The 56,192-nt window shown below is 72.4% G+C and carries 52 protein-coding genes and 6 tRNA genes; 42 read left to right on the forward strand and 16 right to left on the reverse strand.

Annotated elements, in window-relative coordinates; translation table 11 throughout:
* Positions 1 to 103: 103 nt before the first annotated feature.
* From ACFVTF_RS23890 to ACFVTF_RS23905, 4 genes are all read right to left on the reverse strand, one after another.
* Positions 104 to 175, reverse strand: a tRNA-Val gene (locus ACFVTF_RS23890).
* A gap of 41 nt (positions 176 to 216) precedes the next feature.
* Positions 217 to 288, reverse strand: a tRNA-Val gene (locus tag ACFVTF_RS23895).
* A gap of 38 nt (positions 289 to 326) precedes the next feature.
* A tRNA-Cys gene (locus tag ACFVTF_RS23900) sits at positions 327 to 397 on the reverse strand.
* Positions 398 to 437: 40 nt separating this feature from the next.
* A tRNA-Gly gene (locus ACFVTF_RS23905) sits at positions 438 to 510 on the reverse strand.
* A gap of 321 nt (positions 511 to 831) precedes the next feature.
* Between ACFVTF_RS23905 and ACFVTF_RS23910 the strand changes: the two genes are divergently transcribed.
* Genes ACFVTF_RS23910 through ACFVTF_RS23920 form a run of 3 tightly spaced genes read left to right on the forward strand, consistent with a single transcriptional unit; the run spans position 832 to position 3,660 of the window.
* Positions 832 to 1,893, forward strand: coding sequence for a chorismate-binding protein (locus tag ACFVTF_RS23910; RefSeq protein WP_387816338.1), 1,062 nt, complete (start codon positions 832 to 834; stop codon positions 1,891 to 1,893).
* 38 nt (positions 1,894 to 1,931) lie between these two features.
* A complete protein-coding gene (locus ACFVTF_RS23915; protein WP_371516236.1) occupies positions 1,932 to 2,762 on the forward strand; it encodes an aminotransferase class IV in 831 nt (276 codons plus the stop codon).
* Between the two features lie 55 nt (positions 2,763 to 2,817).
* Positions 2,818 to 3,660, forward strand: a complete 843-nt coding sequence (locus ACFVTF_RS23920) for a GNAT family N-acetyltransferase (RefSeq protein WP_387816340.1) — start codon at positions 2,818 to 2,820, stop codon at positions 3,658 to 3,660.
* Positions 3,661 to 3,672: 12 nt separating this feature from the next.
* Here ACFVTF_RS23920 and ACFVTF_RS23925 read toward each other — a convergent pair whose 3' ends face one another.
* Complete coding sequence (locus ACFVTF_RS23925) at positions 3,673 to 4,173, reverse strand: DsbA family protein (RefSeq protein WP_387816342.1); 501 nt, start codon at positions 4,171 to 4,173, stop codon at positions 3,673 to 3,675.
* 110 nt (positions 4,174 to 4,283) lie between these two features.
* Here ACFVTF_RS23925 and ACFVTF_RS23930 point away from each other — a divergent pair, with 110 nt between their 5' ends.
* Positions 4,284 to 4,733: a hypothetical protein gene (locus ACFVTF_RS23930; RefSeq protein ID WP_371516233.1), complete on the forward strand. Its 450-nt coding sequence runs from the start codon at positions 4,284 to 4,286 to the stop codon at positions 4,731 to 4,733.
* A gap of 55 nt (positions 4,734 to 4,788) precedes the next feature.
* Here ACFVTF_RS23930 and ACFVTF_RS23935 read toward each other — a convergent pair whose 3' ends face one another.
* Both ACFVTF_RS23935 and ACFVTF_RS23940 read right to left on the reverse strand, forming a co-directional pair.
* Positions 4,789 to 5,358, reverse strand: a complete 570-nt coding sequence (locus ACFVTF_RS23935) for a CGNR zinc finger domain-containing protein (protein WP_387816344.1) — start codon at positions 5,356 to 5,358, stop codon at positions 4,789 to 4,791.
* 373 nt (positions 5,359 to 5,731) lie between these two features.
* Positions 5,732 to 6,145 (reverse strand): SsgA family sporulation/cell division regulator, encoded by a 414-nt coding sequence (locus ACFVTF_RS23940; protein WP_030056266.1) that lies wholly within the window; start codon positions 6,143 to 6,145, stop codon positions 5,732 to 5,734.
* Positions 6,146 to 6,340: 195 nt separating this feature from the next.
* Here ACFVTF_RS23940 and ACFVTF_RS23945 point away from each other — a divergent pair, with 195 nt between their 5' ends.
* The 3 genes from ACFVTF_RS23945 (at position 6,341) to ACFVTF_RS23955 (ending at position 7,210) form a co-directional block, all read left to right on the forward strand.
* A complete protein-coding gene (locus tag ACFVTF_RS23945; protein ID WP_387816346.1) occupies positions 6,341 to 6,778 on the forward strand; it encodes a TIGR02611 family protein in 438 nt (145 codons plus the stop codon).
* Between the two features lie 78 nt (positions 6,779 to 6,856).
* A tRNA-Val gene (locus tag ACFVTF_RS23950) sits at positions 6,857 to 6,928 on the forward strand.
* Between the two features lie 210 nt (positions 6,929 to 7,138).
* Positions 7,139 to 7,210 (forward strand) — tRNA-Val (locus ACFVTF_RS23955).
* Positions 7,211 to 7,288: 78 nt separating this feature from the next.
* Here the strand turns inward: ACFVTF_RS23955 and ACFVTF_RS23960 are convergent.
* Entirely contained in the window at positions 7,289 to 8,056 is a 768-nt protein-coding gene (locus ACFVTF_RS23960; protein WP_371516230.1) for an exonuclease domain-containing protein, read from the reverse strand.
* 151 nt (positions 8,057 to 8,207) lie between these two features.
* On the opposite strand from ACFVTF_RS23960, the gene ACFVTF_RS23965 reads away from it, so the two are divergent.
* The 4 genes from ACFVTF_RS23965 (at position 8,208) to ACFVTF_RS23980 (ending at position 12,768) form a co-directional block, all read left to right on the forward strand.
* A complete protein-coding gene (locus ACFVTF_RS23965; RefSeq protein WP_363583046.1) occupies positions 8,208 to 8,762 on the forward strand; it encodes a DUF4365 domain-containing protein in 555 nt (184 codons plus the stop codon).
* A 43-nt stretch (positions 8,763 to 8,805) separates the two neighbouring features.
* Complete coding sequence (locus tag ACFVTF_RS23970) at positions 8,806 to 9,993, forward strand: hypothetical protein (protein ID WP_387816349.1); 1,188 nt, start codon at positions 8,806 to 8,808, stop codon at positions 9,991 to 9,993.
* Between the two features lie 87 nt (positions 9,994 to 10,080).
* Positions 10,081 to 12,060, forward strand: coding sequence for a threonine--tRNA ligase (gene thrS / locus ACFVTF_RS23975; RefSeq protein ID WP_387816350.1), 1,980 nt, complete (start codon positions 10,081 to 10,083; stop codon positions 12,058 to 12,060).
* A 147-nt stretch (positions 12,061 to 12,207) separates the two neighbouring features.
* Entirely contained in the window at positions 12,208 to 12,768 is a 561-nt protein-coding gene (locus ACFVTF_RS23980; RefSeq protein WP_371516227.1) for an HIT domain-containing protein, read from the forward strand.
* Positions 12,769 to 12,837: 69 nt separating this feature from the next.
* Here the strand turns inward: ACFVTF_RS23980 and ACFVTF_RS23985 are convergent, their stop codons facing one another.
* A complete protein-coding gene (locus tag ACFVTF_RS23985) occupies positions 12,838 to 14,478 on the reverse strand; it encodes a hypothetical protein (protein ID WP_371516226.1) in 1,641 nt (546 codons plus the stop codon).
* Positions 14,479 to 14,685: 207 nt separating this feature from the next.
* Here ACFVTF_RS23985 and ACFVTF_RS23990 point away from each other — a divergent pair, with 207 nt between their 5' ends.
* Positions 14,686 to 15,111 (forward strand): thiol-disulfide oxidoreductase DCC family protein, encoded by a 426-nt coding sequence (locus tag ACFVTF_RS23990; RefSeq protein ID WP_371516225.1) that lies wholly within the window; start codon positions 14,686 to 14,688, stop codon positions 15,109 to 15,111.
* Here ACFVTF_RS23990 and ACFVTF_RS23995 read toward each other — a convergent pair.
* Positions 15,099 to 17,147: an elongation factor G-like protein EF-G2 gene (locus ACFVTF_RS23995; RefSeq protein ID WP_387816353.1), complete on the reverse strand. Its 2,049-nt coding sequence runs from the start codon at positions 17,145 to 17,147 to the stop codon at positions 15,099 to 15,101. The two genes, ACFVTF_RS23990 and ACFVTF_RS23995, sit on opposite strands and share 13 nt — an antisense overlap.
* A 255-nt stretch (positions 17,148 to 17,402) precedes the next feature.
* On the opposite strand from ACFVTF_RS23995, the gene pgsA reads away from it, so the two are divergent.
* The 16 genes from pgsA to ACFVTF_RS24075 all read left to right on the forward strand — a co-directional run bounded on the left by pgsA (position 17,403) and on the right by ACFVTF_RS24075 (position 33,220).
* Positions 17,403 to 18,050: a phosphatidylinositol phosphate synthase gene (gene pgsA, locus ACFVTF_RS24000; protein ID WP_350877888.1), complete on the forward strand. Its 648-nt coding sequence runs from the start codon at positions 17,403 to 17,405 to the stop codon at positions 18,048 to 18,050.
* A gap of 16 nt (positions 18,051 to 18,066) precedes the next feature.
* Positions 18,067 to 19,053 carry a phosphatidylinositol mannoside acyltransferase gene (locus tag ACFVTF_RS24005; RefSeq protein ID WP_387816355.1) on the forward strand — a complete coding sequence of 329 codons (987 nt, stop codon included), beginning with the start codon at positions 18,067 to 18,069 and terminating at the stop codon, positions 19,051 to 19,053.
* Positions 19,054 to 19,093: 40 nt separating this feature from the next.
* Entirely contained in the window at positions 19,094 to 20,278 is a 1,185-nt protein-coding gene (locus tag ACFVTF_RS24010) for a glycosyltransferase family 4 protein (RefSeq protein WP_387816357.1), read from the forward strand.
* An 84-nt stretch (positions 20,279 to 20,362) separates the two neighbouring features.
* A complete protein-coding gene (locus ACFVTF_RS24015; RefSeq protein ID WP_387816359.1) occupies positions 20,363 to 20,728 on the forward strand; it encodes a 5-carboxymethyl-2-hydroxymuconate Delta-isomerase in 366 nt (121 codons plus the stop codon).
* Positions 20,729 to 20,802: 74 nt separating this feature from the next.
* Entirely contained in the window at positions 20,803 to 21,303 is a 501-nt protein-coding gene (locus tag ACFVTF_RS24020; RefSeq protein WP_063350972.1) for a hypothetical protein, read from the forward strand.
* 128 nt (positions 21,304 to 21,431) lie between these two features.
* A complete protein-coding gene (gene pdxS, locus ACFVTF_RS24025; protein ID WP_063346811.1) occupies positions 21,432 to 22,343 on the forward strand; it encodes a pyridoxal 5'-phosphate synthase lyase subunit PdxS in 912 nt (303 codons plus the stop codon).
* A gap of 90 nt (positions 22,344 to 22,433) precedes the next feature.
* Positions 22,434 to 23,051 carry a pyridoxal 5'-phosphate synthase glutaminase subunit PdxT gene (gene pdxT, locus ACFVTF_RS24030; protein WP_371516220.1) on the forward strand — a complete coding sequence of 206 codons (618 nt, stop codon included), beginning with the start codon at positions 22,434 to 22,436 and terminating at the stop codon, positions 23,049 to 23,051.
* 80 nt (positions 23,052 to 23,131) lie between these two features.
* Positions 23,132 to 23,890, forward strand: a complete 759-nt coding sequence (locus tag ACFVTF_RS24035; RefSeq protein ID WP_350877883.1) for a YebC/PmpR family DNA-binding transcriptional regulator — start codon at positions 23,132 to 23,134, stop codon at positions 23,888 to 23,890.
* Positions 23,891 to 24,055: 165 nt separating this feature from the next.
* Positions 24,056 to 24,598, forward strand: coding sequence for a crossover junction endodeoxyribonuclease RuvC (ruvC, locus tag ACFVTF_RS24040; protein ID WP_387816362.1), 543 nt, complete (start codon positions 24,056 to 24,058; stop codon positions 24,596 to 24,598).
* Positions 24,595 to 25,206, forward strand: a complete 612-nt coding sequence (gene ruvA / locus ACFVTF_RS24045; RefSeq protein ID WP_371516218.1) for a Holliday junction branch migration protein RuvA — start codon at positions 24,595 to 24,597, stop codon at positions 25,204 to 25,206. Before ruvC ends, ruvA begins: the two co-directional genes overlap by 4 nt.
* Before the next feature lie 46 nt (positions 25,207 to 25,252).
* Complete coding sequence (gene ruvB, locus ACFVTF_RS24050; RefSeq protein WP_371516217.1) at positions 25,253 to 26,329, forward strand: Holliday junction branch migration DNA helicase RuvB; 1,077 nt, start codon at positions 25,253 to 25,255, stop codon at positions 26,327 to 26,329.
* A 259-nt stretch (positions 26,330 to 26,588) separates the two neighbouring features.
* A complete protein-coding gene (gene yajC, locus ACFVTF_RS24055) occupies positions 26,589 to 26,996 on the forward strand; it encodes a preprotein translocase subunit YajC (protein ID WP_363583076.1) in 408 nt (135 codons plus the stop codon).
* 146 nt (positions 26,997 to 27,142) lie between these two features.
* A complete protein-coding gene (gene secD, locus ACFVTF_RS24060; protein WP_387816365.1) occupies positions 27,143 to 28,933 on the forward strand; it encodes a protein translocase subunit SecD in 1,791 nt (596 codons plus the stop codon).
* A 4-nt stretch (positions 28,934 to 28,937) separates the two neighbouring features.
* A complete protein-coding gene (gene secF, locus ACFVTF_RS24065; RefSeq protein ID WP_371516215.1) occupies positions 28,938 to 30,035 on the forward strand; it encodes a protein translocase subunit SecF in 1,098 nt (365 codons plus the stop codon).
* 25 nt (positions 30,036 to 30,060) lie between these two features.
* Positions 30,061 to 30,612, forward strand: a complete 552-nt coding sequence (locus tag ACFVTF_RS24070) for an adenine phosphoribosyltransferase (RefSeq protein ID WP_387816367.1) — start codon at positions 30,061 to 30,063, stop codon at positions 30,610 to 30,612.
* 157 nt (positions 30,613 to 30,769) lie between these two features.
* Complete coding sequence (locus ACFVTF_RS24075) at positions 30,770 to 33,220, forward strand: bifunctional (p)ppGpp synthetase/guanosine-3',5'-bis(diphosphate) 3'-pyrophosphohydrolase (protein ID WP_371516213.1); 2,451 nt, start codon at positions 30,770 to 30,772, stop codon at positions 33,218 to 33,220.
* 92 nt (positions 33,221 to 33,312) lie between these two features.
* Here ACFVTF_RS24075 and ACFVTF_RS24080 read toward each other — a convergent pair whose 3' ends face one another.
* Entirely contained in the window at positions 33,313 to 34,542 is a 1,230-nt protein-coding gene (locus ACFVTF_RS24080) for a DUF349 domain-containing protein (RefSeq protein WP_371516212.1), read from the reverse strand.
* A 265-nt stretch (positions 34,543 to 34,807) separates the two neighbouring features.
* Entirely contained in the window at positions 34,808 to 35,650 is an 843-nt protein-coding gene (locus ACFVTF_RS24085) for a peptidylprolyl isomerase (protein ID WP_387816370.1), read from the reverse strand.
* A 274-nt stretch (positions 35,651 to 35,924) separates the two neighbouring features.
* Here ACFVTF_RS24085 and ACFVTF_RS24090 point away from each other — a divergent pair, with 274 nt between their 5' ends.
* From ACFVTF_RS24090 to ACFVTF_RS24105, 4 genes are all read left to right on the forward strand, one after another.
* Complete coding sequence (locus tag ACFVTF_RS24090) at positions 35,925 to 36,632, forward strand: MBL fold metallo-hydrolase (RefSeq protein WP_363618252.1); 708 nt, start codon at positions 35,925 to 35,927, stop codon at positions 36,630 to 36,632.
* An 11-nt stretch (positions 36,633 to 36,643) separates the two neighbouring features.
* The gene (hisS, locus tag ACFVTF_RS24095; protein ID WP_063346798.1) at positions 36,644 to 37,906 is read left to right on the forward strand and encodes a histidine--tRNA ligase; all 1,263 of its coding nucleotides are present in this window, start codon (positions 36,644 to 36,646) and stop codon (positions 37,904 to 37,906) included.
* Positions 37,903 to 39,684, forward strand: a complete 1,782-nt coding sequence (gene aspS / locus ACFVTF_RS24100) for an aspartate--tRNA ligase (protein ID WP_387816372.1) — start codon at positions 37,903 to 37,905, stop codon at positions 39,682 to 39,684. The genes hisS and aspS overlap by 4 nt, the downstream gene beginning before the upstream one ends.
* 92 nt (positions 39,685 to 39,776) lie before the next feature.
* Positions 39,777 to 40,286: a GNAT family N-acetyltransferase gene (locus tag ACFVTF_RS24105; protein WP_371516208.1), complete on the forward strand. Its 510-nt coding sequence runs from the start codon at positions 39,777 to 39,779 to the stop codon at positions 40,284 to 40,286.
* A gap of 4 nt (positions 40,287 to 40,290) precedes the next feature.
* Here ACFVTF_RS24105 and ACFVTF_RS24110 read toward each other — a convergent pair whose 3' ends face one another.
* The gene (locus ACFVTF_RS24110; RefSeq protein ID WP_387816375.1) at positions 40,291 to 41,277 is read right to left on the reverse strand and encodes a LysR family transcriptional regulator; all 987 of its coding nucleotides are present in this window, start codon (positions 41,275 to 41,277) and stop codon (positions 40,291 to 40,293) included.
* Between the two features lie 209 nt (positions 41,278 to 41,486).
* Between ACFVTF_RS24110 and ppk2 the strand changes: the two genes are divergently transcribed.
* The 3 genes from ppk2 (at position 41,487) to rpsD (ending at position 44,664) form a co-directional block, all read left to right on the forward strand.
* Positions 41,487 to 42,326: a polyphosphate kinase 2 gene (gene ppk2 / locus ACFVTF_RS24115; RefSeq protein ID WP_387816377.1), complete on the forward strand. Its 840-nt coding sequence runs from the start codon at positions 41,487 to 41,489 to the stop codon at positions 42,324 to 42,326.
* 49 nt (positions 42,327 to 42,375) lie between these two features.
* Positions 42,376 to 43,725 carry a replication-associated recombination protein A gene (locus tag ACFVTF_RS24120; RefSeq protein WP_387816379.1) on the forward strand — a complete coding sequence of 450 codons (1,350 nt, stop codon included), beginning with the start codon at positions 42,376 to 42,378 and terminating at the stop codon, positions 43,723 to 43,725.
* 324 nt (positions 43,726 to 44,049) lie between these two features.
* On the forward strand, positions 44,050 to 44,664 hold the full coding sequence (gene rpsD / locus ACFVTF_RS24125; RefSeq protein ID WP_063346792.1) for a 30S ribosomal protein S4: 615 nt from the start codon (positions 44,050 to 44,052) through the stop codon (positions 44,662 to 44,664).
* A gap of 102 nt (positions 44,665 to 44,766) precedes the next feature.
* Here the strand turns inward: rpsD and ACFVTF_RS24130 are convergent, their stop codons facing one another.
* A complete protein-coding gene (locus ACFVTF_RS24130; RefSeq protein ID WP_387816551.1) occupies positions 44,767 to 45,087 on the reverse strand; it encodes a tetratricopeptide repeat protein in 321 nt (106 codons plus the stop codon).
* Between the two features lie 56 nt (positions 45,088 to 45,143).
* A complete protein-coding gene (locus ACFVTF_RS24135; protein WP_387816380.1) occupies positions 45,144 to 47,381 on the reverse strand; it encodes an ATP-binding protein in 2,238 nt (745 codons plus the stop codon).
* 251 nt (positions 47,382 to 47,632) lie between these two features.
* Between ACFVTF_RS24135 and ACFVTF_RS24140 the strand changes: the two genes are divergently transcribed.
* The 5 genes from ACFVTF_RS24140 to mltG (ACFVTF_RS24160) all read left to right on the forward strand — a co-directional run bounded on the left by ACFVTF_RS24140 (position 47,633) and on the right by mltG (ACFVTF_RS24160) (position 53,086).
* The gene (locus tag ACFVTF_RS24140; RefSeq protein ID WP_387816382.1) at positions 47,633 to 48,112 is read left to right on the forward strand and encodes a DUF948 domain-containing protein; all 480 of its coding nucleotides are present in this window, start codon (positions 47,633 to 47,635) and stop codon (positions 48,110 to 48,112) included.
* Between the two features lie 4 nt (positions 48,113 to 48,116).
* Positions 48,117 to 48,560: a DUF6167 family protein gene (locus ACFVTF_RS24145; RefSeq protein ID WP_363583102.1), complete on the forward strand. Its 444-nt coding sequence runs from the start codon at positions 48,117 to 48,119 to the stop codon at positions 48,558 to 48,560.
* The gene (gene alaS, locus ACFVTF_RS24150; RefSeq protein WP_387816384.1) at positions 48,560 to 51,229 is read left to right on the forward strand and encodes an alanine--tRNA ligase; all 2,670 of its coding nucleotides are present in this window, start codon (positions 48,560 to 48,562) and stop codon (positions 51,227 to 51,229) included. The genes ACFVTF_RS24145 and alaS overlap by 1 nt, the downstream gene beginning before the upstream one ends.
* A gap of 17 nt (positions 51,230 to 51,246) precedes the next feature.
* The gene (ruvX, locus tag ACFVTF_RS24155) at positions 51,247 to 51,717 is read left to right on the forward strand and encodes a Holliday junction resolvase RuvX (protein WP_244293307.1); all 471 of its coding nucleotides are present in this window, start codon (positions 51,247 to 51,249) and stop codon (positions 51,715 to 51,717) included.
* 94 nt (positions 51,718 to 51,811) lie between these two features.
* Positions 51,812 to 53,086, forward strand: coding sequence for an endolytic transglycosylase MltG (mltG, locus tag ACFVTF_RS24160; protein WP_387816386.1), 1,275 nt, complete (start codon positions 51,812 to 51,814; stop codon positions 53,084 to 53,086).
* Positions 53,087 to 53,246: 160 nt separating this feature from the next.
* On the opposite strand, the gene ACFVTF_RS24165 is transcribed toward mltG (ACFVTF_RS24160), so the two are convergent.
* Positions 53,247 to 53,708: a hypothetical protein gene (locus ACFVTF_RS24165; RefSeq protein ID WP_387816388.1), complete on the reverse strand. Its 462-nt coding sequence runs from the start codon at positions 53,706 to 53,708 to the stop codon at positions 53,247 to 53,249.
* Positions 53,709 to 53,714: 6 nt separating this feature from the next.
* Between ACFVTF_RS24165 and mltG (ACFVTF_RS24170) the strand changes: the two genes are divergently transcribed.
* On the forward strand, positions 53,715 to 55,220 hold the full coding sequence (gene mltG, locus ACFVTF_RS24170; protein WP_387816390.1) for an endolytic transglycosylase MltG: 1,506 nt from the start codon (positions 53,715 to 53,717) through the stop codon (positions 55,218 to 55,220).
* A 34-nt stretch (positions 55,221 to 55,254) separates the two neighbouring features.
* Positions 55,255 to 56,085 (forward strand): shikimate dehydrogenase, encoded by an 831-nt coding sequence (locus ACFVTF_RS24175; RefSeq protein WP_387816392.1) that lies wholly within the window; start codon positions 55,255 to 55,257, stop codon positions 56,083 to 56,085.
* Positions 56,086 to 56,192 lie beyond the last annotated feature (107 nt).

Below are 56,192 nucleotides of genomic sequence, written 5' to 3' on the forward strand. Positions count from 1 at the left end.
TGGGATTGAACCAGTGACCCCTACCGTGTCAAGGTAGTGCTCTCCCGCTGAGCTAATCGCGCCTGGTGTGGCGTTCCTGCAGCAGACCCCGAAGGGCCCGACGTGCGCGATACTGGGATTGAACCAGTGACCCCTACCGTGTCAAGGTAGTGCTCTCCCGCTGAGCTAATCGCGCCTGGTGTGGCGTTCCTGCAGCAGACCCCGAAGGATCCGACGTGCGCGATACTGGGATTGAACCAGTGACCCCTACCGTGTCAAGGTAGTGCTCTCCCGCTGAGCTAATCGCGCGGGGAGGTCTTCCGGCCGGAACCGGTCGAACCTCTCGGAGGTGGAGACGGGATTTGAACCCGTGTACACGGCTTTGCAGGCCGTTGCCTCGCCTCTCGGCCACTCCACCAGGCAACACACGAAGAACGATCTTACACTGTTCTTCATCGAGCGGACGACGAGATTCGAACTCGCGACCCTCACCTTGGCAAGGTGATGCTCTACCAACTGAGCCACGTCCGCCTGTCTCCCGGGACCTTCACCGCTTTTCTTCGGCTGCGCTCCCTGGCGACGTGTTGAACTCTAGCGGATTCCTGGGCCAGCTAAAAATCCGTTCCCGCAGCGTGCCGATGGGATGCCCGCCGAGCGCCTCCCCGCCGACCCCTCGGCCCGGCCACCGGCCGCCACCTGCGGCGCTTCCGGACGATCATCCGCAGGCCACCCGGCGCACACCCGCGCGACGCCGGGCAGTGCTCACGCCCCCGCGTGACACCCCCGCGCCGGGTCCGCACCCCCGACCTACACTTCAGGCACCGCCGCCCAGGACCACCGCGCAGGAGAACCGTGTCCGGCCCCACCGATCCCAGCACCCCGCTCGCCCGCTTCGGCGGCCGCCTGGCCACCGGTCTGCGTGACGTCACCTCGGACCCGGCCGCCCTGGACTCCACCGGCTACTGGGCCGTCGCCTACGACTTCGAGGGCCGGCTGACCTGCGCCCGCTTCGACGACGTCCGCCCCGCCCCCGCGCCGCCCTCGGGCGCCGGCTGGCGCGGACCGGAGGCCGGCGACTGGCGCAGCTCCCTGGACCGCTCCGCCTACACCGCGGGCGTACGCCGCATCCGCGAACACATAGCCGCCGGCGAGGTCTACCAGGCGAACCTCTGCCGGGTGCTGTCCGCACCGCTGCCCGACCCGGCCCGCAGCGACGTCGACGCCCTCACCGGCCTCCTCGCCCACGGCAACCCCGCCCCCTACGCCGGCACCATCCGCCTGCCCGGGCACGGCGTCGAGATCGCCACCGCCTCGCCCGAGCTGTACCTGCGCCGCACCGGCCGCACCGTCTCCTCCGGCCCGATCAAGGGCACCGGCCGCACCGAGGACGACCTCCTCGACAAGGACCACGCCGAGAACGTGATGATCGTGGACCTGGTCCGCAACGACCTCGGGCAGGTCTGCGCGACCGGCAGCGTCACCGTCCCCGACCTGTGCGCCGTCGAGAAGCACCCCGGCCTGGTCCACCTGGTGTCCACCGTCGAGGGCACCCTGCGCGAGGGCGCCGGCTGGCCCGAGCTGCTCGCCGCCACCTTCCCGCCCGGCTCCGTCACCGGCGCCCCCAAGTCCAGCGCCCTGCGGATCATCGACGCCCTGGAGACCGCCCCGCGCGGCCCGTACTGCGGTGCCGTCGGCTGGGTCGACGCCGACCGCGGCGAGGGCGAACTCGCCGTCGGCATCCGCACCTTCTGGCTCGACCGGACCGACCCCGAGGCGCCCGTGCTGCGCTTCGGCACCGGAGCCGGCATCACCTGGGGCTCCGACCCCGACCGCGAGTGGGCGGAAACCGAACTGAAGGCCGCCCGCCTGGTCGCGATAGCGTCGGGCAGCGACACCGACCCGACGGGCGCGTGAACCGCCCCGCCCCCACCCCGCCCTAGGAGCAGCCCTCGATGCAGAACCCGACCACGAGCTGGGTCAACGGGGCGCTCGTCGACTCCGCCGACGCCGCCGTCTCGGTCCTCGACCACGGACTCACCACCGGCGACGGGGTGTTCGAGACCATGAAGGCCACCGACGGCCGGGCCTTCGCAGTCACCCGGCACCTCGACCGGCTCACCCGCTCCGCCCGCGGCCTCGGCCTGCCCGACCCGGACCACGACCTGGTCCGCGAGGCCTGCGCCCAGGTCCTCGCCGCCAACCCGGCCCCGCTCGGTCGCCTGCGCGTCACCTACACCGGCGGCACCTCCCCGCTCGGCTCCGAGCGCGGCACCGCCGGCCCCACCCTCGTCGTCGCCCTCGGCGCGATCAACCGCCGCCCCGACGAGACCGCCGCCGCCGTCGTCCCGTGGCGCCGCAACGAGCACAGCGCCGTCGCCGGCCTCAAGACCACCTCGTACGCCGAGAACGTCGTCGCCCTGGCCGCCGCCCACCGCACCGGCGCCTCGGAGGCCCTGTTCGCCAACACCGCCGGCCTGCTCTGCGAGGGCACCGGCTCCAACGTCTTCGTCGTCCTCGGCGGCCGCCTGCTCACCCCCACCCTCGGCTCCGGCTGCCTGGCCGGCATCACCCGTCAACTGGTCATCGACTGGTGCGGCGCCGAGGAGACCGACCTGCCGCTCAGCGCCCTCCAGGACGCCGACGAGGTCTTCCTCACCTCCACCACCCGTGACGTCCAGGCCGTGACCCGGGTGGACGACCGCGAGCTGCCCGGCATCGGTCCCGTCACCGCCAAGGCCATGGCCGTCTTCGCCGAACGCAGCGGCGACGACCTCGACCCGTGATCCCCGGAACGGCAACCAGGGCATAGGGGCCCGGGCGCGGGGAAGGGACCACCACATGACCACGACGCTGCGCCCCGAGGGCCCGGAGACACCCACCGACGCCGGCGGCCGCACCAGGCGCTGGCAGATCTGCGCCAACGGCCGCCAGGTCGGCGCGTTGCGCACCACCGCCATCCCGCACGGTAGCCAACTCTGGGGCGAAATAGCGGAGTTGGAGGTCAGAGAAGGCCGGGGCCGGGGCCGCGGCACGTTCGGCGCGCTGGCCGCGGAGGAGGTGCTGCGCACCTGGGACTGCACCCGGGTGGACGCCAACATCCCCGAGACGGCGCGGATCGCCCGGGGGCTCGCCACCACCCTCGGCTACACCGAGCGGATGCGGAACCTGGCCAAGCGGCTGACCACCGCCCCCGCCCTGCCCGCCGGCACCACCGCCGACCGGATCGAGCCCCCGGATTTCCAGGCCTGGCTCGACCGGGCCGCGCGGGGCTACCTCCGCTCGCTCGTGGAGTCCGGACTCAGCGAGGAGCAGGCCCGCGCCCGGTCCCACCTGGACCACCAGCGCCAGCTCCCGCAGGGCGCCGACAGCCCCGGTGTCGCCCTGCGCCGCCTGCGCGCGGACGGCGAAGCCGAGCCGCTCGGCTCGCTCTGGGTGGACTTCCACCGGCGCGACCTGCCGAACGGCGGGCCGCTCGCCTGGGTGATGACCGTCGAGGTGTCCCCGACCCACCGCGGCCGGGGACACGGCCGCACGCTGATGCTGCTCGCCGAGCGCGAGTGCCTGGCCGCCGGCGTGCGCGACCTCGGCCTCAACGTGTTCACCGGGAACGAGGTCGCGATCCGCCTCTACGCCTCGCTCGGTTACCGGGTCACCAACCGCATCTACGGAAAGCCGCTGTGACCCGACATGGCGTCAGGAAGTCGCCGCCGCCTCGATGGCGGCCACGATGCGGTCCCGCAGGCCGTCCTGGCTCTGCCCGCCGTCCAGCCGCTGCCCGCCGATCACGTACGTCGGCGTGCCGGTGACCCCGATCGCCCGGCCCTCGGCCTGGTCGGCGTCCACGGTGAGCATGTGCCGGCCGTCGATCAGCGCGGTGTCGACCTCCTCGGCGTCCACCCCGACGGCCCGGGCCACCTCCAGCAGCACCTGCTGCCCGCGGGCGTCCAACTCCTCGACCCGGGCCAGCAGCGCCTCCACGAACGGCCAGCCCAGCCCCTGTGCGAACGCCTCCTCGGCGGCCTCCGCGGCCGCGTAGGCGTGCTTGTGCTTCTCCAGCGGGAAGTGGCGGACCTCGACGGGCAGCGCGTCGCCGTACCGCGCGCGCAGCGCCCGTACGTCGTCCAGCGCGGTGCGGCAGTCCGGACACTGGAGGTCGCACCAGAACTCGAGCCGGGGGAGGGAACCATCGATCATTCCCCCAGTGTTCCACTAGTGGGCGCCCGCTCCGGCCGACGGTGCGCCCCTGCGAAGGCCGACAGGGAGGCAGTGATGACCAGGACGACCGGAAGCGAAGGAGTACTGCCGTGCTGACGGCGGCGATCAGCTTCGCGCTCACGGCGGGCGGTGTGGCCGTGGCCGGCCTGCGGGCCTACCGGCGGCGGTTCCTGTCCGCGACCCGCTGGTTCGCGGTGGCCCTGGTGCCCGCAGGGCTCTACCTGACCGGCCTGTTCCCGGTGGCCCGGACGATCGGCGGCGAGTTCGCCGACTGGGCGACGAGGCTGGTGTTCGACCCCCGGGTCTGGACCGGCATCGTGCTGCTCGGCCTCTCCGCGCTCCTGCTGGTGACGACCCGCTGGGTGGGCCGCCGGGGCGCCGTGGACGCCGCGCCGGACCGCCCGGCGGCCGCCGGTGCCGCGCCCGAGCGCCCGGCGGTGGCGGCCACCCCGCCGAAGAAGCCGGCGGCGGGCAAGCGGGACGACGGCCTCGGCGACTTCTCCGACATCGAGGAGATCCTCCGCAAGCGCGGCATCTGAGCGGCATCCGGACGCGGGATCCGGACGCGGCATCCGGACCCCGCGGGGGTCGGCGTCAGGCGGAGGGCACGGCCTCCGCCGAGCGCTGCCGTGCCCGGTAGGCGGCGACGTGCAGCCGGTTGCCGCAGGTGCGGCTGTCGCAGTAGCGCCGGGAGCGGTTGCGGGAGAGGTCGACGAAGACCCGGGCACAGTCCGGCGCCTCGCACCGGCGCAACCGCTCCCGCTCGCCCGCCATCAGGATGAAGGCCAGCGCCATGCCCAGCTCGGCGGCGAGGTGGTCGCCGAGCGCGGCGTGCGGCGCGAAGTAGTGGATGTGCCAGCCGTGGTGGTCGTGGTTGGTCAGCCGCGGCGTCGTACCGGCGGCCGCGACGATCCGGTTGACCAGTTCGGCGGCCTCGGCGGTGGACTCCGTCCCGAACACCTCGCGCAGCCGGGTGCGCAGCTCGTGCACCTTGCGCAGGTCGTTCTCGGTGAGCGAGTCGATCTCGCTGATCTCCTGGCCGACCACGAAGGCGTCCAGTGCGGCCACGTCCGGCAGCCGCTCGGTGCCGCACACCTCGGGCGCGGTGTTGAGCAGCTCGACGAGGATGCTCAGTGCGCACTCGGTGTCATGGGTGATCAGCACGTTGGGGACTCCTCGCGCAGGGGGACTCCGGAACCCCGCGTCCACGGTTACCCCAGACCATACCGGGCCGTGCGGCGGAAGGGCGGCGGGTTCTTTCGAAGGCGTGTACGGATTCCGTCAGAGTGCCGTGAACCGGACGGCGTCCGGGCGGCCGGGCCCGCGAAGGACCCCCCGAAATGCCGAACGGCGCCCGGCAGCGAGGCCGGCCACCCGTATGGATGGCCGGCCTCGCTGCCGGGCGCCTGCGGTGTCGCGGGCCCCGAGGCCGCGTCGCGCGCGGCTGAGTGCTGCCGTGCCCCCGAGTAGGACGGCAGCGGTGACGGCAGGAGGTACCACCCCGCCGATGGCGGGGCGTGACCGCCTCCGGGCGGGATCAGCTTTCGGCGAGGATGTGGGACAGCTCCCGGTCGAGGTCGAAGTGGCGGTGTTCGGTGCCGGGTGGCACCGCGGCGTCCGTCCGCTTGAGAAATGACTCAAGCGCCCGGGCCGGGGCTTCCAGCAGGGCTTCTCCTTCCGGAGAGCTCAGCGCGATGCAGACCACCCCTTGCCCGTGGCTGCGGGACGGCCAGACCCGGACGTCGCCGGTACCGGTCGGTCGGTGCAGCCCCTCCGCGAGGAGATCTCGGGCGAACACCCACTCCACGGTCTCGTCGGCGCCCGTGTGGAACGTGGCGTGCACGGCGTAGGGGTCGGCGGTGTCGTAGCGCAGGCCCGCGGGGACGGGCAGTGAGGACTCGCTGGACACGATGAGGCGCAGGTGCAGCTCGCAGCTGACCGTGGTGTTCATAAGCGCCATGGCCTTTCGCTCAGTGTGCGCTCGGGGAATCGCACGTCGGCGAACGGACCATCCCACCCCCAAGCCCGATGTAAACCCCTCTGTCCCGATTCGGGCGCGAGTCGTACCCCTTACGGCGCATTGCGGAATCATCCCGGAGTGGCCCGGTCGGGCATTACCGGGCCGCTTCTTGGTTAGTTTCCTGGCATGACTGTGCGAAACGACAAGACGGCCAAGAACACGGGATCGGGTGAACCGGTCACGGCGGATGACGCGGCCGGCTCCCGCGCCCCGGCGTTCGTCCGCCGCTCGCGGCCGCTGCACCTCGCCTGGCAGGTGGTGATCTTCCTGGCCGGCCTCGCCGTGGTCGTCCTCGGCGTGATCATGCTGCCGCTGCCCGGCCCCGGCTGGGTGGTGATCTTCCTGGGCATGGGGGTCTGGGCCACCGAGTTCGACTGGGCCCGGCTGGTGCTGCGGTGGAGCCGCCGCAAGGTCGCCGAGGCCGCCCAGCGCGCCCTGGACCCGCGGGTGCGCCGCCGCAACCTCACCGTCACCGCCATCGGCCTCGCCGCGGCCGTCGGGATCGGCGGCTGGTACTTCGCCCGCTACGGCCTGGACGTCCCCTGGACGGCGGGCGAGAGCTGAGCGGCCCGGGGCCGGGGGCCGCCGTGACCAGGGTGTTCGGACCACCCTCCGGGATGCGGTAATGTTTTCCCTGCACCCGGGCGATTAGCTCAGCGGGAGAGCACTTCGTTCACACCGAAGGGGTCACTGGTTCGATCCCAGTATCGCCCACCGGAATGCATTGTGATACGTGAGGCCCAGCCGATTATCGGCTGGGCCTCACGTGTATTTCCGGAATCCATCCGAAGACCCGTCCGGAATGCGACTGAGGCGCAGTCATCTTCCGCGTGGAGCGCGAGTTCTGCGGATGCGCCAGCAGTACCCGGAAGGGACGAGTTGTACGACGACCGCCAAATGATGCTACAGTTCTTCTCGTTGCCCGGGCGATTAGCTCAGCGGGAGAGCACTTCGTTCACACCGAAGGGGTCACTGGTTCGATCCCAGTATCGCCCACCGGACAGCACGCAGGCCCTGACCAGGAAACCGGTCAGGGCCTGCGGCGCGTTCGGGGTCGGCACCTGCCGGCCGCCGCTACGCCGCCGCCTCGCAGCCGTGTTCGGGCTCCAGCCGGCGGCCGCAGCCGCACCGGGCCGGCCGCAGCGGCCAGGAGAGGTCCACCCGCTCCGGCGTCCCCGACCGGTCGAACCAGTTCTGCAGCCCCCGCGCCTGCGCCGCGTGCCAGACCGCCTGTCGAAGGTGCAGCTCCGCCGCCGTCAGTCCGCCCAGCGCCGCCGGGTATCGGGCGCCTATCCGCCGGGTCAGCGCCAGCGCCGCCGTCGCGTCCGCCGCCGCGTCGTGCGCCCCGGCCAGCTCCACGCCGTAGTGCGCGCACAGGTCGGTCAGCGTCCGGCGGCCCTTGCGGTAGCGGTCCACGTGCTTGTCGAGCACCCGCGGATCCAGCACCACCAGCCCGGCCGTGTCCACCCCGCCGGTCAGCGTCAGCCCGTGATGGCGGCGCAACTCCCGGTCCAGCAGCGTCAGGTCGTACGGCGCGTTCATCACCACCACCGGGTGCCCGGCCCGGGCCTGCTCTGCCAGCGCGCGGGTGACCTCCGCCACCACCGCGCCGACCGGGCGGCCGTGCGTCCGGGCGTGCTCGTCGGTGATGCCGTGCACCGCCCGGGCGCCGTCCGGGATCGGGACGCCCGGATCGGCGAGCCAGGTGGTGGTCTGCACCGGCCGACCCGGGGCGAGTTGGACGACCAGGGCGGCCGAGACGATCCGATCGGTCTCGACGTCCACGCCGGTGGTCTCGGTGTCGAAGGAGGCGAGTGGGCCGGTGTACCAGTGCTGCTGCATGACTGCCCCTCAGGCGAGCGTTCCGCGCGCCCGGTTGATACCCGGTTCTGACACCCGTTCAACCGTTTGGCGCAAGCCCGACCGGGGATCCTGCCCGTGGGCCCGTCGTTCCGATCCGGACGGGCCCGGAGCAGGGGGAGGCCACGGGGCGATGGCACTGACGCAGCCGCAGCCCGAGGAGGCGGCGGCCGTTCTACGGGGGAACCTGGCGGTCACCGCCTGCATGGAGACGCTGCAGGTCGGCTACCTGCACGCGGTCGCCGCCGCGGCCGGCTGCTCGCTCTCCCAGCCGTTCCCGGACAACGGGATCGACTGGCAGGTCAGCCACGGCTCCCGGGCGCACGAGGTGGACGACGAGGTCACCATCAAGATCCAGCTGAAGGCCACCCAGCAGATCGCGGCCGATCCGACCGGGCCGTTCTTCAGCTTCACCCTCGACAACGACCACCTGCGCAAGCTCGCCCGGGCGAGGGTCGCCGTGCCGCGCATCCTGGTCGTGATGCTGCTGCCGCGGCGGGTCGACCGCTGGCTGCACGCCCGCCCGGACGCGCTGGAACTGCGGCACTGCTGTTACTGGGTCAACCTGGCCGGCCACCCGGTCACCGGACAGCGGCGCACCAACGTGCGGGTGCCCACCGGCAAGGTCTTCGACGACCGCGCGCTCTGCGACATCATGGCCCGGGTCGGCGCGGGGGGCAGCCCGTGACCGCCCGCCCCGGTCCCGGCCCCCGGCAGCGAGGAGCAGCACCATGACACCGCCGCACGCACCCGGCGAGCCGGCCCAGGCCCTGCCCGACCCCGCCGCCGTCGACCCGGCGGTGCTCGCCACCCTGCTCGCCCGGCACGGCTGGGTCCGGCGAGGCGGCCCCGCCGCCCGCTACGGCCGCTGGACGCCGCCCGACGACGAGTCCGGCACCAGCGTCCTCGTCCCCGCCGGGGACGGCTTCGACGACGCCGTCGACCTCCTCGCCGACGCCGTCACCGCGCTGTCCCGCTCCTCCACCCCGTCCGCCCGCGCCATCCTGCTCGCACTCGCCGTCCCCGGCGACGAACTGCGCTGGCACCGGGAGCCGGCCGGCCCCGCCGAGGCCGCCACCTGGGACGACGCCGAGCGGCTCCAGCGGGCGGCCCGCGCGATGCTCGCGGCCGGGGCCAAGGCAGGCCGGGCCACGGCCGCCTACTTCGGCGCCCGGCTGGACGCCCACGCCGGGGACTTCCTGGACCGCGTCCTGGTCGTCGAGCAGGGCGCCGCCCTCACCGCCTACACCCCCGCGCCCGAGGGCCGGGCCGCCGTCACCACCCTGGTCCGCGCCCTGGAGGCACTGCGTGACGCCGTCGACTACCGCCGGGTCAGCGGGGGGCCCGAGGCCTTCGAGAACGCCGTCCAGGCCGGAGTCAGCCGGGAACTCGTCCAGTCCGTGGAGGACCTGGTCCGCGGCGCGACGGCGGCCCGGCTGACCGTCGCCTGGTCCGCCACCGCCGGGACCCCGGGCGGCTTCGGGGACCGCCGGGTCGTCCTCGACTTCTCGCCCGGCGACCTGCCCGCCCTCACCGAGGCCGCCGAACTGCTCGAACGGATCGAGCCCGCCGTCGCCGTCACCGTCGTCGGCGTGGTCGTCCGGCTCAAGCGCGCCGACCCGGCCGGACCGGGCGCGGTACGGCTGCGCGTCCTCGGCGGCGCCGAAGTCCGCGAACTCAAGCTCTGCCTGCCCGACCCCGACTACCGGCTCGCCGCCGAGGCCCACCTCGCGGGCCTGCCGGTCCGGGTCGCCGGCCGGCTGGAGAGCCGCGGCGGCTTCCGCCGGCTCACCCGGCCGCATGGCCTGGAACTGTGCGGCTGGGAGGACGCCGACCGCGAGCGACTGCTGAAGTCCCTCGGCGAGGCACTCGGCGAAGAGCTCGACGGAGGCCTCGGGGAAGGGGGGGAGGGGGCGTAGGTGCGCGGCCGGGTCGACGCGCTCGGTACCATCGTCACGCGCAGCGCAGTGTTGCGTCCTCTGAATCCAGCACGTCAGGAGAGACCGGTGACGGACGTCCGGGTAATCATCAACCGCGAACCCGATCGGGAAGAGCGCGTGGTGACCACGGGCACTACGGCCGCCGAGCTCTTCGCCGACGACCGCTCGATCATCGCCGCCCGCGTCGGCGGCCAGCTCAAGGACCTCGCGTACGCCGTCCAGGACGGCGACGAGGTCGAGCCGGTCGCGATCGGCAGCAAGGACGGCCTGGACATCCTGCGCCACTCCACCGCGCACGTCATGGCGCAGGCGGTGCAGCAGCTCTACCCCGAGGCCAAGCTCGGCATCGGCCCGCCGGTCAAGGACGGCTTCTACTACGACTTCGACGTCGAGAAGCCCTTCCACCCTGATGACCTCAAGGCCATCGAGAAGCGGATGCAGGAGATCATCAAGCGCGGGCAGAAGTTCTCCCGCCGCGTGGTCACCGACGAGTCCGCCCGCGAGGAGCTGGCCGCCGAGCCGTACAAGCTGGAGCTGATCGGCCTCAAGGGCTCCGCCGCCACCGCCGGCGAGGGCGCCGACGTCGAGGTCGGCGCCGGCGAGCTCACCATCTACGACAACCTGGACGCCAAGACCGGCGAGCAGTGCTGGGGCGACCTCTGCCGCGGCCCGCACCTGCCCAGCACCCGGTACATCCCGGCGTTCAAGCTGATGCGCAACGCGGCCGCCTACTGGCGCGGCAGCGAGCGTAACCCGATGCTGCAGCGCATCTACGGCACCGCCTGGCCGACCAAGGACGAGCTCAAGGCCCACCTCGACTTCCTGATCGAGGCCGAGAAGCGCGACCACCGCAAGCTCGGCAACGAGCTCGACCTCTTCTCCATCCCCGAGGAGATCGGTTCCGGCCTCGCCGTCTTCCACCCCAAGGGCGGCATCATCCGCCGGGCGATGGAGGACTACTCGCGCAAGCGGCACGAGGAAGAGGGCTACGAGTTCGTCTACACCCCGCACGCCACCAAGGGGAAGCTCTTCGAGAAGAGCGGCCACCTCGACTGGTACGCGGACGGTATGTACCCGCCCATGCAGCTCGACGAGGGCGTGGACTACTACCTCAAGCCGATGAACTGCCCGATGCACAACCTGATCTTCGACGCGCGCGGCCGCTCGTACCGTGAACTGCCGCTGCGCCTCTTCGAGTTCGGGACGGTGTACCGCTACGAGAAGTCCGGCGTCGTGCACGGCCTGACCCGTGCCCGCGGCTTCACGCAGGACGACGCGCACATCTACTGCACCCGCGAGCAGATGGCGGAGGAGCTCGACTCGACGCTGACCTTCGTGCTCAACCTGCTCCGCGACTACGGTCTGACCGACTTCTACCTGGAGCTGTCGACCAAGGACCCGGTCAAGTACGTCGGCTCGGACGAGACCTGGGAGGAGGCCACCGCCGTCCTCGCCAGCGTGGCCGAGAAGCAGGGGCTGCCGCTGGTGCCGGACCCGGGCGGCGCGGCCTTCTACGGCCCGAAGATCTCGGTCCAGGCGCGCGACGCGATCGGCCGGACCTGGCAGATGTCGACGATCCAGCTCGACTTCAACCTCCCCGAGCGTTTCGATCTCGAGTACACGGCGGCGGACGGCTCGCGTCAGCGACCGGTCATGATCCACCGTGCGCTGTTCGGCAGCATCGAGCGGTTCTTCGCGGTGCTGCTGGAGCACTACGCCGGCGCCATGCCGCCGTGGCTGGCCCCGGTCACCGTGACCGGCATCCCGATCACCGACGAGCACGTGCCGTACCTGCTGGAGGTCGCGGCCGAGCTGAAGAAGCACGGGATCCGGGTCGAGGTGGACACCTCGGACGACCGCATGCAGAAGAAGATCAGGAACGCTCAGAAGAGCAAGGTTCCGTACATGCTGATCGCGGGCAACGACGACGTCGAGGCGGGCGCGGTGTCCTTCCGCTACCGCAACGGCGAGCAGAAGAACGGCGTGCCGGTGGCGGATGCCGTCGCCGAAATCGTGGAAGCGGTGAAGAACCGCATCCAGGTGTGACGCCGTTCCCCGCTTAAGCGGGGGTGGTCCGATGCACGAGATCATCGAGCGCGGACAGAGGTCGTTGGCCCCGCCCTGGCGGGGGTGCGCGGGGCGGGCTCTCGATGAGTCCGCCCCGCGCGGCTTTGCAAGCAGCGTTGGGCGAATATGCTGATCAGCATGACGACTGAGCCGGAACTGCAGCGGGGCGTCGGGGAGCCGGACGGCTTCCGCCGCCTGTGGACCCCCCATCGGATGGCCTACATCCAGGGTGAGAACAAGCCCACCGGTCCGGCTCCGGACGACGGTTGTCCGTTCTGCTCGATCCCCGCGCTGAGCGACGAGGACGGGCTGGTCATCGCCCGGGGCGCCGCCGTGTTCGCGGTGCTGAACCTGTACCCGTACAACGGCGGCCACTTGATGGTGGTCCCGTATCGGCACGTGGCGGACTACACCGACCTGGACGAGGCGGAGACGGCCGAGCTGGCCGACTTCACCAAGCGGGCGATGACCGCGCTGCGGGCGGCCTCGGGGGCGCACGGGTTCAACATCGGGATGAACCAGGGCGCGGCGGCCGGTGCCGGGATCGCGGCGCACCTGCACCAGCACGTGGTGCCGCGCTGGGGCGGGGACACCAACTTCATGCCGGTGGTCGGCCACACCAAGGTGCTGCCGCAACTGCTGGCGGACACCCGGAAGATGCTGGCCGAGGCCTGGCCGCAGGACTGATCGCGAACGCCGGAGGGGCCCGTCACCGCTGAGTCGGTGGCGGGCCCCTCCGGCGTGTTCGGGCCGGGGTCACTCGAACTGGTCGACCTTGTACGGGCGGGTGCCCTGGGCCTCGGACTTGATGATCGAGGCGCGGTTCTTGAAGCGGTCGGTGTCCAGGTCGTGCTCCTCCAGGAACTCCAGGGTGGCGGCGTGCACGGCGCCGAGGACCGGGACGGAGGCGTTGAGCGCGTTGTCGGTCATGAACCGGCTGCCCCACGGCGGGCTCGCCCAGGCGTGCCGGAAGCCGAACGGCTCGGGCAGGCCCAGGCCGCCGCCGAGCCAGGAGAGCAGCCCGGGGAGGCGGGTGAGCGGCGCGCGCAGGGCCTGGCGGACCACCTCGTCGTTGTCGATCAGGGGGAGCTTGACGGTGCGCTCCTCCCAGAACTTGCCGGTCTTCTGGACGGTCTTCTCCCTGGCCGAGGGCTTGTCGGAGAAGACGCCGTTGACCGGGCCGAGCGCGTAGCCGGCGACGGTGACGGTGAGGGTGTTGGCGAGCAGGGTGACGGTGACGGTGAAGGTGATGATCAGCTTGCCGTCGAAGGTGATGAACTGGGTGGCGAGGTAGTGCCGGGGGCCGCCGCCGGCGAAGGTCTGCTTGTCGGCGATGGTCTGGAGGGCGAAGTCGCGCATCCGGTCGCCGTCCATGTCGGCGTTGCCGGGGCGGGAGATCTCGTCGGCGTTCTCGCCGATTTCGAGGACCGCCCACTGCTTGACCGTGATGTTGGTCATCCCGCTGTTGGCGACCTCGCTGACGGCGAGCCCCTTGAGGTGCGAGGAGATCTTCCGGACGAGGTCCCAGGGGTGGAAGGCGCGGAAGTCGGAGTGGCCCGCGGCGGGGCGCATCACGTCGACCAGGCGCCATTCGCCCCAGCGCTTGCCGACGCCGAGGATGCCCTTGGGGCCGGCGTAGTGCTGGACGTTGGTCTCCTGCTCGCCCTCCATGCGGGCGAGCTTGTCGCGCAGGTCGACGGCCTTCTTGTCGAGGTCGTCGCGGGGGACGGCCTTGGACACGGTGGCGGCGACGGAGCTGCCCTCGGCGAGGGCGAGCCAGCGCTCGCGGAGCTCCTTGGTGGAGCGCAGCACGATGCGCCGGGCGAGGATCCCGCCGATGATGGGCGGGATCATGGCGACGCGCAGGTAGATGCCGAGCGGGCCGTGGGCGGGGGGCTTGACGAGGAACAGGACGGAGACCACGGCTGCGGCGAGGAGCGCGAGGGCGCCGTAGAGCTCGTCCTGGAGGGCCTTGCCCTTCATGAGGTAGATGCGCAGGTAGAACGCACCGATCCAGATCAGGGTGCCGGGCAGGGCGAGCAGGCCGAAGAGCACGGTGACCACGGTGAGCTTGCGGTCCCGCGCGGCCCGCAACTCCTGTGCGGCCAGGCAGTGTTCGACGATCTGACGGGTGTCGGTGCCGAACGAGGGTACGAGCGGCTTGCGTCCGGCGCCGACGGTGCGGGAGATGACGGCGGCGCTGAACGCCTCGCCGAGGTTCGCCTCGAAGAGCTTGAACCGGGGCTTCTTGTGGGTCGCGGCGGTGACCTTGCCGACGAAGTCCTCGATCTTGCCGTCGCGGTACGCGACCGAGGAGAGCGCCGGGGTGACTCCGGTTTGCGGCCCGGCGTCGGTGCGGGGTATCTGCGCACCCGGAGTCATGTCGAGTGTGGTCACGGTGGCGTCCCCTCCTCCCCTTGTCAGCGGCAGGTTATCGTGCCGCGGTGTCGCCGCGCGCATGATCGTCTGAAGTGCCGTCACGATCGGGCCGCGCCCGGGCCTGAGAGGCATGATGCCCAGCTTCGGGCTGGTCGATACCCGGGCGGCGCCGGGTCGTCGGGGTGGTGCAGGATGGCCGCGACGGCTAGGAAGGGAGCCCAGGCGATGGATCCGGTGCTGGTGTTCGACGGGGACTGTTCGTTCTGTTCGTCCTGCGTGCGCTGGGCGGAGCGCTATCTGCGGCAGACGCTGGCCTCGGGGGGCTGGGAGGCGGTGCCGTTCCAGTTCGAGGACCTGGCGGCGCTGGACGCGCGCGCGGGCGGGCTGGGCGAGGTGACCGCGGAGCGGGCGGAGCGCGAGGTGCTGTGGGTGACGCCGGCGGGCCGGGTGTACGGGGGCGCGCAGGCGGTGGCGCGGCTGCTGATGCGTTCGGGCGGCGCGTGGGCGTACCTGGGGGCGGTGCTGGCGCTGGCGCCGGTGCGGCCGGTGGCGGGCCTGGCGTACCGCTGGGTGGCGCGCAACCGGCACCGGATGCCGGGGGGTACGGCGGCGTGCTCGCTGCCGCGGCGGCAGGGCGCTCAGTCGGTGTAGCGGCCGGCCAGGGCGGTCGGCATGGGTTCGTGGCGCAGGTAGGCGCGGGAGAACTCGGCGGTGCCGTGGGTGAGTGAGCGCAGGTCGACCGGGTAGCGGACGAGTTCGAGTTCGGGGACCTCGGCGCGCAGCAGGGTCAGGCCCGGGCCGCCGGTCTCGGTGCCGAGGACGCGGCCGCGGCGGGCGGAGAGGTCGCCGAGGACGGCGCCGAGGTAGTCGTCGGGCAGCAGGACGGTGACGGCGGCGACGGGTTCGAGCAGCCGGATGACGGCGTGTTCGGCGGCGTCGCGCAGGGCGAGGGCGGCGGCGGCCTGGAAGGACGCGTCGGAGGAGTCCACGGAGTGGGCCTTGCCGTCGGTGAGGGTGACCCGGACGTCGACGAGCGGGTGGCCGGTGGAGACGCCCTTGGCGAGCTGGGCGCGCAGGCCCTTCTCGACGGACGGGATGAAGTGCTTGGGGACGGCGCCGCCGACGACGTGCTCCTGGAACTCGAAGCCGGAGCCGGCCGGGAGGGGTTCGACCTCCAGGTCGCAGATGGCGTACTGGCCGTGGCCGCCGGACTGCTTGACGAGCCGGCCGTGGCCGGCGGCGGCGGTGCCGAAGGTCTCGCGGAGGGCGACCTGGGGTTCGACGGTGTCGACGTGGACGCCGTGCCGGGTGCGCAGGCGGTCGAGGACGACCTCGGCGTGGGCCTCGCCGGTGCACCAGAGGACGAGCTGGTGGGTGTCGGGGTTCTGTTCGAGGCGTAGGGCCGGGTCCTCGGCGGTGAGGCGGGTGAGGGCCTGGGAGAGCTTGTCGTCGTCGGCCTTGCTGTGGGCTTCGACGGCGATCGGGAGCAGGGGCTCGGGGAGGGTCCAGCCGTCGAGGTCGACGGGGTGGCCGGGGTCGTGGACGGTGTCGCCGGCGCGGGCGGTGGTGAGCTTGGCGATGCAGACGAGGTCGCCGGCGACGGCGTGCGGGACGGGCCGCTGGAGCTTGCCGAAGGGGCTGCTGAGGGCGGTGACGCGTTCGTCGCCGTTCTGGTCGGCGCTGTGGGCGGGGCCGGCGAGGTGGATGCGGGTGTCGGGGCGCAGGGTGCCGGCGTACAGGCGCAGCAGGCTGATCCGGCCGACGTAGGTGTCGCCGGTGACGCGGACGACCTGGGCGGCGAGCGGGGCGTCGGGGTCGCAGTCGGGGGCGGGGCGGGTGCGTTCGCTGGGGTCGGGGAAGGTGTGGACGATCAGGTCGAGGAGTTCGGTGGCGCCGAGGCCGTTCTCGCTGGTGGGGACGGCGGGGTGGAGGGCGCAGCCGAGGACTTCGCGGCGCAGGCCGGCTTCGAGGGCGTCGGTGTCGAGGGTGTCGCCGGAGAGGTAGCGCTCCATGAGGGTGTCGTCCTGGCCGGAGATGGCCTCGACGAGGCTGTCGTGGGCGGGCCCGGTGTCGGGCAGCGGGGCGGCCCGGCCGTAGGTGTCGCCGGTGAGCAGGTCGACGCTGCCGTCGGGGCGGCCGTCGTGGAGGACGGGCAGGAAGAGCGGGCGGAGGGTGTCGGGGCCCAGGTCGAAGGCGTCGTGGCAGGCGGTGAGGATGTCGTCGAAGCCGGTGCGGGCGAGGTCGAGTTTGGCGACGGCGATGGCGCGCGGGATGCCTTCGGCGGCGCACTCGCGCCAGAGTGCGCGGGTGGGGGCGGTGACGGGGTCGGTGGCGGAGACGACGAAGACGGCGGCGTCGGCGGCGTGCAGGGCGGCGTGCAGGTCGGCGGTGAAGTCGGGGTGGCCGGGCGGGTCGATCAGGTTGATCTTGACGCCCTTCCATTCGAGCGGGAGCAGCGAGAGCTGGACGGAGCGCTGCTGGTGGTGCTCGATGTCCTCGTGGTCGGAGACGGTGGTGCCGTCGGTGACGCGGCCGGCCCGGCCGGTGGCGCCGGCGGCGAGGGCGAGGGATTCGGCGAGCGTGGTCTTGCCCACACCGCTGGAGCCGATGAGGACGACGTTGCGCAGGTCCCGGGGGGCGGTGACGGCGGGTGCCTGGGCGGCTCGGGCCGTGCTGCGGTCGGGCATCGGGGTCTCCTCCCGTCGCGCCGGGGCTGTCCTTCGAAAGTGTAGGTGCGGGTGCTGCGGAGGCGCGTGTCGTACGGGTGGGCGGTGACCGTCCGTGTGTGGGACGTGGTCGGGGTGTCGTCGGGCGGTGCGTGCGACGGAGCGTGCCTCCGGCCTGGCTACGATGGGTGGGCCGGACGGGCTGATCCGTCCGGCCGTCTGCCGCGCGTGTTGCGCCAGGCGGGTACCAGGGAGATCGGAGCGGTCGGGAAGGCCATGCTCAACAAATACGCGCGTGCCTTCTTCACACGTGTTCTGACCCCGTTTGCCGCGTTCCTGATCCGGCTGGGCGTGAGCCCGGACGCCGTGACGCTGATCGGTACGGCCGGTTCGGTGGCCGGTGCGCTGGTGTTCTTCCCCCGCGGGGAGTTCTTCTGGGGCACCATCACGATCACGCTGTTCATCTTCTCGGACCTGGTGGACGGGAACATGGCCCGCCAGTTGGGCCGGAGCACCAGGTGGGGGGCGTTCCTGGACTCCACGCTGGACCGGGTCGCGGATGCGGCGATCTTCGGCGGTCTGGCGATGTGGTACGCGGGCAAGGGTGACAACAACCTGTTGTGCGCGGTGGCGATCTGCTGCCTGGCGAGCGGGCTGGTGGTGTCGTACACCAAGGCGCGGGCGCAGAGCCAGGGGCTGCCGTGCGACGTGTCGGGGCTGGTGGAGCGGGCCGAGCGGCTGGTGGCCAGCCTGGTGGCGGCCGGGGTCGCGGGTCTGCACAAGTTCGGGGTGCCGTACGTGGAGTGGCTGCTGCCGGTGGCGCTGTGGCTGGTGGCGGTGGGCAGTCTGGTGACGGTGTTCCAGCGCATGCTGACCGTGCGCCGGGAGGCGTTCGAGGCCGACCGAGCGGCGGCCGGGAGCTGATGGGGGGCGTCCTGCGGTGACGGACCGACTGGTGTACTGGGCGTACGCGCTGGGCTGGGCGGTGCTGAAGCACCTGCCGGAGCGGGTGGCGCGGGGCCTGTTCGACCGGCTGGCGGACTACGCCTGGCGTCGGCGGGGCAAGCGGGTGCTCCAGTTGGAGGCGAACCTGCGCCGGGTCCGTCCGGGACTGGACGAGGCGGGCCTGCGGGCGCTGTCCCGGGCCGGGATGCGCTCGTACCTGCGGTACTGGATGGAGTCGTTCCGGCTGCCGGTCTGGAGCCGGGAGCGGGTGGCCCGGGACGTCCGGTCGGACGGTGTGGAGAACCTGCGCGCGCCGATCGAGGCCGGTCGGGGCGCGGTGATCGCGCTGCCGCACATGGGCAACTGGGACCTGGCGGGCACCTGGGTGGCGCAGCTGGGCTTCCCGTTCACCACGGTCGCGGAGCGGTTGAAGCCGGAGCGGCTGTTCGACCGGTTCGTGGAGTTCCGGGAGGGCCAGGGCATGGAGGTCCTGGCGTTGACCGGGGGCGGGGTGAACGTGATCGGCACGCTGGCGCGACGGCTGCGCGAGGGCCGGCTGGTCTGCCTGGTGGGGGACCGGGACCTCTCGGAGGCGGGCGTGGAGGTGTCGTTCTTCGGGGAAGCGACCCGGATGCCGGCCGGTCCGGCGGCGCTGTGCCAGCGCACCGGGGCGGCGCTGCTGCCGGTGACGCTCTGGTACGAGGGCCCGGTGATGCGGGCGCGGATCCACCCCGAGGTGCCGGTGCCGCAGGAGGGCGACCGCAAGGAGCGGACGCAGGTGATGACGCAGGCGCTGGCGCAGGTGTGGGAGCAGGCGATCCGCGAGCACCCCGAGGACTGGCACATGCTGCAGCGGTTCTGGCTGGCCGACCTCCCGGTCCGTGAGACGGTGGAGGAGGCGGCCGCGCCGCACTCCGAGGCGGCCCGGGCGGCCGCGCCGGAGCCGGCCGGCGAGCCGGCGGCCGAGGCCTCCGGGGCCTGATCCCGGCCAGCAGGAGTACCCGAAGGAGCATGAGGAACCCGTGAAGATCGGCATCGTCTGCCCGTACGACTGGGACGTCCCCGGTGGGGTGCAGTTCCACATCCGGGACTTGGCCGAGCACCTGATCGGTCTGGGCCACGAGGTCTCGGTGCTGTCGCCGGCCGAGGACGAGGAGGCGCTGCCGCCGTACGTGGTCGGTGCCGGGCGGGCGGTGGCGGTGCCGTACAACGGGTCGGTGGCACGGCTGAGCTTCGGCGTCCTGTCGGCGGCGCGGACGCGGCGGTGGTTGCACGAGGGCCGGTTCGACATCCTGCACGTGCACGAGCCGGCCGCGCCGAGCGTGTCGATGCTGGCCGCCTGGTCGGCGTCCGGGCCGATGGTGGGGACGTTCCACACCTCCAACCCGCGCTCGCGGGCGATGATCGCGGCCTCGCCGATCCTGCAGCCCGGCCTGGAGAAGATGCGGGCCCGGATCGCGGTGTCGGAGTACGCCCGGCGGACGCTGGTGGAGCACCTGGGCGGCGACGCGGTGGTGATCCCGAACGGCGTGGACGTCGGCTTCTTCGCGGACGCCGAGCCGGACGAGCGCTGGTGCGGCGGTGCGGCGGCCGGGGAGCCGGGCACGATCGGCTTCGTCGGCCGCATCAACGAGCCGCGCAAGGGCCTGCCGACGCTGCTGGCGGCGCTGCCGAGGATCCTGGCCGAGCGGCCGGGCGTGCGGCTGCTGGTGGCGGGCAAGGGGGACGAGGAGGAGGCCGTCGCCGGCCTGGCGCCGGAGGTGCGCCGGCAGGTGGAGTTCCTCGGCATGGTGAGCGACCGCGACAAGGCCCGGCTGCTGCGCAGCGTGGACCTGTACGTGGCGCCGAACACCGGTGGCGAGAGCTTCGGGATCATCCTGGTCGAGGCGATGTCGGCGGGTGCCCCGGTGCTGGCCAGCGACCTGGACGCGTTCAAGCAGGTGCTGGACGGCGGGGAGGCGGGCGAGCTGTTCCCGGTGGAGGACGCGGACGCGCTGGCCGGTGCGGCGCTGCGGCTGCTGGGCGATCCGGGGCGGCTGGGGGAGCTGAGCAAGGCCGCCTCGCGGTACGTGCGGCGGTTCGACTGGTCGACGGTCGGCGCGGACATCCTGGCGGTGTACGAGACGGTGGCGGCGGGGGCCGCGGCGGTGGTCGAGGAGGACGTGCGCAGCGGTCGGCGCGGCCGGTTCGGGCTGGCCCGGGACTGAGCCCGGCGGCCCCGGGACTTTTCCGGGGTGTCGGCGGCGTTAGGGTCGGTCGACCGTATTCGGGCACGACGCATGGGGGCACCGATGCCGCAGATCTCCGTCGACTACTCGCCGAGCCTGGCCGGCTCCTTCGACCGCCGGGCGCTGGGCTTGGCGATCAACCGGCTCGCGGTGGGGACGATCGACGCGAAGCCGGAGGCGTGCAAGACGCTGTTCCGGCAGAACGACGACTTCGTGGTGGGGGAGGACGAGGGGGCCGCCGCGCAGGTGTACGTCGAGTTCCAGATCTTCCCGGGCCGTACGCCGGAGGCGAAGGCGGCGCTCAGCGAGGGCGTGCTGGCGCTGCTGGCGGAGCACGTCGCGCCGACGCCGGGCACCCGGCTGTACACGGCGGTGAACGTCTCCGACGTCGACCGCGGGTCCTACCGGAGCGCGAGCGCGGAGGGCTGAGCCGGTGACACCCGGTAGCGTTGCGCCCCGTGACTACCTGGATCTGGGCCGGCGTGGCCGTGGTGCTCTTCGGCATGTACCTGAGTTGGACGGCTGGTCGGTTGGACCGGCTGCACGCCAGGATCGACGCCGCGCGGGCCGCGTTGGACGCGCAGCTGGTCCGTCGGGCCTCGGTGGCGATGGAGCTGGCCACGTCCTCGCTGCTGGACCCGGCGGCCTCGCTGCTGCTGCTGGACGCGGCGCACGCGGCCCGGCAGGCCGAGGACGACCAGCGTGAGGTGGCGGAGAGCCAGCTGAGCCTGGCGCTGCGGGCGGTGTTCGCCGAGCCGGAGCAGGTGGCGGCACTGGTGGCGGAGCCGGGCGGCGAGGACGCGGTGCGCGACCTGACGGCGGCGGTGCGCCGGGCGCCGATGGCGCGCCGGTTCCACAACGACGCGGTGCGGGCGGCGCGGGCGGTGCGCGAGCACCGTCTGGTGCGGTACTTCCGGCTGGCGGGGAAGGCTCCGTTCCCGCTGGCGTTCGAGATGGACGATGCCCCGCCGCCCGCGCTCACGCCCGAAGGGGCACCCGCCTAGGCTGTGCTCGGATACGGCCCGTTTGTCGCATCCCGTCGTCCGGGCTGGACTTGGTGGCGCATGGTTGCGTCACCCGTTCCGCCTACCATAGGGCGATAGCACTGGTTCATCTTCGAGTGAGGTCTCACGTGTCCACCACCCCCACCACCGCAGACCAGCCGCAGATCGGTACCGCCCGGGTGAAGCGCGGCATGGCCGAGCAGCTCAAGGGCGGTGTGATCATGGACGTGGTCAACGCCGAGCAGGCCAAGATCGCTGAAGACGCCGGCGCGGTGGCCGTCATGGCGCTGGAGCGGGTTCCGGCCGACATCCGCAAGGACGGCGGCGTGGCCCGGATGTCCGACCCGAACATGATCGAGGAGATCATCGAGGCGGTCTCCATCCCGGTGATGGCCAAGTCGCGGATCGGTCACTTCGTCGAGGCCCAGGTCCTCCAGTCGCTCGGTGTCGACTACATCGACGAGTCCGAGGTGCTGACCCCGGCCGACGAGGTCAACCACTCCGACAAGTGGGCCTTCACCACCCCCTTCGTCTGCGGCGCCACCAACCTGGGCGAGGCCCTGCGCCGCATCGCCGAGGGCGCGGCCATGATCCGCTCGAAGGGCGAGGCCGGCACCGGCAACGTCGTCGAGGCCGTCCGCCACCTGCGCCAGATCAAGAACGAGATCGCCAAGCTGCGCGGCTTCGACAACAACGAGCTGTACGCCGCCGCCAAGGAGCTGCGCGCCCCGTACGAGCTCGTCAAGGAGGTCGCCGAGCTCGGCAAGCTGCCGGTCGTGCTGTTCTCCGCCGGTGGCGTGGCCACCCCGGCCGACGCCGCGCTGATGCGCCAGCTCGGCGCCGAGGGCGTCTTCGTCGGCTCGGGCATCTTCAAGTCGGGCGACCCGGCCAAGCGCGCCGCCGCCATCGTGAAGGCCACCACCTTCTTCGACGACCCGAAGATCATCGCGGACGCCTCCCGCAACCTCGGCGAGGCCATGGTCGGCATCAACTGCGACACCCTGCCGGAGACCGAGCGCTACGCCAACCGCGGCTGGTAGTCGCCCCCTGTGCCGGCCCGTCGCAGCGCCTCGGCGCGCGGCGGGCCGCGTCACGTACATCCGTAGAACGATCTAACGAGGTTGAAGACCGTGAGCACTCCAGTCATCGGCGTCCTCGCCCTCCAGGGTGACGTCCGCGAGCACCTGGTCGCGCTGGCCGAGGCCGACGCGCTCGCCCGCCCGGTGCGCCGTGCCGAGGAGCTGGCCGAGGTCGACGCGCTGGTGATCCCCGGCGGGGAGTCCACCACCATGTCCAAGCTGGCGCTGCTGTTCGGCGTGATGGACCCGCTGCGCGAGCGGGTCGCCGCCGGGATGCCGGTGTACGGCACCTGCGCGGGAATGATCATGCTGGCCGACAAGATCCTGGACGGCCGGGACGACCAGGAGACCGTCGGCGGCATCGACATGACCGTGCGCCGCAACGCCTTCGGCCGCCAGAACGAGTCCTTCGAGTCCGGTGTCGCCTTCGCGGGCCTGGGCGACGCGCCGGTGCACGGCGTCTTCATCCGGGCCCCCTGGGTCGAGGGCGTCGGCGCGGGTGTCGAGGTGCTGGCCGAGCTGCCCGCCGCGGACGGTCCGGAGAGCCGGATCGTGGCCGTGCGCCAGGGCAACCTGCTGGCGACCTCCTTCCACCCGGAGCTCACCGGCGACCACCGCGTGCACGCCTACTTCGTCGCGATGGTCGAGGAGCACCTGGGGCGGCGCTGACCGTGTGCGCCTTTCCGGTGACGACACCGGTAAGATCTCATCTGTTTCATTTCCCTTTGGCGACGTAAAGGAGCTGGCGAATGTCCGGCCACTCTAAGTGGGCTACCACCAAGCACAAGAAGGCCGTGATCGACGCCAAGCGCGGCAAGCTCTTCGCCAAGATGATCAAGAACATCGAGGTGGCGGCGCGCACCGGCGGTCCCGACCCGGCCGGCAACCCGACCCTCTACGACGCCATCCAGAAGGCGAAGAAGAGCTCGGTCCCGATCGACAACATCAACCGTGCCGTCAAGCGCGGTGGCGGTCTGGAGGCCGGCGGCGCCGACTACCAGACCATCATGTACGAGGGCTACGGCCCGAACGGCGTCGCCGTCCTGATCGAGTGCCTCACCGACAACCGCAACCGCGCCGCCTCCGACGTGCGCGTCGCGATGACCCGCAACGGCGGCTCGATGGCCGACCCGGGCTCGGTGTCGTACCTGTTCACCCGCAAGGGCGTCGTGATCGTCCCCAAGGCTGACGGCGTGGACGAGGACAAGCTCTTCGAGGTCGTCCTCGACCAGGAGCCCGAGGAGATCAACGACCTCGGCGACGCGTTCGAGATCGTCTCCGAGGCCGCCAAGATGGTCGCCGTGCGCACCGCGCTGGTGGACGCCGGTGTCGACTACGACTCGGCCGAGGCCAACTTCCTCCCGAGCATGCAGGTCGAGCTGGACGTCGACGGCGCCCGCAAGATCCTCAAGCTGATCGACGTGCTGGAGGACAGCGACGACGTGCAGAACGTCTTCGCCAACTTCGACATCTCCGACGAGGTCGGTGCGCAGCTCGACGCCGAGTGATCGTTCTCACTCCCCGGCCCGGCGGTCTCCCGACCGCCGGGCCGGTGTCTTTGCGGGCGCTGTCGGACCCGGACGGTAGCCTTCGCAGGTCGCCCGCCGTGGGCCGGAGGGCCTGCCCGGGCCGGTGCGCCCGGAGGCGGGCGGCGACCAACGAGAGGCGGGGCTGTGGTACGGGTACTGGGCGTGGACCCGGGGCTGACCAGGTGCGGGATCGGCGTGGTCGAGGGTGCGCCGGGGCGGCCGCTGCGGATGCTCGGGGTCGGTGTCATACGCACCCCCGCCGAGGACGAGATCGGGCGGCGGCTGCTGCTGGTGGAGCAGGGCATGGAGGCCTGGCTCGACGAGCACGAGCCCGAGCTGGTCGCCGTCGAGCGGGTGTTCGCCCAGCACAACGTCCGGACGGTGATGGGCACCGCCCAGGCCAGCGCGGTCGCGATGCTCTGCGCCACCCGGCGGGGCATCCCGGTCACCCTGCACACCCCGAGCGAGGTCAAGGCCGCCGTCACCGGCTCCGGCCGGGCCGACAAGGCGCAGGTCACGGCCATGGTGCAGCGCCTGCTGCGGCTGGACGCCCCGCCCAAGCCCGCCGACGCCGCCGACGCGCTGGCGCTGGCCATCTGCCACATCTGGCGCGGCGGGGCGGTCAACCGCCTGGAGGCCGCGGTACGGGCGGCCCGCGCCACCCCCCTGAAAGGAAGCAGTCGGTGATCGCCTTCGTGCAAGGGCCCGTGGCGGCCATCTCCTCCGGACTGGCCGTGGTCGAGGTCGGCGGGGTCGGCATGGCCGTGCAGTGCACGCCGAACACGCTGGCCGGGCTCCGGCTGGGTGAGCCCGCCCGGCTCGCGACCTCGCTGGTGGTCCGGGAGGACTCGCTGACCCTGTTCGGCTTCGCGGACGACGACGAGCGCGCCGTCTTCGAGATCCTCCAGGCCGCGCCGGGCGTCGGCCCGAAGCTGGCGCAGGCGATCCTCGGGGTGCACAGCCCCGACGCGCTGCGGGCCGCGGTGGCCGGCGGCGACGAGAAGGCGCTGGTGGCCGTGCCCGGCATCGGGAAGGCGAAGGCCGCCAAGCTGCTGCTGGAGTACAAGGACAAGCTGGGCGCCCCGCACGGCGCGGTGCCGGCGCAGAAGCCGATCGCGAGCGGTCCGGCCCCCTGGGGCGAGCAGCTGCACTCGGCGCTGACCGGTCTCGGCTACGCTCCGCGCGAGGCGGACGAGGCGGTCGTGGCCGTCACCCCCGAGGCGGAGGCCCAGCAGACGCCGGACGTCGGCGCACTGCTCCGGCTCGCCCTGCGCGGCCTCAACCGATCCCGCTAAAGCCATCTGGCGATCTGTCCTCTTGTCGACTTTGGAGCATGTGCTGATGAGTCCGTACGACTCGGACCCGGGCGACCGGCTGGTGACGGCCGCCGCCGACGGGGAGGACCAGGCGGTCGAGGCGGCGCTGCGCCCCAAGCTGCTGGACGAGTTCATCGGTCAGGAGCGGGTGCGCGAGCAGCTGTCCCTGGTGCTCCAGGCGGCCCGCAAGCGCGGCAGTGCGCCCGACCACGTGCTGCTCAGCGGGCCGCCCGGGCTGGGCAAGACCACCCTGTCCATGATCATCGCCGCCGAGCTGGGCGCCCCGATCCGGATCACCTCCGGTCCGGCGATCCAGCACGCGGGGGACCTCGCGGCGATCCTCTCCTCGCTCGCCGAGGGCGAGGTGCTCTTCCTCGACGAGATCCACCGGATGTCCCGGCCGGCCGAGGAGATGCTCTACATGGCGATGGAGGACTTCCGGGTCGACGTGATCGTCGGCAAGGGCCCGGGCGCCACCGCCATCCCGCTGGAACTGCCGCCCTTCACCCTGGTCGGCGCCACCACCCGGGCCGGCCTGCTGCCGCCCCCGCTGCGCGACCGCTTCGGCTTCACCGGGCACATGGAGTTCTACGCCCCGGCCGAGCTCGAACGGGTGGTGCGCCGCTCGGCCACCCTGCTGGACGTGGAGATCGACCCGGCCGGCGCCGCCGAGATCGCCGGCCGCTCGCGGGGGACGCCGCGCATCGCCAACCGGCTGCTGCGCCGGGTCCGCGACTTCGCGCAGGTGCGGCACGACGGCCAGGTCACCGCGGAGATCGCCGCCCGGGCGCTGGACGTCTACGAGGTGGACGCCCGCGGTCTGGACCGGCTGGACCGCGCGGTGCTGACCGCGCTGCTGCGGCTGTTCGGCGGCGGACCGGTCGGTTTGTCGACTCTCGCGGTCGCGGTGGGGGAGGAGTCCGAGACGGTCGAGGAGGTGGCGGAGCCCTTCCTGGTCCGGGAGGGCCTGCTCGCCCGGACCCCGCGCGGCCGGATCGCCACCGCGGCGGCCTGGCAGCACCTCGGGCTGACCCCGCCGGTCCAGACCGGCCGGGGCGCCGTGCCCGTGCAATCCGAACTCCTCCGGGCCGACGAGGGCTGAACGGGTGATCGCCGCCCGACGGGTCCCGGGAGGCGTCCGATGCGCCACCCCGGTGAGCGGCCCGCGTGCGAGCCGGGGGCGAAGTCCGGGGAAACTGTGCAGGCGGAGGGTCGCCACTTTCGGCGGCAGGATGCGATGCTTGGCGTTGTCCGATCAGTTCGGGGTCGCCTAGACTCCGCCGGACCGCCCCGCTCACCTGACGGGCCGACCAATACCACACAGGCCGCCGGTCGGCGGCCCGTAAAGGACCCTGGCTGCAGTGAACTTCATCATCCTTCTCCTCCCGATCATCGCGATCGTGCTCATGTTCCGGTCGCAGAAGAAGCGCCAGTCGCAGATGCAGCAGATGCAGACCTCGCTGGAGCCAGGGGCGGGGGTGCGCACCATCGGCGGCCTGTACGCCCAGGTGAAGGCGGTCAACGAGGAGACCATCGAGCTGGAGATCGCGCCCGGCGTGGTCACCCACTTCACCAAGAGCGCGATCGCCGCTGTCCTGGACCCCCAGGAGTACGACGCGATCATCAACGGTCGCCCCGCCGATGACGAGCTGGCCGAGCCGGAGGCCGAGGACGCCGACGCCGAGCCGGTCGAGGACAAGCCGCTGACGCTCACCAAGGACGGCGGCGCCAAGGGCGACGTCGAGGGCGGGGCTCCCGCGAGCAAGTAGTACGGTCGGGCACCAGCCCGGCCGCGCGGCCCAGTGCCGCGAGCCCACAGGACCTCAGGGCCGCAGAACCGCCATGCCCCCGTCCCGCCACAAGCCGGACGGGGGTCCGGTTGGGGGAGTGGCATGGACAGGGAGAAACGAGCAAGGTGGCAACACCCAAGTCGCGCCCGCGCGACGGCTACCCAGGGCGGGCGCTGGCCCTCATCCTGGTCGTCACCGTCGGACTGGTCGCCCTCATGTTCGGGACGGGCCACACCAAGCCCCGGCTCGGAATCGACCTCGCCGGTGGCACCAGCATCACGCTGACCGCGAAGTCGACAGACCCCAAGGCGATCAGCAAGTCCAACATGGACATCGCCACCGGGATCATCGAGCGCCGCGTCAACGGCATGGGTGTCTCCGAGGCGGAGGTGCAGACCCAGGGCGACAACACGATCATCGTGAACATCCCCAAGGGCGGCAACCAGCAGAACGCGGCGGACCAGGTGGGTACCACCGCCAAGCTGTTCTTCCGCCCGGTCCTCGCGGTGGCGCCCAGCGGCTTCACGCCGCCGGCGCCCACCAGCTCCCCCTCGGCCACCGGCACCCCGAGCGCGGCCCAGTCCGCCGGGTCCACCGCCTCGCCCGGCGCGAGCGCGTCCGGCACGCCCAGCGCGAGCGGCACCAAGCAGGGCCGCCCGGCCGGTGAGGCGCTGGCCGCCGACGCCAGCCCGAGCGCCGCCGCGACGGGCGCGAGCACCGCCCCGAGCGCCGCCACCACGCCGTCCGCGCCCGCCACCCCGCCCAGCGCCGCGGACGTCAGCGCCGCGATGACCCAGGGCACCGTGCCGCCGGAGCTGGCCGCGGCCTTCACCGCCCTCGACTGCACCAAGCCCGAGGTCCGCGCGGCCCAGACCGGCCCCGAGGACAAGGCCGTCGTCGCCTGCTCGCAGAAGCCCGAGAACGGCTACTACGAGAAGCTCGCCCTCGGCCCCGTCGCCGTGAAGGGCTCGGACGTCTCCAAGGCCCAGCCGAGCCTCGACACCCAGACGGGTGCCGGCTGGCAGGTCCAGCTGCAGTTCAACGGCGCCGGCACCGACGCCTTCACCAAGGTCACCGGCCAGCTCGCCACCCAGACCCCGCCGAACAACCAGTTCGCGATCGTGCTGGACAACCAGGTCGTCTCGCACCCCGAGGTCAAGAACGTGATCCCCGGCGGCAGCGCCGTGATCACCGGCCGCTTCAGCCAGGCCGAGGCGCAGGACCTGTCCAACGTGCTGGGCTACGGCGCCCTGCCGCTGGAGTTCAGCAAGAGCGACATCACCACCGTCTCCCCGGCGCTCGGCAGCGACCAGCTCGAGGCCGGTCTGATCGCCGGCGCGATCGGCATGCTGCTGGTCGTGCTCTACTCGCTGGTCTACTACCGCGGCCTCGGCCTGGTCTCGATCGCCGGTCTGCTCGTCTCGGCGGCCCTGACCTACTCGATCATGAGCCTGCTCGGCGCCGGGATCGGCTTCGCGCTGAACCTGCCCGCGGTCTGCGGTGCGATCGTCGCGATCGGCATCACCGCCGACTCCTTCATCGTCTACTTCGAGCGCATCCGCGACGAGGTCCGCGAGGGCGCCCCGCTGCGCCCGGCGGTCCAGCGGGCCTGGCCGCGCGCCCGGCGCACCATCCTCGTCTCGGACTTCGTGTCCTTCCTCTGTGCCGCCGTGCTCTACGTGGTCTCGGTCGGCAAGGTCCAGGGCTTCGCGTTCACCCTGGGGCTGACCACCGCGCTGGACGTCGTGGTGATCTTCCTCTTCACCAAGCCGGTGATCACGCTGCTGGCCCGGCGCAAGTTCTTCGCCAACGGTCACCCGTGGTCCGGCCTGGACCCGAAGCGGCTGGGCGCCCGCCCGCCGCTGCGCAGCAGCCGTCGTCGTAGCCCCTCCTCTGCCGCCGTGAAGGAGGCCTGACACCGTGTCACGCTTCTCCAATCTGGGACACCGGCTCTACCAGGGCGAGGTCAGCTTCGACTTCGTCGGGCGCCGCAAGCTCTGGTACTCCATCTCCGGCGTGATCGTGCTGATCGCGGCGATCGGTCTGGCGATGGGCCTGCACCTGGGCATCGAGTTCAAGGGCGGCTCGGTCTACACCGTGGCCAAGCCGGGGCTGACCGTCTCGCAGGCGCAGGAGACGTCCAACCAGATCGTCTCCTCGCACCCGCTGGTGCAGTCGACCGACAACGGCAAGATCCGCATCCAGGTCAGCACCGAGGAGCCGAAGAGCTCGGACGAGATCCGCGCTCAGCTCTCCGAGAAGCTGGGCGTTCCGCTGGACACCGTCGAGGCCCAGGTGATCGGCCCCAGCTGGGGCAAGCAGATCTCCTCGAAGGCACTCACCGGCCTGATCATCTTCATGGTCCTGGTGACGGTCTACCTGGCGATCGCCTTCGAGTGGCGGATGGCAGTGGCCGCCCTGGTCGCCCTCATCCACGACCTCCTGATCACCATCGGCGTGTACGCCCTGGTGGGCTTCGAGGTCACCCCGGGTACGGTGATCGGCTTCCTGACCATCCTCGGGTACTCGCTCTACGACACGGTCGTCGTCTTCGACACCGTGAAGGAGAACACCAAGGACCTCACCAAGCAGAACAAGCGCACCTACAGCGAGGCGGCCAACGCGGGCCTCAACCAGACCCTGGTGCGTTCGCTCAACACCACCGTGGTCGCCCTGCTCCCGGTCGCCGCGCTGCTGTTCATCGGTGGCGGCATCCTGGGCGCCGGCACGCTGAACGACATCTCGCTGGCGCTGTTCATCGGCCTCGCGGCCGGTGCCTACTCGTCGATCTGCGTCGCCACCCCGCTGCTGGCGCAGCTCAAGGAGGAGCAGCCGGAGATGAAGGCGCTGCGCAAGCGGGTCCTGCAGCACCGGGCCGCGGCCGCTGCCAAGGCCGCCGACGAGGTGCCGGCGGACGAGGAGATCGCGGACGAGGACCTGCCTGCGGGTATGGTCGGTCAGCGCGGCCGGGCGGCCGGCACCACGCGTGCCAAGGGCCGTCCGTCCACCAAGCGCTGAACCGACCCGACCGTAAGGACACGCCGTGACCACCGCCGACACCGCACTGGCCGAGCTGTTGAACAGCCGGATCCGGGACGTCCCGGACTACCCGAAGCCGGGTGTGCTGTTCAAGGACATCGCGCCGCTGCTGGCCGACGCCGAGGCCTTCGGCGCCCTCACCAGGGCGCTGGCGGACCGGGCGCGGGAGCTCGGGGCGACCAAGGTGGTGGGCCTGGAGGCGCGCGGCTTCGTGCTGGCGGCTCCGGCGGCCTTCGCGGCCGGGCTCGGCTTCGTGCCGATCCGCAAGCAGGGCAAGCTGCCCGGCGAGGTGTTCCGGCGCTCGTACGAGCTGGAGTACGGCTCGGCGACGCTGGAGGTGCAGTGCGACGCCTTCGCGCCCGGTGAGCGGGTGCTGGTGGTGGACGACGTGCTGGCCACCGGTGGCACCATCGGTGCCTCGCTGGACCTGGTGAAGGAGTCCGGCGCCGAGCTGGTGGGCGTCGTGGTGCTGATGGAGCTGGGCTTCCTGGACGGCCGGGAACGGCTGGCCGGGCACCTGAACGGCGCCCCGCTGGAGACGCTGGTCACGGTCTGAGGGACCTGAACGAAGGGCGGCGGTCGGATCATCCGACCGCCGCCCTTCCGTTTCCGGCCCGGGTGGATGAACGCCCGGGCGCCCGGCTCGGTACCATGAAGATTCACCCCCTCCCGGTTGCGCCCGACCGTACGGGCCGCGGCAGGGGTCGGCCCCGGTGCCCCGAGGAGAGTCCTTGCCCGACGAGGTTGTGCCCACGGCCGAAGCGGCCGCCCCCGACAACCGTCCCACGCCCTCGGGGGCCACCCCGGCACGCCCGGCGCCGACCTCCTCGCGACCGACCGGCCCCACCGGGCGCGGCTCCTCCTCGGGTGGCATGCGCGCCCGCCTGGCCCGCCTCGGCGGCCAGCGCTCCAGCGTGCTCAACCCCGTGCTGGAGCCGCTGTTCCGGTCGATCCGGGCGAACGACCCGAAGGCCGACCCGGCGCTGCTGCGGGACATCGAGCGGGCCTACGCCGTCGCCGAGAAGTGGCACCGCGGGCAGAAGCGCAAGAGCGGCGACCCGTACATCACCCACCCGCTGGCGGTGGCCACCATCCTGGCCGAGCTGGGGATGGACGCCCCGACCCTGATGGCCGGGCTGCTGCACGACACCGTCGAGGACACCGACTACGGCCTGGAGACCCTGCGCAAGGACTTCGGCGACTCGGTGGCGCTGCTGGTGGACGGCGTCACCAAGCTGGACCGGGTCAAGTTCGGCGAGGCCGCGCAGGCCGAGACCGTCCGCAAGATGGTCGTCGCGATGGCCAAGGACCCGCGCGTCCTGGTGATCAAGCTGGCCGACCGCCTGCACAACATGCGCACGATGCGCTACCTCAAGCGGGAGAAGCAGGAGAAGAAGGCCCGCGAGACGCTGGAGATCTACGCCCCGCTGGCGCACCGGCTGGGCATGAACACCATCAAGTGGGAGCTGGAGGACCTCGCCTTCGCGATCCTCTACCCCAAGATGTACGACGAGATCGTCCGGCTGGTCGCCGAGCGCGCCCCCAAACGGGACGAGTACCTGGCGACCGTCATCGACCAGGTCCAGGGGGACCTGCGCGGCGCCCGGATCACCGCCTCCGTCACCGGCAGGCCGAAGCACTACTACTCGGTCTACCAGAAGATGATCGTCCGGGGCCGGGACTTCGCCGAGATCTACGACCTGGTGGGCATCCGGGTCCTGGTCGACACCGTCCGCGACTGCTACGCGGCGCTGGGCACCATCCACGCGCGGTGGAACCCGGTGCCGGGGCGGTTCAAGGACTACATCGCGATGCCCAAGTTCAACATGTACCAGTCGCTGCACACGACGGTGATCGGCCCCGGCGGCAAGCCCGTCGAGCTCCAGATCCGCACCTTCGACATGCACCGCCGGGCCGAGTACGGCATCGCCGCGCACTGGAAGTACAAGCAGCGCGCGGTGGCCGGCGCGTCCAAGGTCCGCACCGACACCCCGACCCAGGTCCGCAAGGACGACAAGGCCGGCGCCGTCAACGAGATGGCCTGGCTGCGGCAGCTGCTGGACTGGCAGAAGGAGACCGCCGACCCGGGCGAGTTCCTGGAGTCGCTGCGCTTCGACCTGGCCAGCAACGAGGTCTTCGTCTTCACGCCCAAGGGCGACGTGATAGCCCTGCCGGCCGGCGCGACCCCGGTCGACTTCGCCTTCGCGGTGCACACCGAGGTGGGCTACCGGACGATAGGGGCCCGGGTCAACGGGCGGCTGGTGCCGCTGGAGTCGACGCTGGAGAACGGCGACGCCGTCGAGGTCTTCACCTCCAAGGCGGAGAACGCCGGCCCGTCCCGGGACTGGCTGGGCTTCGTCAAGTCGCCGCGCGCCCGCAACAAGATCCGCGCCTGGTTCTCCAAGGAGCGCCGCGAGGAGGCGATCGAGCACGGCAAGGAGGCGATCGTCCGGGCGATGCGCAAGCAGGGCCTGCCGATCCAGCGGATCCTGACCGGCGACTCGCTGGTCACCCTGGCCCACGAGATGCGCTACCCCGACATCTCCTCGCTCTACGCCGCGATCGGCGAGGGCCACGTCACCGCGCAGAACATCGTGCAGAAGCTGGTCCAGGCGCTCGGCGGCGAGGAGGGCGCCACCGAGGACCTCGCCGAGACCGCGACCCCGACGCACGACAACCGCCGGGCGGTGCGCCGCCGGGCCAAGGGCGACCCGGGCGTGATCGTCAAGGGCGTCGAGGACGTCTGGGTCAAGCTGTCCCGCTGCTGCACCCCGGTGCCGGGCGACCCGATCGTCGGCTTCGTGACCCGCGGCAACGGCGTCTCGGTGCACCGCGCCGACTGCGTCAACGTCGAGTCGCTGAGCCAGCAGCCCGAGCGGATGATCGACGTCGAGTGGGCCGCCACCCAGTCCTCGGTGTTCCTGGTGGCCATCCAGGTCGAGGCGCTGGACCGCTCCCGGCTGCTCTCGGACGTCACCCGGGTGCTCTCCGACCAGCACGTCAACATCCTGTCGGCGGCGGTGCAGACCTCCCGCGACCGGGTCGCGATGAGCCGCTTCACCTTCGAGATGGGCGACCCGAAGCACCTCGGCCACGTGCTCAAGGCCGTGCGCGGCGTCGAGGGCGTCTACGACGTCTACCGCGTCACCTCGGCCCGCAAGTAGCGCCCGGCGCGCCGAGACGGCGCCCCGGGCACGAGAGAGCACGAGAGAGGGCCCCGGGAGATCCCGGGGCCCTCTCTCGTGCGTTCGGCGGATCAGCCGCTGAACTCCTCCTGGCTCCGGTGCGCCTGCTCCAGCAGGGTCTGCACGCCGGCCAGCTCGTTCTCCAGCTTGGCGATCCGGCCGGCGTTGCCGGCGGCGCGGGCCTTGTCCAGGTCGGCCCGGATCTTGTCGGCCTTCGCCTCGAACAGGCCGACCATGCCGGCGGCGCGCGCCTTGGCCTCCGGGTTGGAGCGCTTCCACTCGGCGTCCTCGGCCTCGCGGATGGCCCGCTCGACCGTGTTCAGCCGGCCGTCCAGCTTCGGACGGGCGTCGCGCGGCACGTGCCCGATCGCCTCCCAGCGCTCGTTGACCTCGCGCAGCGCCGCCTTGGCGGCCTTCAGGTCGGTGATCGGCAGGATCGCCTCGGCCTCGGTGGCCAGCGCCTCCTTGAGCTTCTGGTTGGCCACCTGCTCGGCGTCCCGCTCGCTGAACACCGCGGAACGGGCCTGGAAGAAGACGTCCTGCGCGCCGCGGAACCGCGCCCACAGCTCGTCCTCGATGTCCCGCTGGGCCCGGCCGGCGGACTTCCAGCGCGCCATCAGGTCGCGGTAGGCGGCCGCGGTGTCGCCCCACTCGGTGGACGAGGACAGCGCCTCGGCCTCGGCGACCAGCGCCTCCTTGGTCTGCCGGGCCTGCTCGCGCTCGGCGTCCAGGGTCGCGAAGTGCGCCTTGCGGTGCTTGGAGAAGACCGAACGGGCGTGCGAGAAGCGGTGCCACAGCTCGTCGTCGCTCTTGCGGTCCAGCCGGGGCAGGCCCTTCCAGGTGTCCACCAGGGCGCGCAGCCGGTCCCCGGCCTCCCGCCACTGGGTGGACTCGGCGAGCTGCTCGGCCTCGGAGACCAGCGCCTCCTTGGCGGTGCGGGTCTCGTCCTGGGCCTTGGCGCGGGCGGCCTTGCGCTCCTCGCGCCGGCTCTCGATCTCGCCGGCGAGCGTGTCCAGCCGCTTGGCCAGGGCGGCCAGGTCACCGACGGCGTGCCCCTCGGTCACCTGGGCGCGCAGGTGGTCCAGCGCGGCCTGGGCGTCCTTGGCGGCCAGGTCGGTGGTGCGCACCCGCTTCTCCAGCAGGCCGATCTCCACCTCGATGCCCTGGTACTTGCGCTCGAAGTAGGCGAGGGCCTCCTCGGGCGAGCCGGCCTGCCAGGAACCCACGACGCGTTCGCCGTCGGCCGTCCTGACGTAGACCGTGCCCTGCTCGTCGACACGGCCCCACGGGTCGCTGCTCATAGCGCGTCCTCCACATGACGTCGCGCCCGCGCCGGGGCGGCGCGCGTCCGTCGTCCACAGTTGATGTGCGGCGGACCGATGAGTCCGCCGTCCCCGTCCGCCGTGACTTGCTGCCGAGGGTGACGGCCAGGCGGGTACGGGCACCCTGATACAACGCCAACATAGGCGACCAGCCCCGGTGCTGTCCGCATCCGGGCCGGGCGATTTCGGGCCGGGGCCGCGCCGAGGCGCTTCGGGCGCCCCTTGCGGGCGGCCCCGGGAGATGTCAACTCTTTGCGGCGGTCACCGAGTTGAAGGTGACGTCGGCCATCGGGTGGCCGTCCGGGGCGCCCTCCAGGGTGCCCGCGGCGGCGATCTTCTGCACCGCGTCCAGGCCCCCGGTGATCTTGCCGAAGGGGGTGTAGTTCGGGGGCAGCTGGGTGTCCTTGTAGACCAGGAAGAACTGGCTCCCGTTCGTGCCAGGGCCGGAGTTGGCCATCGCCACGGTGCCCGCCGGGTAGGTCGCGCCGGTCAGGTTCTCGTCCGCGAACTTGTAACCGGGGCCGCCGGTGCCGCCCGGGACGGTCGCGCTGGCGGTCGGGTCGCCGCACTGGAGCACGAAGATGCCGTCGGTGGTGAGGCGGTGGCACTTGGTGTGGTCGAAGTACTTCTCCCCGGCCAGGAAGACGAAGGAGTTCACCGTGTGCGGGGCCTTGGCCGCGTCGAGCGCGAGCGTCACCTTGCCGCAGTTGGTGTCCAGCGTCGCGGTGTACGTGCCGCCCGCGTCGATCGCCATGGCCGGCTCGGCCTGCCACTGCTTGCCGTTCGGCGCGCCCGGCGCCGGATCAGCGCAGCCCTCGACCGGCTTGCGGGTCGGGGTGGTCGGCTCGGCGCCCTGGCTCGGCGCGGCCTTGGCGGAGGAGCCGGCCGAAGCCGACTTGTCCTTGTCCGAGCTGAACGCCCCGGTGCCGACCAGCGCACCGCCGCCGGCCAGCACCACGACGGCGAGCGAGGCGCCCAGGATCGTGTTGCGGCGCCTGCGCGCGGACCGCGCGGCGACCCGCCGCTCCATCTGGCGCTCGTACTTCTCTCGGGCGAGCTGCCGCCGCCGCTGTTCGCTGCTGACCACCGGCCGTGTCTCCTACGGATGTGCTGGGAAAGTGGATGGGTACCGAAGCGGATCATCGCATCCATCGGCGGCCAAGTGTAGGGACCGGGCCTGTAAGAACGCGGTGAACCTGTCAGTGCGAACCGCGCGCGCCACCCCTATCTGGTTCGCAACCGCACCCGCACCGCCGGTAGGCTGCCTTTACCTCACTGGTTTGCTGCATGACTGGTGGCTGCATCCGACCCGGCAGCCGCGACCGTAGCCGCCACTGCCGACCGCATCACGAAGGACGCGCGTGTTCATCGCCGGATTCCCCGCTGGAGCCTGGGGCACCAACTGCTACCTGGTCGCCCCGGCGGCGGGCGAGGAGTGCGTCATCGTCGATCCCGGCCACCAGGCGGCGCGCGGTGTCGAGGAGATGGTCCGCGAGCACGGGCTCAAGCCCGTCGCCGTGGTGCTCACGCACGGCCACATCGACCACGTGGCCTCGGTGGTCCCGGTCTGCGGCGCCCGCGGCGTCCCGGCCTGGATCCACCCCGAGGACCGGTACATGATGTCCGACCCGGAGAGGGCCCTCGGCCGCGCCCTGGGCACCCAGCTGATGGGCGAGCTCACCGTCGGTGAGCCCGACGACGTGCGCGAGCTCACCGACGGCGCCGTGCTGGAGCTCGCCGGTTTGCAGCTCACCGTGGACCACGCCCCGGGCCATACCGGGGGGTCGGTGACCTTCCGGACGCCCGGTGCCGAGGACCTCCCCCCGGTGCTGTTCTCGGGCGACCTGCTGTTCGCCGGCTCCATCGGGCGTACCGACCTCCCGGGCGGGGACAGCGAGGCGATCATGCGGTCGCTGGCCCGGGTGTGCCTGCCCCTCGACGACACCACCGTGGTCCTCTCCGGCCACGGCGGACAGACCACCATCGGCCACGAGCGCGCCACCAACCCCTACCTCCGACAGGCAGCAGGGGCGGCCGGCGCCCAGGCTTTCCCGCGACGAGGAATGTGACGGAAGAGAAGTTGAGCACCTTCACCGCCCCCAAGGGCACCTACGACCTGCTGCCCCCCAGCTCCGCGACCTTCCTGGCGATCCGCGAGCGCATCGCCGCGCCCGCCCGCCGGGCCGGCTACGGCTACGTCGAGACCCCGGTCTTCGAGGACGTGAAGCTCTTCTCCCGCGGTGTCGGCGAGTCCACCGACATCGTCAGCAAGGAGATGTACAACCTCACCACCCGCGGCGGCGACGAGCTCGCGCTGCGCCCGGAGGGCACCGCCTCGGTGCTGCGCGCCGCCCTCCAGGCCAACCTGCACAAGCAGGGCAACCTGCCGGTCAAGCTCTGGTACTCCGGCTCGTACTACCGCTACGAGCGCGCCCAGAAGGGCCGCTACCGCCAGTTCTCCCAGGTCGGCGCCGAGGCGATCGGGGCCGAGGACCCGGCCCTGGACGCCGAGCTGATCATCCTCGCCGACGACGCCTTCCGCTCGCTGGGCGTGCGCGACTACTCGCTGCTGCTCAACAGCCTCGGCGACAAGCAGTGCCGCCCGGTCTACCGCGCCGCCCTGGTCGAGTTCCTCGCCGGCCTGGACCTCGACGAGGACACCCGCCGCCGCGCCGACATCAACCCGCTGCGCGTCCTGGACGACAAGCGCGAGTCGGTGCAGGCCCAGCTGGTCGACGCGCCCAAGCTGCGCGACTACCTGTGCGAGGAGTGCAAGGCGTACGACGAGAAGGTCCGCGAGCTGCTCACCGCGAACGGCGTGGCCTTCGTCGACGACCCGAAGCTGGTCCGCGGCCTGGACTACTACACCCGCACCACCTTCGAGTTCGTGCACAACGGCCTCGGCGCCCAGTCCGCGATCGGCGGCGGCGGCCGCTACGACGGCCTGTCCGAGATGATCGGCGGCCCGGCGCTGCCGTCCGTCGGCTGGGCCCTCGGCGTGGACCGCACCTTCCTGGCGATGGAGGCCGAGGGCATCGTCCTCGACCTGCCCGCCGCGACCTCCGTGTACGCCGTCGCGCTCGGCGAGGAGGCCAAGAACGTCCTGTTCGCCAAGGTGGTCGAGCTGCGCCGGGCCGGCGTCGCCACCGACCTCGCCTTCGGCGTCAAGAGCATCAAGAACGCCATGAAGTCCGCCGACCGGTCCGGCGCCCGCTTCGCCCTCGTGGCCGGGGACCGGGACCTCGCCGACGGCGTCGTCCAGCTCAAGGACCTGACCACCGGCGAGCAGAACCCCGTCGCCCTCGACGCACTCGTCACCACCCTGAAGGAGAAGCAGCTGTGATCCGCACGCACGACGCGGGCACGCTCCGCCCGGAGCACGCAGGCACCACCGTCACCCTGGCCGGCTGGGTCGCCCGCCGCCGCGACCACGGCGGTGTCGCCTTCATCGATCTGCGCGACGCCTCCGGCACCGTGCAGATCGTGGTCCGCGACCTCGACTCGGTGCACGGCCTTCGCGCCGAGTACTGCGTCAAGGTCGTCGGCGACGTCCGGGTGCGCCCCGACGGCAACGAGAACCCGGACATCCCGACCGGCGCGGTCGAGGTCGTCGTCAGCGAGATCGAGGTCCTCTCCGAGGCCGCCCCGCTGCCCTTCCCGGTCGCCGAGTACGAGCCGGGCACGGTCAACGAGGAGGTCCGGCTGCGCTACCGCTACCTGGACCTGCGCCGCGAGGGCCCGGCCAAGGGCCTGCGGCTGCGCTCGAAGGTCAACAACATCATCCGCCGGGTGATGGAGGAGAACGACTACCTCGACATCGAGACGCCGTACCTCACCCGCTCCACCCCCGAGGGCGCCCGCGACTTCCTCGTCCCGGTCCGCCTGCAGCCCGGCCACTGGTACGCGCTGCCGCAGTCGCCCCAGCTGTTCAAGCAGCTGCTGATGGTGGCCGGCATGGAGCGCTACTACCAGATCGCCCGCTGCTTCCGCGACGAGGACTTCCGCGCCGACCGGCAGCCGGAGTTCACCCAGCTCGACATCGAGGCCTCGTTCGTCGACCAGGAGGACATCCTGGCCCTCGGCGAGAAGATCGTCGGCTCGATCTGGCGCGAGGTGCACGGCTACGAGCTCCCCAACCCGCTGCCCCGGATGACCTACGCGGACGCCATGGCCCGCTACGGCTCCGACAAGCCGGACGTCCGCTTCGGACAGGAACTCACCGACCTCACCGAGTACTTCAAGGGCACCGAGTTCCGCGTCTTCCAGGCCCCGTACGTCGGCGCCGTGGTGATGCCCGGCGGCGCCTCGCAGCCCCGCAAGGCGCTCGACGCCTGGCAGGACTGGGCCAAGGCGCGCGGCGCCCGCGGCCTGGCCTACGTCGTCATCGACGCCGAGACCGGCGAGCTGCGCGGCCCGGTCGCCAAGAACCTGTCCGAGGAGCACCTGGCCGGCCTGGCCGCCGCCGCGGGCGCCAAGAACGGCGACGCGATCTTCTTCGCGGCCGGCAAGCAGCGCCCCTCGCAGGAGCTGCTGGGCGCCGCCCGCCTGGAGATCGGCCGCCGCTGCGAGCTGATCGACGCGTCGCAGTGGGCCTTCCTCTGGGTCGTCGACTTCCCGATGTTCGAGCCGATCGAGGACGACAAGGGCGAGTTCCAGGGCTGGCACGCGGTGCACCACCCGTTCACCGCCCCGACCGTCGAGTCGCTCGCGACCTTCGACACCGACCCGGGCTCGGCCCTGTCCAACGCCTACGACCTGGTCCTCAACGGCTCGGAGCTGGGCGGCGGTTCGATCCGTATCCACCAGCGCGACGTGCAGAAGCGGGCGTTCGACGCGATCGGTCTCTCCGAGGAGGAGGCGGCCTCGCAGTTCGGCTTCCTGCTGGACGCCTTCAACTACGGCCCGCCGCCGCACGGTGGCGTCGCCTTCGGCCTCGACCGCATCGTCACCCTGCTCGGCGGGTACGACACCATCCGCGACGTCATCGCCTTCCCGAAGACGTCCACCGGCGGTGACCCGCTGACCGGCGCCCCGACCCCGATCACCCCGGCCCAGCGCCGGGAGGCCGGCGTGGACGCCAAGCCGAAGCTGCGCGAGGACGCCGCGAAGTCCGACGCCTGACACCGGATCCGCTAACCTTCAACGGCCCCGGACGGTCCACCCACCGTCCGGGGCCGGTCCACAATGACGTGTGACACAAGGAGGGTTGACTCATGCAGGTGATCACAAGGGTCGAGTGTCCGGATGACGCCCCGGCGACCAGACGCGTCCACATGGCCGCGTTCCCCGGCCCGGACGAGGCGGACCTGGTCGACGCGCTGCGCCGCGATCCGGCCTGGCTGCCCGGGCTGTCGCTGGTCGCGGTCGACGAGACCGGGCTGGTGATCGGGCACGCGCTGCTGACCCGGCTGCGGGTCGGCGAGGACGGCGCGGGCCTCGCGCTCGCACCGGTCGCCGTCGCGCCCGAGTGGCAGCGCAAGGGCGTCGGCGAACTCGTCGTCCGGGCCGCGCTGTCGGCGGCCGAGAAGGCGGGGGAGAAGCTCGTGGTCGTCCTCGGCGACCCGGAGTACTACGGGCGGTTCGGCTTCAGCGCGGCCGGTCGGCACGAGGTCAGCGGGCCGTTCGAGGTGCCGGACGCCTACTTCCAGGCGCTGCCGCTGCCCGCGTACGACGGCGCTCCGCGCGGGCTCTGCCGCTACCCCGAGGCCTTCGTGGCGGTGTAGCCCGTCAGGTCGGTTCCACCGACCGCGTTCCCACCCGGGGCTCCGTCCCACCCGACGTTCCCACCCGGGGCTCCGTTCCGTCCGACGATCCCAGCCGACCGAAGGGGACCGTGACCCGGCAGCTGCGCACGAACGCGGCCATCGCCGGCGTGAGTTCGCGGTCCTTCGGCCAGTACAGCCCGACCAGGCTCGGGCTGAGCCCCCGCACCGGCCGGTACGCGACGTCACCCCGTACGGCCAGCCGGCTCATCGTCTCCGGTGCGAAGCCGACGCCCTGACCGCACACCACCGCGGTCAGCCACTCGTCGGTGTTGTGCGCCACCGCGCCGATCCGCACCGGACGCCCGCCCCGCTCCCGGCCCGCCAGCCAGTACTCGCGCCAGTGCCCCGCCTCGTGCGGTATCGCCACGAACGGCTCGTCCAGCAGGTCCTCGACGGACAGCTCGGCCCGGTCCGCCAGCCGGTGCCCGGCCGGCAGCGCCACGACCCGCGCCTCCTCGCCGAGCAGAGCGACGTTGTAGTGCTCGACCAGCCACGCCGGGCCGTGCCAGAGCGTCAGGTCGATCTCGCCGGTGGCCAGGCCCGAGGTCGGGTCGAACCAGTTGTTCTGCCGCAGCTCCACCTGCCAGCCGGGCATCCGCCGGGCGAAGTCGGCGACGGTGCTGCGGGTCATCAGGTTGATGATGCCGCCCTCGAACCCCACGCGCAGCACCGAGCCCTGCTCGGCGGCGGCCGCCCGGGTGGCCCGCAGCGCGTCCTCCCAGCCGGCCAGCATCGCCCCGGCGTAGTCCGCCAGCGCCCGCCCGGCCGGGGTGGGCGCCATGCCGCGCCGCGAGCGCTCGAACAGTGCCACCCCGAGCAGCGATTCCAGCTGGCGGATCTGCTTGGTGAGCGTCGGCTGGGAGACGAACAGCCGGGCCGCGGCGGCGGTCAGCTGACCCTCCTCGCAGACCGCGGCGAAGCTGCGCAGCAGGCGGGTGTCGACATCCATGCCCCAAGGTTATGGAACCGGATATTGGACCCGTCCGGCAGGTGTGGGCCAAGGTTGGTCGTTCGGCGTCCGCGCCGACCGGACGGGGGAGCGCGGCAGCGGCGGTTCAGGGGGCCGCCGCTGCCGCCCACCCGCCCGCCGACCTGCGGGGGCGGCCTCCAGCGCCTACGGTGAGTGCTCATCAGCAGCAGCCGGACGGAGGAGCCCAGGTGGCCGAGGAGCAGCGGACCGCGAAGCCGGAACGACTCGCGAGGAAGCCGTACGAGCGGGAACTGCTGCGGCTCCAGCAGGAACTGGTGAAGCTCCAGGAGTGGGTGCGGGTCGAGGGCGCCCGGCTGGTGGTGGTCTTCGAGGGGCGCGACGCCGCCGGCAAGGGCGGCGCGATCAAGCGGGTGACGGAGTACCTGAACCCGCGCATCGCCCGGGTCGTGGCGCTGCCGACCCCGACCGAGCGGCAGAAGACCCAGTGGTACTTCCAGCGGTACGTCGAGCAGCTGCCGGCCGCCGGGGAGATCGTGCTGTTCGACCGCAGCTGGTACAACCGGGCCGGCGTCGAGCGGGTCATGGGCTTCTGCACGGACGAGCAGTACTGGCAGTTCCTGCACCAGTGCCCGACCTTCGAGCGGATGCTGATCGAGGAGGGCGTCCTGCTGCGCAAGTACTGGTTCTCGGTGAGCGACACCGAGCAGGAACGGCGCTTCCGGGACCGGCTGGAGGATCCGATGAAGCGCTGGAAGCTCTCCCCGATGGACGTCGAGTCGATCACCCGTTGGGAGGACTACTCGCGGGCCAAGGACGAGATGTTCGTCTACACCGACACCCCGGACTCGCCCTGGCACGTGGTGGAGAGCGACGACAAGCGGCGGGCCCGGATCAACATGATCGCCCACCTGCTCTCCACCGTGCCGTACCGCGAGATCACCGCCCCGCAGATCGACCTGCCGCCCCGCCCGGCCCCGCGCGGCTACCAGCGGCCCCCGCGCGACCTGCAGAAGTACGTCCCGGACCACGCGGCCCGCCTCGATCGGCCGGAGTCCCAGGGGCGATGAGGCCGGCGGCTCCGGCGGGTGTGTCGGCGGCCTCGCATAGGCTTCCGGTGTGGACGAACCGGACCTCTTCACCGCCGCCGCCGAGGAACGCCAGAGCAGGGAGCCCGGCCGGGCGCCGCTGGCCGTACGGATGCGTCCGCGCACCCTGGACGAGGTGGCCGGGCAGCGGCAGCTGCTGAAGCCCGGGTCGCCGCTGCGGCGGCTGGTCTCGGGCTCGCGCGGGCCGGCGGCGACCAGCTCGGTGATCCTCTGGGGCCCGCCCGGCACCGGCAAGACCACCCTCGCGCACGTGATCAGCCAGGCCGTGGAGGGCCGCTTCGTCGAGCTGTCCGCGATCACCGCCGGGGTCAAGGAGGTCCGGGCGGTGATCGACGGCGCCCGGCGGGCGGTCGGCATGTCCGGCCGGGAGACGGTGCTGTTCCTGGACGAGATCCACCGCTTCTCCAAGGCCCAGCAGGACTCGCTGCTGCCGGCCGTGGAGAACCGCTGGGTCACCCTGATCGCGGCGACCACGGAGAACCCGTACTTCTCGGTGATCTCCCCGCTGCTGTCCCGCTCGCTGCTGCTCACCCTGGAGTCGCTGACCGACGAGGACGTCCGCGCCCTGCTGCGCCGCGCGGTGGCCGACGAGCGCGGTCTGGGGGGCGCGCTGGACCTGACGGCGGAGGCCGAGGACCACCTGGTGCGCCTCGCCGGCGGTGACGCCCGGCGGGCGCTCACCACGCTGGAGGCCGCGGCCGGGGCGGCGCTGGAGAAGGGCGAGGCGAGCATCACGCTGGCCACCACGGAGACGGCCGTCAACCAGGCGGCGGTGCGCTACGACAAGGACGGCGACCAGCACTACGACGTGGCGAGCGCGCTGATCAAGTCGATCCGGGGCAGCGACGTGGACGCCACCCTGCACTACCTGGCCCGGATGATCGAGGCGGGGGAGGACCCGCGGTTCATCGCCCGCCGGCTGATGATCTCGGCCAGCGAGGACGTCGGCCTGGCCGACCCGACGGCGCTCCAGACGGCGGTCGCGGCGGCCCAGGCGGTGGCCCTGATCGGCTTCCCGGAGGCGCGGATCATCCTCTCCCAGGCGGCGATCGCGCTGGCCCTGGCACCCAAGTCCAACGCGGCCTACCTGGCGATCGACGCGGCGCTGGCGGACGTCCGGCAGGGGCTCGCGGGCGCGGTGCCGCCGCACCTGCGGGACGCGCACTACGGCGGCGCGGGCAAGCTCGGCCACGGCCAGGGCTACCAGTACCCGCACGACCTGCCGGAGGGCATCGCGGCCCAGCAGTACGCGCCGGACGCGGTGCACGGCAAGGACTACTACCAGCCGACCCGGCGCGGCGGCGAGGCCCGCTACGCGGACGTCGTGGAGTGGACGCGGGGCCGGCTCAGGGGCGAGTGAGAAGGGGCGGTCGCGCACCCGGTACAATCGGTCGGAGTGCCACGTCCCGGGACGGCGGCGGGGGAGACCCCACCGACCGGCCACACCAGCGGGGCATCGGCCGTAGGCCTCCTCCGGGAGGCCCGCACCAGGAGCGTCGCGCACCGTTTCGGTGTCGCGGACGGCCCGGATTTCCGGGCTGTTCCGTGTGACCAGCACTTTTGTGCCCGGCTCCGGAGAGCGGCTGACCGCATCGCCTCGGCGATGGGTTGTCTCCGGGTCGCGAGATGCGACCTCCGTCAACACCTGGTGAAGCCGTATTCGTAAGCAAGGAAGGTTTGGTTCATGGCGAACCAGAAGCGTCCCAAGGTCAAGATCGCGCGTGCGCTCGGCGTGCCGCTGACCCCGAAGTCCGTCAAGTACTTCGAGGCCCGCCCGTACCCGCCCGGCCAGCACGGCCGTGGTCGCAAGCAGAACTCGGACTACAAGGTCCGTCTGCTCGAGAAGCAGCGTCTGCGCGCCCAGTACGACCTGAGCGAGAAGCAGATGGCGCGCGCGTTCGACCGCGCGAAGAAGGCCGAGGGCAAGACCGGTGAGGCGCTCGTCGCCGAGCTGGAGACCCGTCTGGACTCGCTGGTGCTGCGTTCGGGCATTGCCCGCACCATCTACCAGGCCCGCCAGATGGTCGTCCACGGCCACATCGAGGTCAACGGTGGCAAGGTCAACAAGCCGTCGTACCAGATGAAGCCGGGCTTCGTGGTGACCGTCCGCGAGCGCAGCAAGGAGAAGGTCCCGTTCCAGGTCGCCCGTGAGGGTGGCTACGCGGGCGAGGGCCAGACCCCGAAGTACCTCGAGGTCAACCTGAAGGCCCTGGCCTTCCGCCTGGACCGTGCGCCGCAGCGCAAGGAGGTCCCGGTGATCTGTGACGAGCAGCTGGTGGTCGAGTACTACTCGCGCTGACCCGTCGCGGTTCCGCATCTGCGGTACCTCAGCGAGCCCCCGTCGCCTTTCGAGGCGGCGGGGGCTCGCCCCTTTTCCGGTGGCGACTCCTGGTGCCGGTGGCTACCGGCTCTCGCCGGTCATCGCCGCGGCCAGCCGCAGGTGCGGGCGGGCCTCATCGGCGCGGCCCTGGCGCTCCAGGGTGCGGCCGAGCATCAGCCGGGCGTAGTCCTCGGCCGGGTCGGTGTCCAGGATCCGGAGCAACTCGGCCTCGGCGCGGCCGAGTTGGGCGGAGTGGTAGTAGCTGCGGGCCAGCAGCAGCCGGACCGAGAGGTTGGCCGGCTCCTCGGCGAGCACGCCCTCCAGCATGCGGGCGGCGTCGGCGTAGGCCTTGGACTCGAAGTGGAACGTCGCGAGGCGGTACTCGTCGGCGGCGGTGGTCACGGCCACGGGGTGCTCCTTCCGGGTGGTTCCTTGCCTCCTCAAGCAATCGGCAAGCTTCAGCTATTCCTGGCCGGTGCGGGCGCCGGCGCGGACGGCACCGAGCAGGGCCCGGACCCGGGCTCCGGGCCGCCCGCCGACCCGCTGCCGCCCAGCGCCCGGGAGACCGCCGCGTCCAGGTCGAGCCGGGCCCCGGCCTGGTAGCACCGCTCGTACTCCTGCGCGGTCAGCCCCGCCCGGGCCCGCTCCGCGCACTCCCGGTGCGGGCCGGAGAAGGACCGCGAGCCCAGGAAGGGCACGCCGACCGTGCCCCAGATCCGGTGCGCGGCGCCCTGCAGCACCCGGGCCCCGCCCAGGTCGCCCGGCGCGCCCGGGCCGCCCGGCTCGGTCTCCAGCAGCGCCAGCAGGTCGATCGCCAGCGCGATGCCCAGCAGGTCGTGGAACAGGTGGTTCAGCCGCAGGCCCTCCCGGGCCAGGGCGCGGGCCGCCCGGACGGCGCCGTCCAGCCAGTGCGCGTACGCCATCGCGTACAGCACGTACGCGTACGCCCACTGCTCGCCGTGCTCCTCGCACAGCTCACGGGCCTGGCCGAACCAGAGTTCCCCGCTCTCCGGATCCCCCTGGAACAGGTGCGCGAGGCCCAGCTCGAACATGGCCAGCACGACGTTGCTGTTGAGCTCGCCGATGGTCCGGTAGTGCCAGAGCGCCTCCTCGAACAGCTCGGCGGCGCGGTCCGGCTCGTCGCCGACCAGGGCCGCGCTGCCCTGCCGGTGGACGGCGTAGGCGAGCGCCCGGTCGTCGCCGGTGTCCAGGGCCTGGCGGCGGCACTCCTCCAGTGCCGGGCGGGCCGCCTCCGGGTCGCCTTGCAGGGTGGCCAGGTGGCCGGTCGCCCAGAGGGCCTTGGCGCGGGCCTCGGTCGGCTCGCGGTCCAGGGCGAGCGCGCGGTCCAGCCAGTGCCGCCCCTCGCCGAGGTGGCCGCAGCCGCCCCAGTAGAACCACAGCGTGCCCGCCAGCAGCAGGGCGATCTGCTCCTCGCCGGGCTCGGCGAGGCAGAACTCCAGCGCCGCGCGGAGGTTGGGGTGGGCGAGTTCGGTGCGCTCGGCGGTCTCGGCCTGCCGGGGCCCGAACCACTCGACCTCGCCCCAGGTGGCCACGCCCAGGTACCAGTCGCGGTGGCGGCGCAGCAGCCGCGGCTCCTCGCCGGCGGCCCGCAGCCACTGGCCGCCGTAGTCGCGCAGGGTGTCCAGCAGCCGGAAGCGGACGCCGAAGGCGCTGTCCTCGCCCTGCACCACGGACTTGCCGACCAGTTCGTCGAGCAGGTCGAGCACGTCCTCGGCCTCCAGGCCGTCGCCGGCGCAGACGTACTCGGCGGCCTCCAGGTCGAAACTGCCGGCGAAGACCGACAGGCGGGCCCAGAGTAAACGTTCCTGCACGGTGCAGAGCTCATGGCTCCAACCGATCGTGGTGCGCAGCGCCCGGTGCCGCGGCAGGGCCGTCCGGGAGCCGCCGGTGAGCAGCCGGAACCGGTCGTCCAGCCGGGCGGTGATCTGCTCGACCGACAGCGCGCGCAGCCGCCCGGCCGCCAGCTCCACCGCCAGCGGGATGCCGTCCAGACGGCGGCAGAGCAGGCTCACCGCCTCGGCGTTGGCCTCGGTCAGCGCGAAGGAGGGCAGCACCGCCCGGGCCCGCTCGGCGAACAGCCGCACCGCGTCCGGCAGCCCGCCCGGACCGCCCGGACCGCCCGGACCGCTCGGCCGGGGGTCGACCGGCAGCGGGGCCAGGGCGAGCAGGTGCTCGCCCGAGGCCCGCAGCGCGGCGCGGCTGGTGGTCAGCACCCGGAGGCCGGGCAGCGCCCGCAGCAGCGCGTCCGCCAGGTCGGCGCAGGCCTGCACCAGGTGCTCGCAGCCGTCCAGCACCAGCAGCGCGCGCCGGCCGGCGAGCCGCTCGGTGAGCAGGTCCAGCGGCGGGCGGGCGGTGCCGTCCGGCAGCCGCAGAGCCTCCAGCACCGCGCGGCCGAGCAGCAGCGGGTCCTGCACGGGGGCCACCTCGACCAGCCAGGTGCCGTCCGGGAAGGCGTCGGCCGCCCGGGCGGCGGCGCTCAGGGCCAGCCGGCTCTTGCCCACCCCGCCCGGCCCGGTCACCGTCACCAGCCGGGCTCCGGCCAGCAGGCCCGCCAGTTCGGCCAGCTCCCGCTGCCGCCCGACGAAGCCCGTCACCTCGGCCGGCAGCCGGCCGGGCTCCGGCTCGCGCGGCCACGCCGCGGGTTCCCCGGGCTGTGCTCTCCAGTCGCCGGCCAAGCGCTGCTCCCCGTGTTCCTGGCCCGGACCGTCGGGCCCGGACGTTCGTCGGGCCGTACGGGCGACGGCCCGCCTGGCAGAACGAGGTGACCGGCCGGTAGGTTACGCGCGCGGTTCGCACATCCGACCGGTTCGGCCGGGGGCCGACGCGACGGCGGACCCCGGGGCCCGGCGACAACCCGGTCCGGAAACCGGGCGTGGGCGCGATAGGGTTCCGTTTGGAGAACAGCAAGGCGAGGGAGCGCGCAAAGGTGTCCGTGGGAGAGCTGGCCGGGTTGCTCGTCGCCGTGTTCTGGGCGGTCCTGGTCACCCTGCTCGCCGTGGTGCTGGTCCGCCTCTCGCGCGTGCTGAAGGAGGCCGCCGTCCTCGTCTCCGCCGTCACCGAGCAGGCCGTCCCGCTGCTGAGCGACGCGGGCGCCGCCGTGCGCAGTGCCAACCAGCAGCTGGAGCGGGTGGACGAGATCACCGCCAACGTGCAGGACGCCGCCGCCAACGCCAACGCGCTCTCCTCCACCGTCGCCGCCACCCTGGGCGGGCCGCTGGTGAAGGTCGCGGCCTTCAGTTACGGCGTCCGCAAGGCCGTCGCCAAGCAGCAGGGCGGCCAGCCGTCCGTGCCGTCGCAGAGCGGCGAGCGCGAGGAGCTGGCCCGGCTGATCCGGGCCGAGGTGCGCGCCGCGACCGCGCCCAGGAACGGCCTGCTCTCCCGGGTCCGGCGCGCGGTGAGGGGCTGACGGCATGGTGCGACGCGTCTTCTGGATGGCGGTCGGCGCCGGTGCGACCGTGTGGGCCATGAACAAGGCCAACGAGGCCGTGCACCGGCTCACCCCGGACAGCCTCTCCGGCACCGCCACGCGCGGTGCGCTGCACCTGGGCGACCTGGCCAAGCAGTTCGCCCAGGACGTGCGGGCCGGCATGGCCGAGCGCGAGGAGCAGCTGAAGGACGACCTCGGACTGCACGGCACCGCCGTCGTCGAGCCCGGGAGCACCCGCCGGGTCCTGCGCGGCGAGCCGCAGTACCGAGCTATCTCGGCGGCGCCCGGCAGCCCGGCCGCCGCCCTGCCCCCGTCCGGCCCCCGCCCCGTGTCCCGTGGGGCCCGCACCACCACCCGAGCCATTGAAGAAACGCCCCGCCGCGCCCTGCCGCAGCGGGGCGGCACCCCGAACCGGAAGGACCAATAATGGAGTCGGCTGAGATCCGCCGCCGCTGGCTGCGCTTCTTCGAGGAGCGCGGCCACACCGTCGTTCCGTCGGCGTCCCTGGTCGCCGACGACCCCACCCTGCTGCTGGTCAACGCCGGCATGGTGCCGTTCAAGCCCTACTTCCTGGGCGAGGTCAAGCCGCAGTTCTCGCGCGCCACCAGCGTCCAGAAGTGCGTGCGCACCCTGGACATCGAGGAGGTCGGGAAGACCACCCGGCACGGCTCCTTCTTCCAGATGTGCGGCAACTTCTCCTTCGGCGACTACTTCAAGGAAGGCGCCATCAAGTTCGCGTGGGAGCTGCTCACCAGCTCCGTCGCGGACGGTGGCTACGGCCTGGAGAAGGAGAAGCTCTGGATCACCGTCTACCAGGACGACGACGAGGCCGAGCTGATCTGGCGTGACGTCATCGGCGTCCCGTCCGAGCGCATCCAGCGCCTCGGCATGAAGGACAACTTCTGGTCGATGGGCGTCCCCGGCCCCTGCGGCCCGTGCTCGGAGATCAACTACGACCGCGGCCCCGCGTACGGCGAGGAGGGCGGCCCGGCCGTCAACGGCGAGCGCTACCTGGAGATCTGGAACCTGGTCTTCATGCAGTACGAGCGCGGCCACGGCGACGGCAAGGACGGCTTCGAGATCCTCGGCGACCTGCCGAGCAAGAACATCGACACCGGCCTCGGCCTGGAGCGCCTCGCCGCCATCCTCCAGGGCGTCGACAACCTCTTCGAGATCGACACCAGCCGGATGATCCTCGACCGCGCCGCCGAGCTCACCGGCCACACCTACGGCGCCGACCACAAGTCGGACGTCTCGCTGCGCGTGGTCACCGACCACATCCGCACCGCGCTGATGCTGATCGGCGACGGCGTCACCCCCGGCAACGAGGGCCGCGGCTACGTGCTGCGCCGCATCCTGCGCCGCGCCATCCGCAACATGCGCCTGCTGGGCGCCACCGGCGTGGTGGCCAAGGACCTCACCGACATCGCCATCAAGGCGATGGCTCCGCAGTACCCGGAGCTGGAGAGCGACCGCAAGCGCATCGAGACGGTCGTCGTCGGCGAGGAGGCGGCCTTCCTGCAGACGCTCAAGGCCGGCACCAGCCTGCTGGACGCCGCGGTCACCGAGACCAAGCAGGCCGGCGGCGCGGTCCTCTCCGGGGACCAGGCCTTCAAGCTGCACGACACCTACGGCTTCCCGATCGACCTCACCCTGGAGATGGCCGAGGAGCAGGGCCTCCAGGTGGACGAGTCCGGCTTCCGCCGCCTGATGCAGGAGCAGCGCAACCGCGCCAAGGCGGACGCCAAGGCCAAGAAGATGGGCCACGCCGACGTCGCCGCGTACCGCGAGGTCGCCGACAAGTCCGGCGCGAGCGTCTTCACCGGCTACAACCTCACCGAGGGCGAGGCCAGCGTCGTCGGCCTGCTGGTGGACGGCGTTCCGGCGCCGGCCGCCTCCGAGGGCGACGAGGTCGAGATCATCCTCGACCGCACCCCGTTCTACGCCGAGGGCGGCGGCCAGCTCGCCGACCACGGCCGGATCCGGCTGGAGTCCGGCGCGGTGGTGGAGATCCGCGACGTGCAGCAGCCCGTCCCGGGTGTCATCGTGCACTCCGGCGGGGTGCTGTTCGGCGAGGTCGTGCTCGGCGCCTCGGCGTACGCCACGATCGACACCGAGCGCCGCCGGGCGATCGCCCGCGCCCACTCGGCCACCCACCTGACCCACCAGGCGCTGCGCGACGCGCTCGGCCCGACGGCCGCCCAGGCCGGCTCCGAGAACGCCCCCGGCCGCTTCCGCTTCGACTTCGGCTCGCCCGCCGCCGTCCCGGGCACCGTGCTGGTCGACGTCGAGCAGAAGATCAACGACGTGCTGGGCCGCGAACTCGACGTCACCGCCGAGGTCATGACGATGGATCAGGCCCGCAAGGCCGGCGCCATCGCGATGTTCGGCGAGAAGTACGGCGACGAGGTCCGGGTCGTCACCATCGGTGACTTCTCCAAGGAACTGTGCGGTGGCACGCACGTCGGCAACACCGCCCAGCTGGGTCTGGTCAAGCTGCTCGGCGAGTCCTCGATCGGCTCCGGCGTGCGCCGCGTCGAGGCGCTGGTCGGCGTCGACGCGTACAAGTTCCTGGCCCGCGAGCACACCGTGGTCTCCCAGCTGACCGAGCTGGTCAAGGGGCGCCCGGAGGAGCTGCCGGAGAAGATCTCGGGCATGCTCGCCAAGCTCAAGGACGCCGAGAAGGAGATCGAGCGCTTCCGCGCCGAGAAGGTGCTGGCCGCCGCGGCGGGCCTGGCCGACTCGGCCGAGGACGTGCACGGCATCTCGGTGGTCGCCGCGCAGGTCGCCGACGGCGTGGGCGCGGACGAGCTGCGCAAGCTGGTGCTGGACGTGCGCGGCCGCCTCGGCTCGCGCCCGGCCGTGGTCGCCGCCTTCACCGTGGCGAACGACCGCCCGCTGACCGTGATCGCCACCAACGAGGACGCCCGCGCCCGCGGCATCAAGGCCGGCGAGCTGGTCCGGGTCGCCGCCAAGACCCTCGGCGGCGGCGGTGGCGGCAAGGACGACGTCGCCCAGGGCGGCGGCTCCAACCCGGCCGCGGTCGGCGAGGCCGTCGCCGCGGTGCGCGGCCTGGTCGCGGAGCGCGCCAGCTGATGGTCGAGGAGCCTCAGGTGGAGCGGCCCTTCCGGCGGGGGCGGCGGATCGCCGTCGACGTCGGTGACGCCCGGATCGGGGTCGCGTCCTGCGACCCCGACGGGGTGCTCGCCACGCCCGTGGAGACCGTTCCGGCCGGGGTGAAGTCGCAGGCCAGGATCGCCGCCATCGTCGAGGAGTACGACGCGGTGGAGGTGATCGTCGGGCTGCCCCGCTCGCTGAGCGGCAAGGAGGGCCCGGCGGCGGAGAAGGTCCGCGCCTACGCGACGCGGCTGGCCAACCGGCTGTACCCGGTGCCGGTCCGGCTGGTCGACGAGCGGATGTCGACCGTCACCGCCACCCACGGGCTGCGAGCCTCGGGCGTCAAGGCGAAGAAGGGCCGCTCGGTGGTCGACCAGGCCGCCGCGGTGGTGATCCTGCAGACCGCCCTTGAGTCCGAACGGGTGAGCGGGAACCCGCCTGGTGAGAGCGTCGAGGCGGTCGGCTGACCGGCCTGATCTAACGTCCCGTCGAGGGGTCCGTGCGGACGCGTCCGCACGGACCCCTTTCGAACGTTTCGGCACAGCCGAGGGGACGCGAGCCATGACCGACCAGGACTTCCACCCGGGTCTCACGCCCGGGCACCTGGGTGCGCCGGTGCTGGAGCCGGAGGGCCGGCCGCCGGGCGCGCCCCGCATGCGCTCCGATGCACCCGATCCGCACCGACGGCGTAACGGACTGGCCTGCGCGCTCACCGCGCTCGCCCTGGTCGCGGTGTTCGGCGGGGCGGGTCTCGCCGGCTACGCCTGGCTCCAGGGGCAGCGCACACCCCCGGCCGCCGCCGACTTCGCGGGGCAGGGCACCGGCAGCGTCCAGGTCTCGGTGCCGGAGGGCGCGGGCCTGTCCCAGATCGCGTCCACCCTGGTCCGCAACGGGGTGGTGGCCAGCTCGCTCGCCTTCACCCGGGCGGCCAAGGGCAGCGCCGCGGCCGCCGGGCGGATCCAGCCCGGCACCTACACCCTGAAGCAGCGGATGTCGGCCGCGGCCGCGCTGACCGTGCTGATCGACCCGGCCAACGCCAACGGCCTGACCATCCCCGAGGGCTGGCGCGGCTACCAGATCTACGTGGCCATCGACCACAAGCTGCATCTGCCGGAGGGCACCACCCAGCGCACCGCCCAGGCGCAGGGCGCCGAACTGGGCCTGCCGGACTTCGCCAAGGGCAGCCCCGAGGGCTACCTCTTCCCCGCGACGTACAGCGTCACCGACGGGACCACCGCGATCGACCTGCTGAAACAGATGGTGGAGCGGGCCGGCAAGGAGTTCAGCCGGGACGACGCGAACGTCGTCGCGCAGAACCTCGGGCAGAGCCTGTACGGGCTGGTCACCGTGGCCAGCATGGTCCAGGGCGAGGCCGACAACAACGAGGACATGGGCAAGGTGGCGCGGGTCATCTACAACCGGCTCGCCAAGGGCATGCCGCTGCAGCTCGACTCCACGATCAACTACGCGCTCGGCCGGTCGACCCTGAACACCACCGTCACCGACACCCGGCTGGACTCCCCGTACAACACCTACCTGCACCCCGGGCTGCCGCCCACGCCGATCTCCAACCCGGGGCGGCAGGCGATCATGGCGGCGCTGGACCCGGCGCAGGGGGACTGGCTCTACTTCGTCACCGTGAAACCGGGGGACACCCGCTTCACCGACAGCTTCGACGTGCAGCAGCGCAACGTCGCCGAGTTCAACGCCAACCGGGCGTCGGCGAAGCCGAGCGCCTCGGCGCTGCCGTCGGCTTCGGCCGGCGAGTCGGCCCCCGACTCCGGGCCGCCGGCGCCGGCGCCCGAGCCGGCGGCCGAGCCGAGCGAGGACGGGTGAGGTCGGACACCGACGGCACGTCCGCCCTGCCGGGGGCACGTGTGCGGTACGGTAACGTCTCCTCCCAGGCGCTGCGCTAGCACGCCGGTTCGAGAATCAGCCGGGACCGCGTCCCGGACGGCCGGTCCGATCCTCCGGCCGTCTTCGTCGGTTAAGGGGATCAATGACCGATCTGGGTCGGGGCTACGGCCCCCAGGGCTCTGAGCCGTGGCACCCCGGTGACCCCGGGTACGTCGGCCAGCAGCCGGTCCCCGGCCAGCAGGACGGCCAGTGGCAGCAGTATCCCCAGCAGGGCGAGCCGGTCCAGCAGTATCCCCAGCAGCAGGGCGAGCCGGTCCAGCAGCCGTACGGAGACATGCAGCAGCAGGGGTATCCGCAGCAGCAGATGCAGCAGATGCCGCAGCAGGGGTACCCGCAGGGGTATCAGCAGCAGGGGTTCCCGGGCGGACAGCAGCAGTACCCGCAGCAGCAGGTGCCTCAGCAGCAGGTGCAGCAGGGCTACCCGCAGCAGCAGATGCCGCAGCAGGGGTATCCGCAGCAACAGCAGCAGATGCAGCAGATGCCCCAGCAGGGGTACCCGCAGGGGTATCAGCAGCAGGGGTTCCCGGACGGTCAGCAGCAACCTGGCATGGCGCAGCAACCTGGCATGGCGCAGCAGCAGGGGATGGCCCCGCAGCAGCCCCAACAGCTTCAGCAGCCCGGCGCGCAGCAGCAGCCGGGCATCCCGCAGCAGGGCGCGCAGCCCGGGCGGCGGCGTCGCGCGGCGCCGGAGCCCGAGCCGGCCGCGCCCGTCAGCGGCCCCGGTCCGGACGGCATCGACTGGGAGGCCGAGGCCGCCGCGCTGGAGGCCGGCGCCGATCCGGTCGGCGGGCACGCGCCCGAGGCCGACGAGTGGGACGGCCACCCGGACGGCTTCCAGGAGGACGGCCGCGAGGACGGCCACCACGAGGACGCCGAGTACCGCGACGAGGACGGCCACGTCGAACAGGAGGGCTTCCTCGGCGAGGAGGACTCCTCCCGCGACGCGCAGAAGAAGCGCAAGGAGAAGGGCAAGAAGTCCGGCCGCCGCAACGGCGGGGCCTGCCTGCTGGTCGCGCTGGTGCTGGTCGGCGCCCTGGGCGGGGCCGGCTGGTGGGGCTACGGCTTCTACCAGGACCACTTCGGGCCGCCGCCGGACTTCACGGGCGAGGGCAGCAGCCCCGTCCAGGTCGAGGTCAAGTCGGGTGCGGTCGGCGGTCAGATCGGCCTGGCGCTGAAGAGCGCCGGCGTGGTCAAGAGCGTCGACGCCTTCAGCAAGGCCTGCGACGCCGAGCCGAAGTGCAAGAGCATCCAGCCGGGCTTCTACTCGCTGAAGAAGGAGCTGCCGGCCGCTACCGCGCTGAGCGAACTGCTCAACGGGGCCGGCGGTGCGGGGCTGGTCATCCCCGAGGGCAAGACCGCCGCCGACATCTACACCCTGATCGACGGGAAGCTGAAGCTGCCGCAGGGCACCACGGCGGGTGTCGCCAAGGCCCAGGTCGGCAGTCTCGGCCTGCCGGCGTACGCGAACGGCAACATCGAGGGCTTCCTCTGGCCGACCCGGTACAACATCGCCGACGGCATGAAGCCCGAGGACCTGCTCAAGCAGATGGTGAAGAACGCCACCGACAAGTACGCGACCCTGGACGCCGACGCGTCCAAGGCCGGCCTCAAGAACGCGTACGAGGTGGTCATCGAGGCGAGCATCCTGCAGCGCGAGGGCAACAAGGTCGAGGACTTCGCCAAGATGGCCAGGACCATCCAGAACCGGCTGGCGAGCGATACCGTGCGCCACACGCTCGGCATGGACACCACGCTGCAGTACTCGCTGGGCCGCAAGGAACTGGACAAGAAGGACATCAACGACGGGTCCAACAAGTACAACACCTACATCAACCCGGGCCTGCCGCCGACGCCGATCTCCAACCCCGGCGACGACGCGCTCAAGGCGGTGCTCAACCCGGCGGACGGCAAGTGGCTGTACTTCATCGCGATGTCCCCGTCCAACACCCTCTTCGCCGAGACGGACAAGGAGCACGCGGCCAACGTCGAGGCGTACTGCAAGGCGGCGGGCCAGGGCTTCGACAAGGTCGGTCTCCACTGCACCACCAAGTAGCCGCCGCCGCACCGCCGTTCATGGAGGAACAGCGTTGACCAGCAAGCACCGGGCCGCAGTCCTCGGCTCGCCGATCGCCCACTCGCTCTCGCCGGACCTGCACCGGGCCGCCTTCGCGGCGCTCGGGCTGGACGGCTGGCGCTACGACCGCTTCGAGGTCGACGAGGCCGGCCTGCCCGGATTCCTCGCCGGGCTGGACGAGGCCGAGTGGGCCGGGCTGTCGCTGACCATGCCGCTGAAGCGGGCGATCATCCCGCTGCTGGACGAGGTCAGCGCGACGGCCCGCGCGGTGGACGCGGTGAACACCGTGGTGTTCACCGCCGACGGGCGCCGCACCGGGGACAACACCGACGTCCCCGGGCTGGTGAACGCGCTGCGCGAGCGGGGCATCACCGAGGTGCCGGCCGCGGCCGTGCTGGGTGCCGGGGCCACCGCCTCCTCGGCGCTGGCGGCGCTGGCCCAGGTCTGCACCGGCGAGGTGACCGTCTACGTGCGCAGCGCGGAGCGGGCCCGGGAGATGGCCGAGCTGGGCGAGCGGCTGGGCGTCGCCGTGCGCACCGCCGACTGGGAGCTCGGCGCGCAGGCGCTGGAGCGTCCGCTGACCGTCTCCACCACGCCGGTCGGGGCGACCGACGCCTTCTCCGACGCGCTGACGGCGGCCCCGGGGGCGCTGTTCGACGTGCTGTACCACCCGTGGCCGACGGCGCTGGCCGAGGCCTGTGCCGCGCGCGGGGCGACCGTGCTCGGCGGGCTGGACCTGCTGGTGCACCAGGCGGTGCTGCAGAGCGAGGCCTTCACCGGGCGGGCGCCGGGGCCGCTGGCGGCGATGCGCGAGGCGGGCGAGAAGGCCCTCGCCGGGCGCTGAGACCGCGCCGGTGGCCGGATCGCGCCGACCACCGCCCGGCCGGGTGGCCGGAATCGTGCCGACCACCGTCCCGCCGACTGACCGGTTGCCGTCCGTCACGCGGACTG

This window comes from Kitasatospora sp. NPDC057940 (genome assembly GCF_042887425.1).
Lineage (GTDB): Bacteria > Actinomycetota > Actinomycetes > Streptomycetales > Streptomycetaceae > Kitasatospora.

What these genes read in the sequence shown, in the direction of transcription:
- ACFVTF_RS23915 (WP_371516236.1), top strand. Translation starts at nt 1,932, where the DNA reads ATGCAGAACCCGACCACGAGCTGGGTCAACGGGGCGCTCGTCGACTCC.
- ACFVTF_RS23920 (WP_387816340.1), top strand. Translation starts at nt 2,818, where the DNA reads ATGACCACGACGCTGCGCCCCGAGGGCCCGGAGACACCCACCGACGCC.
- ACFVTF_RS23925 (WP_387816342.1), bottom strand. Translation starts at nt 4,173, where the DNA reads ATGATCGATGGTTCCCTCCCCCGGCTCGAGTTCTGGTGCGACCTCCAG.
- ACFVTF_RS23940 (WP_030056266.1), bottom strand. Translation starts at nt 6,145, where the DNA reads ATGAACACCACGGTCAGCTGCGAGCTGCACCTGCGCCTCATCGTGTCC.
- ACFVTF_RS23945 (WP_387816346.1), top strand. Translation starts at nt 6,341, where the DNA reads ATGACTGTGCGAAACGACAAGACGGCCAAGAACACGGGATCGGGTGAA.
- ACFVTF_RS23960 (WP_371516230.1), bottom strand. Translation starts at nt 8,056, where the DNA reads ATGCAGCAGCACTGGTACACCGGCCCACTCGCCTCCTTCGACACCGAG.
- ACFVTF_RS23965 (WP_363583046.1), top strand. Translation starts at nt 8,208, where the DNA reads ATGGCACTGACGCAGCCGCAGCCCGAGGAGGCGGCGGCCGTTCTACGG.
- ACFVTF_RS23970 (WP_387816349.1), top strand. Translation starts at nt 8,806, where the DNA reads ATGACACCGCCGCACGCACCCGGCGAGCCGGCCCAGGCCCTGCCCGAC.
- ACFVTF_RS23980 (WP_371516227.1), top strand. Translation starts at nt 12,208, where the DNA reads ATGCTGATCAGCATGACGACTGAGCCGGAACTGCAGCGGGGCGTCGGG.
- ACFVTF_RS23990 (WP_371516225.1), top strand. Translation starts at nt 14,686, where the DNA reads ATGGATCCGGTGCTGGTGTTCGACGGGGACTGTTCGTTCTGTTCGTCC.
- ACFVTF_RS23995 (WP_387816353.1), bottom strand. Translation starts at nt 17,147, where the DNA reads ATGCCCGACCGCAGCACGGCCCGAGCCGCCCAGGCACCCGCCGTCACC.
- pgsA (WP_350877888.1), top strand. Translation starts at nt 17,403, where the DNA reads ATGCTCAACAAATACGCGCGTGCCTTCTTCACACGTGTTCTGACCCCG.
- ACFVTF_RS24015 (WP_387816359.1), top strand. Translation starts at nt 20,363, where the DNA reads ATGCCGCAGATCTCCGTCGACTACTCGCCGAGCCTGGCCGGCTCCTTC.
- ACFVTF_RS24020 (WP_063350972.1), top strand. Translation starts at nt 20,803, where the DNA reads ATGTACCTGAGTTGGACGGCTGGTCGGTTGGACCGGCTGCACGCCAGG.
- ACFVTF_RS24035 (WP_350877883.1), top strand. Translation starts at nt 23,132, where the DNA reads ATGTCCGGCCACTCTAAGTGGGCTACCACCAAGCACAAGAAGGCCGTG.
- ruvB (WP_371516217.1), top strand. Translation starts at nt 25,253, where the DNA reads ATGAGTCCGTACGACTCGGACCCGGGCGACCGGCTGGTGACGGCCGCC.
- ACFVTF_RS24080 (WP_371516212.1), bottom strand. Translation starts at nt 34,542, where the DNA reads ATGAGCAGCGACCCGTGGGGCCGTGTCGACGAGCAGGGCACGGTCTAC.
- ACFVTF_RS24105 (WP_371516208.1), top strand. Translation starts at nt 39,777, where the DNA reads ATGCAGGTGATCACAAGGGTCGAGTGTCCGGATGACGCCCCGGCGACC.
- ACFVTF_RS24110 (WP_387816375.1), bottom strand. Translation starts at nt 41,277, where the DNA reads ATGGATGTCGACACCCGCCTGCTGCGCAGCTTCGCCGCGGTCTGCGAG.
- rpsD (WP_063346792.1), top strand. Translation starts at nt 44,050, where the DNA reads ATGGCGAACCAGAAGCGTCCCAAGGTCAAGATCGCGCGTGCGCTCGGC.
- ACFVTF_RS24145 (WP_363583102.1), top strand. Translation starts at nt 48,117, where the DNA reads ATGGTGCGACGCGTCTTCTGGATGGCGGTCGGCGCCGGTGCGACCGTG.
- alaS (WP_387816384.1), top strand. Translation starts at nt 48,560, where the DNA reads ATGGAGTCGGCTGAGATCCGCCGCCGCTGGCTGCGCTTCTTCGAGGAG.
- mltG (WP_387816386.1), top strand. Translation starts at nt 51,812, where the DNA reads ATGACCGACCAGGACTTCCACCCGGGTCTCACGCCCGGGCACCTGGGT.
- mltG (WP_387816390.1), top strand. Translation starts at nt 53,715, where the DNA reads ATGGCGCAGCAACCTGGCATGGCGCAGCAGCAGGGGATGGCCCCGCAG.